General features: G+C 72.5%; 51 protein-coding genes and 1 pseudogene (1 of these 52 cut by a window edge). 36 read left to right on the forward strand and 16 right to left on the reverse strand.

Annotation, left to right across the window (positions count from 1 at the left end):
- Window positions 1-82: 82 nt before the first annotated feature.
- Window positions 83-1,174 carry an ATP-binding cassette domain-containing protein gene (locus ACFYOY_RS25885; protein WP_388589891.1) on the reverse strand — a complete coding sequence of 364 codons (1,092 nt, stop codon included), beginning with the start codon at window positions 1,172-1,174 and terminating at the stop codon, window positions 83-85.
- Window positions 1,175-1,364: 190 nt separating this feature from the next.
- On the opposite strand from ACFYOY_RS25885, the gene ACFYOY_RS25890 reads away from it, so the two are divergent.
- On the forward strand, window positions 1,365-2,078 hold the full coding sequence (locus ACFYOY_RS25890; RefSeq protein WP_388590160.1) for a peptidyl-tRNA hydrolase: 714 nt from the start codon (window positions 1,365-1,367) through the stop codon (window positions 2,076-2,078).
- 121 nt (window positions 2,079-2,199) lie between these two features.
- Window positions 2,200-2,724: a MepB family protein gene (locus tag ACFYOY_RS25895; protein ID WP_388590162.1), complete on the forward strand. Its 525-nt coding sequence runs from the start codon at window positions 2,200-2,202 to the stop codon at window positions 2,722-2,724.
- Window positions 2,725-2,844: 120 nt separating this feature from the next.
- On the opposite strand, the gene ACFYOY_RS25900 is transcribed toward ACFYOY_RS25895, so the two are convergent.
- The gene (locus ACFYOY_RS25900) at window positions 2,845-3,756 is read right to left on the reverse strand and encodes a class I SAM-dependent methyltransferase (protein ID WP_351878973.1); all 912 of its coding nucleotides are present in this window, start codon (window positions 3,754-3,756) and stop codon (window positions 2,845-2,847) included.
- A gap of 258 nt (window positions 3,757-4,014) precedes the next feature.
- On the opposite strand from ACFYOY_RS25900, the gene ACFYOY_RS25905 reads away from it, so the two are divergent.
- Window positions 4,015-5,067: an NAD-dependent epimerase/dehydratase family protein gene (locus ACFYOY_RS25905; protein WP_388589895.1), complete on the forward strand. Its 1,053-nt coding sequence runs from the start codon at window positions 4,015-4,017 to the stop codon at window positions 5,065-5,067.
- Window positions 5,068-5,118: 51 nt separating this feature from the next.
- On the opposite strand, the gene ACFYOY_RS25910 is transcribed toward ACFYOY_RS25905, so the two are convergent.
- Window positions 5,119-5,511, reverse strand: a complete 393-nt coding sequence (locus ACFYOY_RS25910; RefSeq protein WP_351878979.1) for a transposase — start codon at window positions 5,509-5,511, stop codon at window positions 5,119-5,121.
- A gap of 139 nt (window positions 5,512-5,650) precedes the next feature.
- On the opposite strand from ACFYOY_RS25910, the gene ACFYOY_RS25915 reads away from it, so the two are divergent.
- From ACFYOY_RS25915 to tcuA, 9 genes are all read left to right on the forward strand, one after another.
- Complete coding sequence (locus ACFYOY_RS25915; protein WP_351878982.1) at window positions 5,651-6,118, forward strand: helix-turn-helix domain-containing protein; 468 nt, start codon at window positions 5,651-5,653, stop codon at window positions 6,116-6,118.
- A 138-nt stretch (window positions 6,119-6,256) separates the two neighbouring features.
- Complete coding sequence (locus tag ACFYOY_RS25920) at window positions 6,257-7,105, forward strand: alpha/beta hydrolase (RefSeq protein ID WP_351878985.1); 849 nt, start codon at window positions 6,257-6,259, stop codon at window positions 7,103-7,105.
- 25 nt (window positions 7,106-7,130) lie between these two features.
- Window positions 7,131-7,529, forward strand: coding sequence for a nuclear transport factor 2 family protein (locus ACFYOY_RS25925; protein ID WP_388590164.1), 399 nt, complete (start codon window positions 7,131-7,133; stop codon window positions 7,527-7,529).
- Window positions 7,530-7,805: 276 nt separating this feature from the next.
- A complete protein-coding gene (locus ACFYOY_RS25930) occupies window positions 7,806-8,798 on the forward strand; it encodes an Ldh family oxidoreductase (RefSeq protein ID WP_388589900.1) in 993 nt (330 codons plus the stop codon).
- Entirely contained in the window at window positions 8,791-9,291 is a 501-nt protein-coding gene (locus tag ACFYOY_RS25935; RefSeq protein WP_351878991.1) for a PaaI family thioesterase, read from the forward strand. Before ACFYOY_RS25930 ends, ACFYOY_RS25935 begins: the two co-directional genes overlap by 8 nt.
- Window positions 9,292-9,298: 7 nt before the next feature.
- Window positions 9,299-10,327: an LLM class flavin-dependent oxidoreductase gene (locus ACFYOY_RS25940; protein ID WP_388589903.1), complete on the forward strand. Its 1,029-nt coding sequence runs from the start codon at window positions 9,299-9,301 to the stop codon at window positions 10,325-10,327.
- Window positions 10,324-11,994, forward strand: a complete 1,671-nt coding sequence (locus tag ACFYOY_RS25945; protein ID WP_388589906.1) for an AMP-binding protein — start codon at window positions 10,324-10,326, stop codon at window positions 11,992-11,994. The genes ACFYOY_RS25940 and ACFYOY_RS25945 overlap by 4 nt, the downstream gene beginning before the upstream one ends.
- A gap of 9 nt (window positions 11,995-12,003) precedes the next feature.
- Window positions 12,004-12,939: a pyruvate carboxyltransferase gene (locus ACFYOY_RS25950; protein ID WP_351879000.1), complete on the forward strand. Its 936-nt coding sequence runs from the start codon at window positions 12,004-12,006 to the stop codon at window positions 12,937-12,939.
- A gap of 103 nt (window positions 12,940-13,042) precedes the next feature.
- A complete protein-coding gene (tcuA, locus tag ACFYOY_RS25955; protein WP_351879003.1) occupies window positions 13,043-14,539 on the forward strand; it encodes an FAD-dependent tricarballylate dehydrogenase TcuA in 1,497 nt (498 codons plus the stop codon).
- Window positions 14,540-14,819: 280 nt separating this feature from the next.
- Here tcuA and ACFYOY_RS25960 read toward each other — a convergent pair whose 3' ends face one another.
- Window positions 14,820-15,374, reverse strand: a complete 555-nt coding sequence (locus ACFYOY_RS25960; protein ID WP_078644418.1) for a MarR family winged helix-turn-helix transcriptional regulator — start codon at window positions 15,372-15,374, stop codon at window positions 14,820-14,822.
- 43 nt (window positions 15,375-15,417) lie between these two features.
- Between ACFYOY_RS25960 and ACFYOY_RS25965 the strand changes: the two genes are divergently transcribed.
- Complete coding sequence (locus ACFYOY_RS25965; RefSeq protein ID WP_351879006.1) at window positions 15,418-15,927, forward strand: flavin reductase family protein; 510 nt, start codon at window positions 15,418-15,420, stop codon at window positions 15,925-15,927.
- 110 nt (window positions 15,928-16,037) lie between these two features.
- Window positions 16,038-16,808: a TIGR03084 family metal-binding protein gene (locus ACFYOY_RS25970; RefSeq protein ID WP_351879568.1), complete on the forward strand. Its 771-nt coding sequence runs from the start codon at window positions 16,038-16,040 to the stop codon at window positions 16,806-16,808.
- 42 nt (window positions 16,809-16,850) lie between these two features.
- On the opposite strand, the gene ACFYOY_RS25975 is transcribed toward ACFYOY_RS25970, so the two are convergent.
- Window positions 16,851-17,963, reverse strand: a complete 1,113-nt coding sequence (locus ACFYOY_RS25975) for a HAMP domain-containing sensor histidine kinase (RefSeq protein ID WP_351879009.1) — start codon at window positions 17,961-17,963, stop codon at window positions 16,851-16,853.
- Complete coding sequence (locus ACFYOY_RS25980) at window positions 17,956-18,789, reverse strand: response regulator transcription factor (RefSeq protein WP_351879012.1); 834 nt, start codon at window positions 18,787-18,789, stop codon at window positions 17,956-17,958. Before ACFYOY_RS25980 ends, ACFYOY_RS25975 begins: the two co-directional genes overlap by 8 nt.
- A 116-nt stretch (window positions 18,790-18,905) precedes the next feature.
- Here ACFYOY_RS25980 and ACFYOY_RS25985 point away from each other — a divergent pair, with 116 nt between their 5' ends.
- The 6 genes and pseudogenes from ACFYOY_RS25985 to ACFYOY_RS26010 form a co-directional block, all read left to right on the forward strand.
- The gene (locus tag ACFYOY_RS25985; RefSeq protein ID WP_351879015.1) at window positions 18,906-19,628 is read left to right on the forward strand and encodes a glycosyltransferase family 2 protein; all 723 of its coding nucleotides are present in this window, start codon (window positions 18,906-18,908) and stop codon (window positions 19,626-19,628) included.
- Window positions 19,629-19,732: 104 nt separating this feature from the next.
- Window positions 19,733-20,404 (forward strand): DUF2064 domain-containing protein, encoded by a 672-nt coding sequence (locus ACFYOY_RS25990; RefSeq protein WP_351879571.1) that lies wholly within the window; start codon window positions 19,733-19,735, stop codon window positions 20,402-20,404.
- Window positions 20,401-21,204 carry a methyltransferase domain-containing protein gene (locus ACFYOY_RS25995; protein WP_388589911.1) on the forward strand — a complete coding sequence of 268 codons (804 nt, stop codon included), beginning with the start codon at window positions 20,401-20,403 and terminating at the stop codon, window positions 21,202-21,204. Before ACFYOY_RS25990 ends, ACFYOY_RS25995 begins: the two co-directional genes overlap by 4 nt.
- A 3-nt stretch (window positions 21,205-21,207) precedes the next feature.
- Window positions 21,208-21,516, forward strand: a complete 309-nt coding sequence (locus ACFYOY_RS26000; RefSeq protein ID WP_351879021.1) for a hypothetical protein — start codon at window positions 21,208-21,210, stop codon at window positions 21,514-21,516.
- Window positions 21,517-21,531: 15 nt separating this feature from the next.
- Entirely contained in the window at window positions 21,532-22,155 is a 624-nt protein-coding gene (locus ACFYOY_RS26005; RefSeq protein WP_388589914.1) for a hypothetical protein, read from the forward strand.
- Window positions 22,116-22,232 (forward strand): annotated as a pseudogene (locus tag ACFYOY_RS26010) (hypothetical protein); the annotation flags it as partial. The gene ACFYOY_RS26005 and the pseudogene ACFYOY_RS26010, both read left to right, overlap by 40 nt.
- A 698-nt stretch (window positions 22,233-22,930) precedes the next feature.
- Here the strand turns inward: ACFYOY_RS26010 and ACFYOY_RS26015 are convergent.
- On the reverse strand, window positions 22,931-23,521 hold the full coding sequence (locus ACFYOY_RS26015; protein ID WP_388589917.1) for a hypothetical protein: 591 nt from the start codon (window positions 23,519-23,521) through the stop codon (window positions 22,931-22,933).
- Between the two features lie 44 nt (window positions 23,522-23,565).
- Complete coding sequence (locus ACFYOY_RS26020) at window positions 23,566-24,858, reverse strand: molybdopterin-dependent oxidoreductase (protein ID WP_388589920.1); 1,293 nt, start codon at window positions 24,856-24,858, stop codon at window positions 23,566-23,568.
- A gap of 153 nt (window positions 24,859-25,011) precedes the next feature.
- On the opposite strand from ACFYOY_RS26020, the gene ACFYOY_RS26025 reads away from it, so the two are divergent.
- Entirely contained in the window at window positions 25,012-26,409 is a 1,398-nt protein-coding gene (locus tag ACFYOY_RS26025; RefSeq protein WP_388589922.1) for a hypothetical protein, read from the forward strand.
- Between the two features lie 109 nt (window positions 26,410-26,518).
- Entirely contained in the window at window positions 26,519-27,808 is a 1,290-nt protein-coding gene (locus tag ACFYOY_RS26030) for a hypothetical protein (protein WP_388590167.1), read from the forward strand.
- Between the two features lie 38 nt (window positions 27,809-27,846).
- Here ACFYOY_RS26030 and ACFYOY_RS26035 read toward each other — a convergent pair whose 3' ends face one another.
- Complete coding sequence (locus tag ACFYOY_RS26035; RefSeq protein WP_351879577.1) at window positions 27,847-29,841, reverse strand: transglycosylase domain-containing protein; 1,995 nt, start codon at window positions 29,839-29,841, stop codon at window positions 27,847-27,849.
- Between the two features lie 425 nt (window positions 29,842-30,266).
- Between ACFYOY_RS26035 and ACFYOY_RS26040 the strand changes: the two genes are divergently transcribed.
- From ACFYOY_RS26040 to ACFYOY_RS26055, 4 genes are all read left to right on the forward strand, one after another.
- The gene (locus ACFYOY_RS26040) at window positions 30,267-31,574 is read left to right on the forward strand and encodes a DUF692 domain-containing protein (RefSeq protein WP_351879036.1); all 1,308 of its coding nucleotides are present in this window, start codon (window positions 30,267-30,269) and stop codon (window positions 31,572-31,574) included.
- A complete protein-coding gene (locus ACFYOY_RS26045; RefSeq protein WP_351879038.1) occupies window positions 31,571-32,554 on the forward strand; it encodes a TIGR04222 domain-containing membrane protein in 984 nt (327 codons plus the stop codon). The genes ACFYOY_RS26040 and ACFYOY_RS26045 overlap by 4 nt, the downstream gene beginning before the upstream one ends.
- A gap of 689 nt (window positions 32,555-33,243) precedes the next feature.
- Entirely contained in the window at window positions 33,244-34,050 is an 807-nt protein-coding gene (locus ACFYOY_RS26050) for a TIGR04222 domain-containing membrane protein (RefSeq protein ID WP_388589925.1), read from the forward strand.
- 85 nt (window positions 34,051-34,135) lie between these two features.
- The gene (locus ACFYOY_RS26055) at window positions 34,136-35,980 is read left to right on the forward strand and encodes an alpha/beta hydrolase (protein WP_388589928.1); all 1,845 of its coding nucleotides are present in this window, start codon (window positions 34,136-34,138) and stop codon (window positions 35,978-35,980) included.
- 78 nt (window positions 35,981-36,058) lie between these two features.
- Here the strand turns inward: ACFYOY_RS26055 and hemQ are convergent, their stop codons facing one another.
- From hemQ to ACFYOY_RS26070, 3 genes are read right to left on the reverse strand one after another with little or no spacing between them, the layout of a single operon-like run.
- A complete protein-coding gene (gene hemQ / locus ACFYOY_RS26060) occupies window positions 36,059-36,775 on the reverse strand; it encodes a hydrogen peroxide-dependent heme synthase (RefSeq protein ID WP_216347829.1) in 717 nt (238 codons plus the stop codon).
- Between the two features lie 4 nt (window positions 36,776-36,779).
- The gene (gene hemG / locus ACFYOY_RS26065; RefSeq protein WP_351879046.1) at window positions 36,780-38,252 is read right to left on the reverse strand and encodes a protoporphyrinogen oxidase; all 1,473 of its coding nucleotides are present in this window, start codon (window positions 38,250-38,252) and stop codon (window positions 36,780-36,782) included.
- A gap of 12 nt (window positions 38,253-38,264) precedes the next feature.
- Window positions 38,265-40,007: an IclR family transcriptional regulator C-terminal domain-containing protein gene (locus tag ACFYOY_RS26070; protein ID WP_388589931.1), complete on the reverse strand. Its 1,743-nt coding sequence runs from the start codon at window positions 40,005-40,007 to the stop codon at window positions 38,265-38,267.
- An 80-nt stretch (window positions 40,008-40,087) separates the two neighbouring features.
- Between ACFYOY_RS26070 and ACFYOY_RS26075 the strand changes: the two genes are divergently transcribed.
- From ACFYOY_RS26075 to ACFYOY_RS26090, 4 genes are all read left to right on the forward strand, one after another.
- A complete protein-coding gene (locus ACFYOY_RS26075; RefSeq protein WP_351879052.1) occupies window positions 40,088-41,269 on the forward strand; it encodes a 4-hydroxybenzoate 3-monooxygenase in 1,182 nt (393 codons plus the stop codon).
- A 23-nt stretch (window positions 41,270-41,292) separates the two neighbouring features.
- A complete protein-coding gene (locus ACFYOY_RS26080; protein ID WP_351879055.1) occupies window positions 41,293-42,105 on the forward strand; it encodes an IclR family transcriptional regulator in 813 nt (270 codons plus the stop codon).
- Between the two features lie 108 nt (window positions 42,106-42,213).
- Window positions 42,214-43,665 carry an MFS transporter gene (locus ACFYOY_RS26085; protein WP_351879057.1) on the forward strand — a complete coding sequence of 484 codons (1,452 nt, stop codon included), beginning with the start codon at window positions 42,214-42,216 and terminating at the stop codon, window positions 43,663-43,665.
- A 43-nt stretch (window positions 43,666-43,708) separates the two neighbouring features.
- Complete coding sequence (locus tag ACFYOY_RS26090; protein WP_388589935.1) at window positions 43,709-45,106, forward strand: FAD-dependent oxidoreductase; 1,398 nt, start codon at window positions 43,709-43,711, stop codon at window positions 45,104-45,106.
- A 200-nt stretch (window positions 45,107-45,306) separates the two neighbouring features.
- Here ACFYOY_RS26090 and ACFYOY_RS26095 read toward each other — a convergent pair whose 3' ends face one another.
- Together ACFYOY_RS26095 and hemE are read right to left on the reverse strand one after the other, a co-directional pair.
- Window positions 45,307-46,833, reverse strand: coding sequence for a hypothetical protein (locus ACFYOY_RS26095; protein WP_351879063.1), 1,527 nt, complete (start codon window positions 46,831-46,833; stop codon window positions 45,307-45,309).
- A gap of 43 nt (window positions 46,834-46,876) precedes the next feature.
- Window positions 46,877-47,983 carry a uroporphyrinogen decarboxylase gene (gene hemE / locus ACFYOY_RS26100; protein ID WP_388589938.1) on the reverse strand — a complete coding sequence of 369 codons (1,107 nt, stop codon included), beginning with the start codon at window positions 47,981-47,983 and terminating at the stop codon, window positions 46,877-46,879.
- Between the two features lie 91 nt (window positions 47,984-48,074).
- On the opposite strand from hemE, the gene ACFYOY_RS26105 reads away from it, so the two are divergent.
- The 5 genes from ACFYOY_RS26105 (at window position 48,075) to ACFYOY_RS26125 (ending at window position 54,806) form a co-directional block, all read left to right on the forward strand.
- Window positions 48,075-48,803: a DUF3000 domain-containing protein gene (locus ACFYOY_RS26105; protein WP_351879069.1), complete on the forward strand. Its 729-nt coding sequence runs from the start codon at window positions 48,075-48,077 to the stop codon at window positions 48,801-48,803.
- A 440-nt stretch (window positions 48,804-49,243) separates the two neighbouring features.
- Window positions 49,244-49,903 carry a response regulator transcription factor gene (locus ACFYOY_RS26110; RefSeq protein ID WP_014055528.1) on the forward strand — a complete coding sequence of 220 codons (660 nt, stop codon included), beginning with the start codon at window positions 49,244-49,246 and terminating at the stop codon, window positions 49,901-49,903.
- 113 nt (window positions 49,904-50,016) lie between these two features.
- Window positions 50,017-51,294 (forward strand): ribonuclease D, encoded by a 1,278-nt coding sequence (locus ACFYOY_RS26115; protein ID WP_351879072.1) that lies wholly within the window; start codon window positions 50,017-50,019, stop codon window positions 51,292-51,294.
- Between the two features lie 168 nt (window positions 51,295-51,462).
- Complete coding sequence (locus ACFYOY_RS26120) at window positions 51,463-52,680, forward strand: acetyl-CoA C-acyltransferase (protein ID WP_093465335.1); 1,218 nt, start codon at window positions 51,463-51,465, stop codon at window positions 52,678-52,680.
- Window positions 52,677-54,806 (forward strand): 3-hydroxyacyl-CoA dehydrogenase NAD-binding domain-containing protein, encoded by a 2,130-nt coding sequence (locus ACFYOY_RS26125; RefSeq protein ID WP_388589943.1) that lies wholly within the window; start codon window positions 52,677-52,679, stop codon window positions 54,804-54,806. Before ACFYOY_RS26120 ends, ACFYOY_RS26125 begins: the two co-directional genes overlap by 4 nt.
- A 97-nt stretch (window positions 54,807-54,903) precedes the next feature.
- Here the strand turns inward: ACFYOY_RS26125 and ACFYOY_RS26130 are convergent, their stop codons facing one another.
- Window positions 54,904-55,950, reverse strand: a complete 1,047-nt coding sequence (locus ACFYOY_RS26130; RefSeq protein WP_351879078.1) for a hypothetical protein — start codon at window positions 55,948-55,950, stop codon at window positions 54,904-54,906.
- Window positions 55,951-56,019: 69 nt separating this feature from the next.
- Between ACFYOY_RS26130 and ACFYOY_RS26135 the strand changes: the two genes are divergently transcribed.
- Window positions 56,020-56,427 carry an NTP pyrophosphohydrolase gene (locus ACFYOY_RS26135; RefSeq protein WP_351879080.1) on the forward strand — a complete coding sequence of 136 codons (408 nt, stop codon included), beginning with the start codon at window positions 56,020-56,022 and terminating at the stop codon, window positions 56,425-56,427.
- A 14-nt stretch (window positions 56,428-56,441) separates the two neighbouring features.
- On the opposite strand, the gene ACFYOY_RS26140 is transcribed toward ACFYOY_RS26135, so the two are convergent.
- On the reverse strand, window positions 56,442-56,824 hold the 3' end of the coding sequence (locus ACFYOY_RS26140; RefSeq protein ID WP_351879580.1) for an amino acid permease. Its footprint extends 1,111 nt past the window's final position; 383 of the gene's 1,494 nt are visible here — the last part of the coding sequence; its start codon lies off the right edge, out of view; its stop codon occupies window positions 56,442-56,444.

The following is a 56,824-nucleotide window of genomic DNA, read 5'->3' on the forward strand; positions in this document are numbered from 1 at the left end:
GAGCCAGCGTGCTGTGGGCTCTCCTGCGCGACAACCGGGTATTCACCCCCGCCCCACCAGTCGCGCAGGCGGCTTGACTCAGTCATTGAAACTCCCTCGGCGCCACGATGGGTTCCTGAGGCGCGTCGGCGGGCTCCTGAGGCGCGTCGGTGGACTCGTGGATATCGCCGACGGTCGTCACCGCGCGGATGTGCCACGGCGGGTCAGCGGTCAGGAGGGTACGGAGCAGGGCGTCGGAGTGGGCGGCGCAGACCGTCAGCCGTACGACCGGGCCCGCCGGACCGGCGGGCGCGCTCCCGCCCCCGTGCGCAGCGGGGCCGTCCTCGCGCACCGCCCCGCCCGGGAGCCCGGCGGGCAGCTCGGCCCCGGGCGCTCCCTCAGCCTCCACCCGGACCCATGCGTCGGCCGGGGCCGTGGACTGCCCCGGCCGTGCCCCCGCGGGGGACGGCCGCTCCCCGGCCGAAGCCGACGGGCCGGGCACGGCGGGGGCGGGGGCGCGCCCGCCCGGTGGTGCGGGCTCCCGGTCGGGCGGAACCGCCGTCCCCGGTGCCTCGCGGGTGTCCGTGTCCACCGGCACCAGCCGGGTCTCGGCGACGCGCAGGACCCGGTCCGGGGCCCCGGCGAGGCGGCGTGGGTCGTGGTCGACGAAGACGACCGCGCCGCCGTCGGCCACGCGCTCGGCGACCGCCGTGTCCAGCACCCCGCGCGCGGCCTGGTCGAGGCCGGTCCACGCCTCGTCCAGGACCAGCAGCCCGGGGGCGGCCAGCAGCGCCTGTGCCACGGCGATCTTCTGGCTGGTGCCCTTGGAGAGCTCGGCGAGCGGGGTGCCGGCGTATCCGTCCGCCCCGAACCGTTCCAGCCACTCCCCCGCCCCGCGCACCGCCGCGGCGCGGGACAGCCCGTGGATCCGGCCCAGGTGGGTGAGGTAGCCGAGGGCGGAGAACGGCAGCTCGGCCGGGAACCGCTCGGGGACGTAGGCGGTGGCCGGGCGGCCGGTGATCCGGCCCGTGCTGGGGGCGTCGATCCCGGCGAGCAGCCGCAGCAGCGTGGACTTGCCGCTGCCGTTGCGCCCCTCGACCCGGGTCAGCGAGCCCGGCGGCACCTCGAGATCGACACCGCGCAGCACCCAGGGCCCGCCCAGGCCGTAGCGGCGGCCGACTCCTCGCAGTCTCATGCTGGTTGAGCATAGGCGTGGCGGCCGGCCCCGGCGGCCGCCGCCGCGTTCCTGGCACACTGGGCGCGTGACCAGCACCGACGCCAGCGCCGAAGTCAACAGCGAGACCGGCACCGAGACCAGCACCCGGGCAACCACTCACCACGGCACCGGATCCGGCGCCGACAGCAGCCCCTTTAGGCACTCCGACATCGACCGGGACGCCGCGCCGCAGTTCGTCCTGCCCCTGGTGGTCCGGATCGAGAAGGCCGCGCCCCCGGCGCGCACGGACGCCCTGGAGACGGCGGCGCGCGCGGTGCTGGTGCTGCTGTCGGACGAGCGGGCGACGGCCGCGGACGGCGAGTGGTCCCAGGCCGTACGGGACTGGCAGGACGCCCGGATCCGCAAGGTCGTACGGCGGGCGCGCGGCGCGGAGTGGCGCCGCGCGGCCGAGCTGCCGGGCATCACGGTCACGGGCCGGGCGCCCGCCGCGACCGCTGCCGAGGACGGGCCACCGCCGGCCGCCGAGGTGCGGGTGTTCCCGCCGGTGCCGCTGGACGGCTGGCCCAAGGAGCTGGCCAAGCTGCAGGTCTCCGGCACCGACCTGGACGACCCCGAGCCGCCGCCCGCCCCCGACCTCACCGGTCCGGTGCTGTGGCTGAGTCCCCATGTGGAGATGTCGGCGGGCAAGGCGATGGCCCAGGCCGGGCACGGTGCGCAGCTGGCCTGGTGGGAGCTGGACGACTCGGCGCGGGCGGCCTGGCGCGAGGCCGGGTTCCCGCTGGCGGTGCGTACGGCGTCGGCCGAGCGGTGGGACGATCTCACCACGAGCGGGCTGCCGGTGGTGCGCGACGCGGGGTTCACCGAGATCGCACCGGGGTCCTGCACGGTGGTGGCGGACCACCCGGCGCTACGGCGGCCGTAAGGCCGTCGTCTTCCCCTCCCCGAACCGCGTTGGCGGATCCCGTCACGCCCGACGTGGTGCATGTGTTTGAGCCACCACGGGCATCAGCGGTGTGCGGTGGGCGTGATGACAGGATGAGGGAATAGTGACGAATCAGCCGTGGGCAGAGCTCCACCGTGATCTCCTGGCGGCGCGGACGTCGGTGTACGACCCGGGCGGTTTTACCTGCTCACAGCCGGTGCCCGAGCCGGAGAGTGCCGAGTACGCGGCTCACGGGTTCACGCTCGACGGGCTCTCGGTCAGGTTCCGTGTGGCCAAGACCACCCCGACGAAGACTGGCCAGTTCGTCACCGTCTGGCAGCGGTCCGCGGAGGGGCCGATCCGGCCCTTCGACGCCGAGGACGGGGTGGACCTCGTCGTCATCAGCAGCCGCGACAGCGGCCACTTCGGGCAGTTCGTGTTCCCGGGCGAGGTGCTGTGCGAGCGCGGGATCATGTCCCGGAACGGCTCCGCCGGGAAGCGAGGGTTCCGCGTCTACCCACCGTGGGTGACCACGGTCAATCGCCAGGCGCGCAGCACTCAGGGGTGGCAGGTGAACTACTTCCTGCACCTCGGTGAGGACGGGCTTGTCGACCTGGCGCGCGCCCGCGCCCTCTACCACGCGTAAATCCAGGCGTAGGTCCACCCATGGGTCCGCGCTTCTACCTCGGCCGCGCAGCCGGAACCACCCGGCGCCGCGGCGGCCGTAAGGGCGTCCGCCGCGCCGGGGTTCCGTCCGCGCCCAGGGCTATCGCTTGCGGCGGCGGATCGCGCGGGTGACGACCGGCGGGAGCACGTCGGCGGCCAGCCGCCGGACCACGGTGGGGCGGCGCGCCGCAGCGGCGGACGCCGCCGCGGCGGGCGCCGAGCGCGGCTCGGGGGCGGCGTCGCGCGGCTCATCGGCGTAGCGGGACGTGGGCGGGGCCGGGTTCGCGGGCTTCCCCGAGAACCGCAGCACCCTGCGACCCGCGATCTCCTGCACGCTGGTGTGCATCCCCTTGCGCCATGCCTCGTCCGCGAGCAGCTCGTCCTGGATCGGCTCCGGGTCGCCCCAGGTGCCGTAGAGCTTCTGCGTGGTCAGGCAGATGGGCCGCAGGCCCCGGGTGAACACCGCCTCCCAGGTCGCGGCGGCCACCCCGGGGGTGTGCTCGGAGCGGAAGTCGTCGAGGACGACGAGACCGCCGGGCACCAGCGTGCTGTGCGCGGTGCCGATGTCGCCCGCCACATGCTCGTACAGGTGCGAGGCGTCCACGTGGATGAAGCGGCAGGTGTCCGCGCCGACGTGGTCGGGCACGACGGAGGTCGGGCCCTGGATGACATACGGGAGCTCGTCCCAGAAGGCCAGGTAGTTCTGCTCGAATGCGGTGCGGGTCAACGTGGAGTACGACTTGCGTGCCTCCGCCGCGTTCTTCTCGTCCGGCGCGTCCGCGTCGAAGAGGTCACAGACCGTGAACCGCTCGTTCGCCCGCAGATAGGCGGCGGTGAAGATGGCGCTCTTGCCCATGTAGGCGCCCATCTCCATCAGGTCCCCGTGCTGCCCGAGGCGCTCCTGGCGGGTCAGAAAGCGGTCGAACAGTACTTGGTCAAGGCTGGGGAACCATCCCTTGACGTCATTGAGGCTGCGGGGACGCTGGGCCGCGGGGGCGGTGGTGACCGTCATGTGGCTCTCTGTTCGTCGATGGCGGCGGTCCGGAGAGACGTGTCCGGTAATCGTGTCCGGGAGCCCCTGGGGAAAGGATCCCCGGGGACGGGGTCCCGGGGGACGCGAGTGGGCGCCACGGTCGCAGTGAAAGGCAACGCGGGACCGTCTCCCTTGTGACCATTTCGTGACCACGCCTCCTCCGGAAGGTCTTACGGAGCGGTGACGGAACGGCGCGGGGACGGGCCCCGGCGCCCGCTCGGGCCTAGCGTCGTCCCCATGCGCGTACTGGTCACCGGAGGGGCGGGCTTCATCGGCTCGCATATCGTCACCGCCCTCATCGATCACGGCCATGAACCGGTCGTCCTCGATGCCCTGCTCCCGGCCGCTCATCCGACGCCGCCCACGGTGGACGGGGAGTGGATCCACGCCGATGTGCGGGACCGGGAGGCGGTGGTCGCTGCACTGCGCGGCGTGGACGCCGTATGCCACCAGGCGGCGATGGTCGGTCTCGGCAAGGACTTCGCGGACGCCCCGGCCTATGCGGGCTGCAACGACCTGGGCACCGCGGTGCTGCTGGCGGCGATGGCGGAGAGCGGGGTGCGCGAACTGGTGCTGGCCGGGTCGATGGTCGTCTACGGGGAGGGACGCTACGACTGCCCCCGTCACGGCCGGGTCCGTCCCGGTCCGCGCGCCGAGGCGGATCTCGCGGCGGGCCGCTTCGACCCCCGCTGCCCCGAGTGCGGCACATCGCTGCGGCCCGGCAAGGTGGAGGAGGACGCACCGGTCGATCCACGCAATGTGTACGCGACGACGAAGCTGGCCCAGGAGCATCTGGCGGCGGCCTGGGCCCGGTCGGCGGGCGGCCGCGCGGTGTCGCTGCGCTACCACAATGTGTACGGGCCGGGGATGCCGCGCGACACCCCCTACGCGGGGGTCGCCTCCTTCTTCCGCTCCGCCCTGGCGCGCGGCGAGGCGCCCACGGTCTTCGAGGACGGGGGCCAGCGCCGGGACTTCGTCCATGTCCGGGACGTGGCCGCGGCCAATGTCGCCGCCCTGGAGGCGGCGCCGGAGGTGGTGGCCCCGTCCACGCTGACCGCGTACAACACCGGCAGCGACGACCCCCATACGGTGGGCGAGATGGCCGCGGCCCTGGCCACGGCGTTCGGCGGCCCGGCGCCCGTGGTGACGGGTGGGTACCGGCTGGGCGACGTACGGCATATCACCGCGTCGTCGCGGCGGATCCGCGAGGCGCTGGGCTGGCGCGCGGCGATCTCCTTCACGGAAGGCATGACCGCGTTCGCCCGTGCCCCACAGCGCGCGGGGGTGTGAGGGGAGCGGGCCCGAGGGGGCCGCGTCGCCTAGATGATCGATTCCAAGGGATCACTGCGGCGACGCGGGCGAGGGTGTCCACAGTCGGGTTGTGACACATGCTTGGACACCCTCGCGACCAGGCACGAACCATCGGCACAGACAGGGAGCTTGGGACCTGGCCCTCCGGGATCGTCGGGGGTGCGTCGGGTCCGGTTCTTCCGGCACGGCTGGATCTCTGACCGAAGCCTCTGATGCAGGAGACTTCTTCACACTGATCACGGCACCCTGGACGTCGCCGAACTCGCCGAGGACATCGCCGGTGAGCCTACGGGCCGTAGCTTCCGGCAGGTCACGCCAGGAGATCCCAGTCCGGATCCTGTAGACCATCCCGTTGACGGCCTGCCGGTCCTCACCGCGAGGCTGCCCGGTGCCCGCGGCATCAGCGGAGCGAATAACTCCCATCCCCCGTCGGTGAGTTCATGCCGACGCATCACGGACACCGTGATCCCCCACCTGATGATCCCTAAAGGCAGGCTCTAGTAACATTACAGAACTACTTTCGATTCACCACTACCACCGGGATGACCAGGGAGGAGAAGCCGTGTCCGATCACAAGAGTCACGTCAGCTTCCAGCACGGACAGGAGTTCCTGGCCGCGATCTCCGAGCGCTGGAACTACCAGATCCTGCGGGAGGTGTTTTTCGGCATCGGCCGGTTCGGCGAGCTCAAGCGAACCCTGGGCATCTCGGCGAACATCCTCACGGCGCGACTCAACAGCCTGACCGAACTGGGCCTGCTCACCAAGCGCGCCTACCGCTCGGACAAGCCCTGGTACGAATACGAACTCACCGACAGCGCCCGCGAGCTCGTGGTCCCCGCCATCGCGACCATTACGCGCTGGGCCGAGACCCAGACGACGGACGACGAGACCGCACATCACCTGCTGATGCACACGACATGCGGGAACCCGACCAATCCGTACCTCGCGTGCAGCAGCTGCCATCAGCCGGTCGAGGCGTCGACCCTGCGGCCGGTATCCACCGAGGCAAGCGGCGCCGATCAGGAGTAGGAGACGGCTCCGGCTCCGGGGCCCGCCGACCGCCTCGGCCGTGGACGGCCAAGACGCGCTAGTAGCGTTCTGAAACTAGTAGCGATACGCTACTAGTAGATCGCTTGAACGTCTCCCCGTTCACGGAAAGGACTGATCATGACCACGCAATGGCTCGAAGGGACCACCGAGAAGCTGATCCCCACCTCACTGGGCCTGGTCAATGTGCGCGTCGGCGGCCGTTCCGACGGCCCTGCCATGGTGTTCTGGCCGAGCCTGATGATGGACGGCACCATGTGGCAGCACCAGTACGAGCACTTCGCCCCGACCCATCGCGTCGTGCTCATCGACAGCCCCGGACACGGCAAGTCCGACGCGCTGCGCAAGATCATCGATCTCGAGGACTGCTCGGACGCGCTCGTCGAGATCCTCGACGCGCTCGACATCGACAAGTGCGTCCTGGTGGGCAACAGTTGGGGCGGCATGCTCGCCGGGGTCTTCCCGGCCTACCACCCGCAGCGGACCGCGGCAGCGATCGGCATCAACTGCACAGCCTCCCTGCCCACCATGTTCGAGAGCATCTGGGCCACCGCACTGTCCACGTTCCTCTCACTGCACGCGAAGATGCCGCCGCTGGCCGCCAAGGCCGCGCGTGGCGCGTTCGCCGGCCCCACCGCCGAGGCCACCAACCCGGAGTTCGTCGAGTTCACCAAGTTCGTCCTGCGGGACGACCCGAAGTCGGTCGCGTGGGCGCTGCGCTCCATCCTCATCGGCCGCAAGGACGAGCATCGCCGGCTGAACACCATCAAGGACGTGCCCGTCCTGATCATCGCCGGTGAGGAGGACAGCCAGTTCCCCGTTCACGTGGTGCGGAAGATGGCCGACGCCATCGAGGGCAGCACCTTCCGGGTGCTGCAGCACACCGCCCACCTCGCCGCCCGCGAGAACCCCCAAGGCGTCAACGCCGAGATCGACGCCTTCCTCGCCGACCTGCCCGCCGCGGCCTGATCAGGAGGCCATCACCATGACAGACATGACAGGCACCGCCCACGCGACGGCCGCGCCCGACTGGGTCCTGAGGTTCATGGACGCCATCGACACCCTGGAGTTCGACGAGGGCTTCGCACCGCTGACCGAGGACACCGACATGTTCTTCGGCACCGCGCATATCCATGGCGTGGAGGCCATCAAGGCGTTCTTCGTCAAGATCGACGAGCCGCTGAACATCACCCATGAGGTCCTGGAGTGCTGGACCACGGGTGACGGCGTCCTCCTGCTGCGCGGCGAGGCGGCCATGGCCAAGAAGAGCGCACCGGACCAGGTGGTACGCGCCCCGTTCATGCACATCTTCTATCTCGACCGCGAGGAGCCGGTCCGGGTCCGGACACTCCGCGTCACCGCGGGCCCGCTGCAGACCGACTCCGTGATGTGACCTCCCCCGGGGCCTGCCGCGAGTGCCCCAGGCCCCGGAACGGAGGTCGGAGGGTACGGACAGGACGAGCACCACCGGGTCACTCGTCCGTCCGCTGCCCGGTCGGCGTCGCACCTCCCCTCGCAGGTCTCCTCGGCCTTCTCCTCGAACTCGATCGGGCCGAGCCGCCCGAACCAGCACCATCAGCATGCTTGCATTCACCTACGCACGCTTATACCGTCTCAGCATGCTTACGAAGTGGTGGATTCCAGGTTTCCTCACCGCGGAGGTCGGCTCATGACGACACTGCCCCTGCCCGACGCCCGCGCGCTCGTCACGGCCGCGATGACCGCGTGCGGGCATTCCGCCGGGGCCGCCGACACGATCGCCGACCATTTGCTCGACTGCGAACTGCGTGGGCTGTCCTTCGGCGGGCTCGCGCGGGCGCTGTCCGTCGCGGAGCGCATACGCACCACCGGGACGCCGCCGCAGCCGATCCGAGTCGTCGCCGAGACGCCGGTGTCCGCCACCGTGGACGGCGGCGACCAGGTGGGCTACCTCGTCGGCATGCACGCGCTGGACCTGGCCGTGGACAAGGCCCGCACTCAGGGCATCGCGGTCGTCGGCGCACGCAACACCTGGTACACCGGGATGTTCTCGTACTACCTGGAGAAGGCCGCGGAAGCCGGGCTCGCCGGGATGATCGCGGGCAGCGGGCCGGCGGTGGTGGCACCGCACGGTGGCACCGAATCCCGGTTCGGCACCAACCCGATCGCCTTCGGTTTCCCGGCCACGCCGACTCCCGTCATCTGGGACATCGGCACCTCAGCCGTGATGTACGGGGAGGTGACGCTGAAGGCGCGGCTCGGGGAGAAGCTGGCCCCCCGCCAGGCCTACGACGCCGCCGGGGTGCCGACGCTCGACGCGGCCGCCGCGCTCGAGGGCGCGTTCGGCGTGTGGGGCGGGCACAAGGGCTCCGGGCTCGCTCTGGTCGTCCAGCTGCTCGGCATGATGACCGGGGCGGCCGCCGACCCGCCGGGTGTTTCGGACTGCGGCTTCTTCCTCGTGCTGTTCGATCCCGGCGTGCTCACCGATCCGGACGACTACCGGCAGCGGGTCACGGCCTTCGCCGAATCGGTCCGCGCCACCCGTCCCGTCGAGGCCACCCGCCCGGTCCGGGTGCCGTTCGACCGCTCGGTGACCCGTCGGAACGAGACGCTCCGGCGGGGCACCATCGACGTGCCCGAAGCGGTGGTCGAGGCCCTGCGCAAGGAGGCCGCAGGTGTCTGAGGACCCCGACGCCTCCGCCATCGAGCCCTCCCCGTCGGGCCGGCTGCTGTGCGGCGGCTGCGCTCCGCACGACGCCTGCCGCCTGGGCGTCGAGATCGCCGACGCGCGGGACGACGTGGTGCGGTTCGAGGTCGTCTGCCCACGGTCCTGGCACGGCGGCCCCGGTGTCGCCCACGGCGGCTGGACGGCCGCGGTGTTCGACGACGTGCTCAGCGTCGTCGCACTGCGCGTCGAACCGCGGCTGGTCACCAAGTCGCTGGCGGTCTCCTACCTTCGCCCGGTCCCGGTCGAACGGCCCGTTCAGGTGCTGGCCCGGATCGACCGGCACGCCGGCAGGCAGTGGGAGGTCTCCGCCGAGATGACGCTCGCCGGCACGGCGCTGGCCACCGGCCGGGCCGAGCTGCGGACACGCCACCCGCACCATTTCGCCCGGCACGAGGCCTGGCTCGCCCGTCAACCACTGTCCCCCAACGGATCCCACGCAGAAAGCTGAGAACGCCATGGTCGAATTCTTCACTGGGCTGCAGCCCCTCCAGGCCGGCGAAACCGACCCCGACCGCATGATCTCCAGGGTCCGGGAGCTGGACCGCTCGCAGGCCATCGACCGGGTCCTCGTCGGGTACTCCTCCACCTGGCCGCACAACCACGCCACCGCACCGTTCGCGCTGGCGGCATCGGAGAGGTTCTCGCCGATCGTCGCGCACCGTCCCGGCGTGATGGCACCGGTGGCCGCCGCGCGCTACTTCGCCACCCTCGACGTGCTGGCCCGCGGGAGGCTCGCCATCAATGTGGTCGTGGGCGGCTCCGACAAGGATCTGCGACGCGAGTCGGACGACCTGCCCAAGGCCGATCGCTACCGGCGGGCGGTCGAGTACCTCGACATCGTCCGCCGCGCCTGGACCGAAACCGCTCCCTTCGACCACCGCGGCGAGTACTACACGGCCGAGGCGGTGAAGCTGCAGACCAAGCCGGTGCAGGGGCAGGTGCCGATCTTCATGGGCGGGGAGAGCGCCGACGCCGTGGACTTCGGCGCCCGCCACGCCGACCTGTACATGCTGTGGGGGGAACCGTTCGCGGGTACGAAGGAACGCATCGACCGGGTCACCGCGGCCGCCGAAGGCTACGGCCGTGCCATGCGGTTCTCGCTGAGTCTGCGCCTGTTCATCGGTGACACCGACGACGACGCCTGGGCCCAGGCCCGTGCCGTGGAGCGGCAGATCGCCGAGGCCGCCGGATCCACGACCTTCCTGCGCTCATCGTCGACCGACGCCTCCGTCGGACGGCAACGGGCTCTCGCGCTCACCGACCACGAGTTGCACGACGACTGCTTCTGGACCGGGCTGACCAAGCTCCTGGGCGGCTTCGCCAATTCCCAGGCGCTCGTCGGCACCGAGGAGCGCGTCCTGGACACCCTGGGCAGGTACCGCGAGCTCGGAGTCGAGACGTTCCTCGTGACGACCGGCGCGGAAGCGGCCTGGGACCCGTCGCTGGAGGGCTTCCTGGCCCGGGCGAAGAAGGAGCTGGCATGACGTCGACCATCGCCCGGGGCAATGGCGCCCCGGGCCCGGAGGACTTCTCCGATCTCGCCGACGGCACAGTCGGCGGCCTCATCACCGCCCGCGCCGCGGAACATCCCGACAAGCCCGCGCTCGTCTTCGACGACACCGAACTGACCTACGGCACGCTCGACGCGACTGTCACCGACGTGGCGCGCGGTCTCATGGCGGCAGGTGTCGCCCCGGGCAACTCGGTGGGGATCTTCCTCCCCAACCGGCCCGAATATCTGCTCACCTGGCTGGGAGCGGCCCGCGCCGGCGCCGTCGAGGTCCCGATCAACATCGCCTACAAGGGCTCCTTCCTCGACCACGCGCTCCGCAGCACCGGCGTGCGGGTGCTGGTCACCGATGCGGCCCTGCTGGAGCTCGTCGCCGACCTGCGCGAGGTACCTCCAACCCTCGAGACGGTCGTACTGCTCGACGGCGCCCCGCTCCCCCAGCTACCGCTGGGAGGTGCCCCCTGCCGGACCCCGCCCGGGGTGACGGTACAGAACTGGAAGGATCTGCTCGCGGCCGGCGACCCGGCGGTGGAGCTCCCCCGCGTCGCGCCGCAGGACCCGGCCGCGATCATGCTCACCTCCGGAACCACCGGGCGGAGCAAGGGGGTTGTGTACCCGCATCTGATGCCGCTGGTCGCCGCGCGCGAATGCGCGGCGCAGATGGCCACGACCGCCGATGAGCGGCTCTACACCTGTCTGCCGCTGTTCCACGGCGCCGCCCAGATCAACATAACCCTGCATGCCTTCTACGCGGGGGCGACCGTGGTCCTCGGGCGCCGGTTCAGCGCCAGCAGGTTCTGGGACGAGCTGCGCACCCACCGGGTCACCCAGTTCAACGCCCTTGGCTCCGTCCTGCCGATGCTCCTGGCGCAGCCTCCGTCCGACCGCGATCGTGAGCACCGGGCGAGGAAGGTATTCGCCGCGCCCGCCCCGCCCCCAGTGCTCCGTCCGTTCGAGGAGCGGTTCGGCGTACACGTCGTCGAGGGGTACGGGCTCACCGAGATCAAGAACGTCCTCTACAACCCGCTCGGCGCCCGGAAGGTCGGCTCGCTGGGCCTGCCCACCGCATCGTCCGTCCTGGAGATCCACGACGAGTCCGGCTGTCGCGCCGCGCCCGGTCAGACCGGGGAGATCGTGTACCGGCCCCGCCTGCCGAGCATCATGTTCTCCGGCTACCACGGCGATCCCGAAGCGACGCTCGCCACCATAAAGGATCTCTGGTGGCACACCGGCGACCTGGGCTACACCGACGAAGACGGCTACTTCTACTTCATCGACCGCAAGAAGGACGCATTGCGCCGCCGCGGCGAGAACATCTCCTCCCACGAGGTCGAATCGGTCCTGCTCGCCCATCCCGGCGTCGTGGCCGCTGCCGCCGTCGGCACGCCGTCGGAGCTGGGCGAGGACGAGGTCCTCGCCATCGTGCAGCTCGAACCCGGCCACGAACTGGATTTCACCGCACTGTTCGCCCACTGCGACCGGTCGATGCCGCACTTCATGGTCCCCCGCTACTACCGCATCGTGGACCGGCTTCCCGTCACCCCGAACGGCAAGGTCCGCAAACACCAGCTGCGGGACCAGGGCCGCACCGAAGCCTGGGACGCGCTCGCCGCCGGGCTCACCCCCACCCGCCACGCCTGAGGAACCGCCATGTCCCTCCCCGACGGAGTGCGCATCCGCGAGATCGCGCCCCGGTTGACCTTCCAGGACCATGCGGTCCCGACCGACGTCAAGATCGAACTCGTGCAACGCCTGATCGACGCCGGCGTCCGCGCGTTCGAGCTGTCCTCCTTCGTCCGGCCCGACCTCGTACCGGGCCTCGCCGACGCCGCGGAGGTGTTCGCCCGCGTGCCGCGGGTGCCCGGGCTCAGCCTCGGCTGCTGTGTCGGCAATACGCACGGGCTCGCCCGCGCGGTCGACGCGGGCGCCGACACGGCGTACTTCCTGCTCTCCGCCGACGAAGAGTTCGCCCGTGCCAACATCGGACGGTCCACGGCGGACTCGTTGCGCGAACTGGAGCGCATGGCCGCGTACGCCGCGGACCGGAACATCATGCTCGGGTCCTACATCATCTTCGCCTGGGGCGGGCCAACCGGCCCCGCGCGCACCGGCGAAGATCTCCAGCAGCCGGCCCGGCGGCTCCTCGACATCGGGGTGGACCACTGGATCCTCGCGGATTCCTCCGGCTACGCGGCACCGCCCCAGATCCGCGAACTCCTCACCGCAGCGCTCACGCACGTACCGCCCGGCAACCTGACCGTGCAGATCCACGACGACCGCGGCATGGGCCTGGCCGCCCTGCTCCCCATCCTCGAACTCGGGATCCGCGCCATCGACACCTCCCTCGCCGGCAGCGGCGGCCACCCGGCGATATCCGGCACCCAGGGCGGGGGGCTGTGCACCGAGGACGCCGTGCAACTGCTCGAACGCTGCGGTGTGGACACCGGTATCGACCTCCCCCGCCTCATCGCGACAGCGAACTGGCTCACCAGCGAGATCGGCGTGCCCGGCAAGGGGTTCGTCCGGCACACCGGTCCCGTACCGAGCACTGGCCGGCCCGGCACACCGCTCGCCTTCACCTGGTGACGGCGGCCGTGAACTCGTGCCCTGCGCACCACAGCCACCCCGGCCGGCGCATACCGGTTCAACTCCATGGGCCGGGAAGGCCCCGTCGGGTCAAGGAGGACCAGTGACGAAAACCCATACGCCCACGATCGTCGTCGCCGGCGCCGGTCTGACCGGGCTCTCCGCGGCGATTTCCGCCCGCGAGGCCGGCGCCCGCGTCGTACTGCTGGAAAAGGGCAGCCGCGAGGACGTCGGCGGGAACGCCGCCTTTTCCGGCGGGTTGTTCCTGTTCTGCTATGACGGGCCGGACGATCTGACGTCGATCACGCAGGACTTCGAACCGGGCATGAAAGCCGACCGGATCGAGGCGCCGCCGTACACCCGCCGGGCCTACGCGGCCGAGCTGTCGGCGATGAGCGGCGGCCGAGCCGAGCCACATCTGATCGACGCGCTCGCCGAACGGTCGTTGGACACCGTCCGCTGGCTGGCCGCGAAAGGTGTCCGCTTCACGTTCAACCGCACTCTGGGCGCCGAGATCCGCGGCGGCGTCCTGCACATCCCACCCGGCCAGGTCCTCACGTGCGTCGGCGAGGGAATGTCACGCGGGTTCGAGGTGATCCGGCCCCTGCTCGCGCACGCCGAGCGGATCGGCGTCGAGATCCGCTGGTTCACACCGCTGGCGGAGGTGCTGCACAGCGACGGCCGGGTCACGGGCGTTGCGGTCGGCGACGGCGGCCAGACCGTACCCGCCGACGCCGTAGTGGTCGCCACCGGCGGCTTCCAGGCCAACCGCGAACTTCGCCGCGAGCATCTGGGACCGGAGTGGGAAACGGTGCGCCTGCGCGGCACCCGCCTGGCCACGGGCGAAGGGATCCAGGCCGCACTTCGCGCCGGGGCGGACAAGGCCGGTACCTGGTCGAGCTGTCATTCGGCCGCGGTCGACCCGGCCATGCCCTCACCGGAGAGCAGTGCGGCCTCGCCGCCGTTCCCGCTGCACGGCTTCTGGCTCGGCGTACTCGTCAACCGCGACGGCGAGCGGTTCGTCGACGAGGGCCCCGGCCCATGGGTCAAGAACTACTCGAAGATGGGCAAGGCGATCATGCCGCAACCCGGGTGCGAGGCATTCGAGATCTTCGACCAGCGCACCGCGGCCCGGGTGGCCGATGAGTTCGCCGGCGCGGCAGTGCCCGTCGTCGCGGACACGGTGCCTGAGCTCGCCGAGCGGATCGGGGTGCCCGCCGACCGGCTGGCACACACGCTTCAGACGTTCAACAACGCCTGCCCGCCCGGTGACGGCATCAGTGAGGATCGCGGCACGGCCGGCATCACCCCGCCCAAGTCCCGCTGGGCCGCACCGCTCGACCGGCCACCGTACGTCGCCTACCACGCCGTGGCGGGGCTCACCTTCACCTTCGGCGGCATCCGGATCGACCCGGACGGACGGGCGCTCGGGGCAGACGGGGCGCCGGTGCCCGGTCTGTACGCGGCCGGCGAGGCCATCGGCGGTCTGTTCTACGGCGACTATCCTGGTGGCGCCGCCCTCATGCGCGCCGCGGTGTTCGGCCGCGCGGCCGGACACACCGCCGTGGCCGAAGCCGAGTCGGCTCCGCACCCGGCCTGAACAGCACGAAGTCGGTCGGACAACAGGGACGGACGGACCGCGGTCGGGTTCGTCGATCCGGCCCACGATCGCCCGGCTGCTCGCCTGCCCATGAATCGAGGCGGCAGCCGGGCGACACCGCGTGGTGGCATCGCGCGGGGGCATCGCGAGGGGGCGCCACGGCCTGCGTGCGGATGAGGGCGACCACGCGCCACCAGGACGGGCCGCAAGGGGGTGTCGGCGCGGTAATGCACCTACCCGGGCTATCCGGGTCCGCGCCTGGTGGCGGTCATCCGCGCGGTCATTCCTCGGGGCGGCCCATGTCCCGGAGTTCGTTCTCCACCACCACCGCGGCCTGCCGCAGGCGGTCATCAGCGGCGACGACGTCATCCCGCCCGAGCGTGGCGTTCAACGTGTCACTGATCTTGAGGACCTCGTCGCTCATCTCGGCCAAGGCGGCCAGACCCGCCTCGGTGACCCGGAGCGAGAGCGCCCGTTCGCTCTCCGGATGCGCGTCGCGGGCCACGAAACCGCGATTCTCCAATTGCGTGACGATCCGCGTCATGGTCTGCGGCCGCACGTAGCAGCGGCGTGACAGCTGAGCGAGGCTGAGATGGGGCTGATTGGCCAGGATGCGCAGGGCGGTGTAGCTGGACAGCGTCATCTTCCACGGACGCAGTCGCGTGTTCCCGATCCTGGTGACCGCCCGCTCGAACCGGAAGACGGCATCGATCATCGACGACGCTTCGTCCATGCCGGCGGTGGCCCCGGTCGGCGAACGACCGTCGTCGAACGGGTTGATGTAGGGGAGATCGCTTGTCACCCGCGCAGCATACGGCCTGCGGGACCAGATCATCAGCAAGCTTGCAATCATGTAAGCATGCTTCTACTCTATAAGCATGCTTACATCAACGGATCCTCGGCACCCGGCCCCCGACAGTGCGCGTTTTCGGACCGTCCTGGGGCACTTCCCCAGCGGCATCACCGCCATCACTTCGCGCGATGCGCAGGGCGGACCGGTGGGCATGACCGTCGCGTCGTTCACCTCGGTCTCACTCGACCCTCCGCTCGTGGCGTTCCTGCCCGGCAAGACGTCATCGACGTTCCCGGTCATCGCCGAGCGCGGCACCTTCTGCGTGAACGTCCTCGCCACCGGCCAGGAGCGGATCTGCGGTGCGCTGTCGGTGTCGGGAGGCGATAAATTCGCCGAGGTGGCCTGGCGGTCCGGTCCGAACGGAGACCCGGTCATCGACGGCGTGGTCGCCTGGATCGGCTGCACGGTCGAAGCCGTGCACGATGCCGGTGATCACTACATCGTCATCGGGCGTGTCAACGACCTCGACGCCGACAGCACGGCGTCACCCCTGCTGTTCTTCCGGAGCGGCTACAACCAACTCGTCTCCGCCTGATCAGTCATGGCACCCCGTAGAACCCCACGGGACGGCCTCAAGACCGCGGATACCTCGGAAGCGTTGACAGGAGGAGGGCCATCAACAAGAACGACGGAGTTCCCCGCGAACTGCTCGACGATCTCACGGCGGAGTTCGAAGCGCTGCGGGCACTCATCACCTCGGGGACGGACCTGCGGCGGCCGACTCCGGCGGCCGGCTGGGACGTCAGAGCCGGCGTGTCGCACCTGATCGGATGCGACCTTATGGCGGAGGAGGCGATGGCCACTCCCGGTGAATTCCGGCGTGTCCGTCCCGCCACGGACGAGGGCCTGAGCGCGCTCCTCGACAGCCACATCACGACCCGCCGGGACTCCTCGGCGGAAGGGCTACGACAGGAATGGGACGACGCCTTCGCGGCACTGCTGAAGGCGTTTCAGTCCACGCGCCGGGACCAGAAGGTCCCCTGGTTCGGACCGCCGATGAACCCGGCGACGCTGGCCACAGCTCGCCTGATGGAATACTGGGCACACGGCCAGGACGTCGCCGAAGCGCTGAAGATCGTCCGCCGGCCCACGGACCGGATCCGGCACATTTGCCACCTCGGATCCGCCACCTTCGCATTCAGCTTCACCAACCGCGGCCTGCCCGTGCCGTCGTCACCACCGCGCGTCGAACTACGCCTGCCCAGCGGCCGCCCGTGGGCCCGCGGCCCGGAGGACGCCCATGCCTCCGTCACGGGCGACGCGCTCGACTTCGCCCTGGTGGTCACCCAACGCAGGCATCCCCTCGACACGTCTCTGACCTGCCGAGGTGAGGTTGCCGAGCAGTGGCTCGCCATCGCCCAATGCTTCGCGGGCCCGCCCGGCCCGGGGCGGCCACCAGGCGAAGTACCGCAGTAGCGTGAGTGGTTGCCGCGCAAGCGTCATTTCTGGCGCATCACCCTAGGTGATGGCAGCGGGGAGGCGGACCTCGAAGCGGCAGCCGCCGTCGACATTGCGGACCGCCGCCTGGCCGTCGTGGGCCTCGACGATGCCGCGGACGATGGCGAGGCCCAGACCGGCGCCCGCCGGGGGTGTGCGGGCATTGGTGCCGCGCCAGCCGGTGTCGAAGACGCGCGGAAGGTCCTCCTCCGGGATCCCGCCGCAGCCGTCGGTGACCGACAGCACGACCGTGTCCGCCTCCCGTTCGGCGGTCACCGCGACCGTGCCGTCCGCCGGGGTGCGGCGGACGGCGTTGACGAGGAGGTTTCCGAGCACGCGGGTCATCTCCTTGCCGTCGACCTCCACCGGGACGGGGTCCACACGGTCGCCGATCAGCTGAACGCCCAGCTCACGGGCGAGCGGATCGACCCCGGCGAGGGCGTCGCCGATCAGGTCGTAGACGGAGATCCGGGTGGGGCTGAGGGCGAGCGCTCCGGCGTGGATGCGGGAGAGTTCGAAGAGGTCGCCGACCATCGTGTTCAGCCGCTCCACCTCGGTGCGGATCCGGCGGAGGTAGCGGTCCGGGTCCGGTGCCACCCCGTCCTCCAGCGCCTCGGACATCGCGCGCAGCCCCGCCAGCGGGGTGCGCAGATCGTGGGATATCCAGGCGACCAGCTCCCGGCGGGAGGACTCCAGGGCACGCTCACGCTCGCGGGAGGCGGCCAGCTTGGCGCTGGTGGCGGCCAGTTCACGGCCGAGCGCGGCGAGTTCGGCGGTGGCCTGGCCGTCGGGGGCGGCGAAGCTCCCGCCGTCCCCGAAGGAGCGGGCGGCGAGGGCCAGCGCGTTGCTGCGCGCCACCACCCAGCGGCCCAGCAGCAAGGCGGTGGCCATGGACACCACGGCGGCCATGGCGCAGACGGTGGTGACCACTGTCAGGTCGTGCGGGGACAGGAACATCGCCCAGGCGACGGCCAGCGTCCCGGCGAGCATCGCCGTGACCGCGACGGCGGCGACGACGGTGAGGGACACCGCGACCGAACGGCCGCGCACCAGCCGCAGAGCCAGCGCGCCCAGCAGACCGGCCGCCGCCGCGCCGAGGAAGGCGAACGCCGCCATGAGGAGCACATCACGCATCGGAGCCCGCCCCCCGCCCGTCGCCGTCCCGTCCCTCGGACCGCCGCGCCTCGTCCCATCGCACCTCGTCCCCTCGCCCGTTGTCAGGTGGCCCATCGGCGGCCTCGGGCGGAGCGTCGAAGCGGTAGCCGATGCCCCATACGGTCTGGATGAGCCGGGGCGCGGCGGGATCGTCCTCGACCTTTCCGCGCAGCCGCCGCACATGGACGGTGACGGTGGACAGATCCCCGAAGTCCCATCCCCACACCTCGCGCATCAGCTCCTCGCGGGTGAAGGCCACCCCCGGGTGGCGCAGCAGAAAGGACAGCAGGTCGAACTCGCGTACCGTCAGGGCGAGTTCCCGGCCGTCCCGGGTGGCGCGCCGGGCCAGGGGATCGAGGGTGATCCCGGCGCGGTGTGCCGCGCCGCCCGGGGCGGGGGCGGACGAGCCGGGGACCTGCGGACCGGGCCGGCCGCGGCGGAGCACCGACTCGACGCGCAGCACCAGCTCCCGTGGGCTGAACGGCTTGGTGACGTAGTCGTCCGCGCCGATCTCCAGGCCGAGGATCCGGTCCTCCTCGTCGCCGCGCGCGGTGAGCATGATGACCGGCACCGGGCCCTTGTCGCGGAGCGCGCGGCACACCTCCAGCCCGTCCATACCGGGCAGCATCAGGTCGAGGACGACCAGGTCCGGCCAGCGGGCGGCGGCGCGGGCGAGCGCCCCGGGGCCGTCGGCGGCCTGGTCCACGGCGAATCCGGCCCGGCCGAGGTACCCGGCGACGACCTCGGCCACGGTCGGATCGTCGTCCACGACGAGCACGCGGGTGGGAGACGGGGTCTGCTGCATGCCCCACAGCGTGACACCAGGTCCGGCGCCGGGGCGCGGCAGGGAGGCCGCGGACCGGGCGACGTCCGTGTTTCGTAAGAACCTGAAGCCCGAAATGTCGCTTTCTCCTTCGTAGTGTGGGGCGGGTGACAAACTCGACCACCCCCTGTGCGGACGTCGTCCTGCCGTGTCTGGACGAAGCCGCCGCCCTGCCCTGGGTGCTGGCCCGCATCCCGACCGGCTGGCGCGCCATCGTCGTCGACAACGGCTCCACGGACGGCTCGGCCACGATCGCCCGCGCGCACGGCGCCACCGTCGTGCACGAACCGCGCCGTGGCTTCGGCGCCGCTTGCCACGCCGGGCTGCTCGCCGCCGAGGCCGACATCGTCTGCTTCTGCGACTGCGACGCCTCGCTCGACCCCGGCCTGCTGACCGCCTTCGTGCGGACCGTCGCGGAAGGCGGCGCCGATCTCGTGCTGGGCCGGCGACGTCCCCAGGAGCGGGGGGCCTGGCCGATGCACGCCCGGCTCGGCAATATCGCGCTGACCCGCATGCTGCGGCGGCGCACCGGCCTCACGCTGGGCGACCTCGGCCCACTGCGGGCCGCGCGGCGCGAACCGCTGCTCGCCCTCGGCCTCACCGACCGCCGGAGCGGCTACCCGCTGCAGATGGTCGTGCGGGCCGCGGACGCGGGATGGCGGATCGAGGAGCGCGAGGTGCCGTACCGGCCGCGCACCGGGAAGTCGAAGGTCACCGGCACCTGGCGGGGCACCTGGCACGCGGTGCGCGATATGCGCGCGGTGCTGCGCCAACCGCCGGTGGCCCGCGACCTGGCCGCCTCCACGAGGGCCGCACGGTGAGCGCCGGGCCACGCGAGGGTGCGAACGCAGCGGAGGCCCCCTCGGCTCCCGACCGCCCCGGCTCCGGACCTGATACCGCCGGCGGGCCGGTCGCCGGTGCGGACATCCGTGCGGACACCGGATCCCGACCTGCCCACGAGAGCGGGACCACGCTGCTCATCATCGCCAAGGAACCGGTGCCCGGACGGGTGAAGACCAGGCTCACTCCCCCGCACACCCCCGCCGAGGCCGCCTCGCTCGCCGAGGCGTGCCTCGCCGACACGCTGCACGCCGCGCTCGCCACACCCGCCCGTCGCAGGGTGCTGGTGCTCGACGGGCACCCCGGGCCGTGGCTGCCACCGGGATTCGAGGTGGTACCGCAGTGCGACGGCGGTCTGGACGAACGGCTCGCCGCGGCCTTCGCCGCCTGCCGGGGCGCCGCCCTGCTGATCGGCATGGACACCCCCCAGGTGACCCCCGCTCTGCTCGCCCCCGCGCTGGGCCCGAACGGCTGGCACGACTGCGACGCCTGGTTCGGCCCGGCCGCCGACGGTGGCTTCTGGGCCTTGGGCCTCGCACAACCGGACCCCGGGCTGCTGCGGGGCGTGCCGATGTCCACCGCCACCACCGGTGCCGCACAGCGGCGCCGGCTGACGGACGCGGGGCTGCGGGTGCGCGACCTGCCGATGCTGCGCGACGTGGACACGGCGGAGGACGCCGCACGCGTGGCGGCCGACGTTCCGGGCGGGCGGTTCGCCCGGACCCTCGCCCGGCTGTCCCGGACCACCGCCCGATGAGCTCGGCGGAGACGGTGCGCGACGGATCCGTACGCGACGGACCGGTACGAGACGGACCGGTACGAGACGGGTCCGTACACGACGGACCGGTACGCGACGGCCCCGTGCGCGAGCGGACTCCCGCTCGCCGTGCGGCGGCCGCCTGGCACGCCGACCCCTATGTCCGGGCGCTGCACGCGGGCCGAGGTCCGCTGTTCCTGCGCCGAGCCGACGGCTGGATGCTGCCCTTGGATGTCGAACGCTGGTGTGCGGACGCCGACGCGGCCGACCGGACCGTGCTGCGGCGCTGCCAGGGCCCGGCCCTCGACATCGGCTGCGGACCCGGTCGGCTGGTGGCCGCGCTGGCCCTGCGCGGCCGCCCCTGCCTGGGCATCGACGTCAGCCAGGCGGCGGTCGCCCGAACCGTCCGTGCGGGCGGGCCCGCGCTGTGCCGCTCGGTCTTCGAACCGCTGCCCGGCGAGGGACGTTGGGGCACGGCGCTGCTGATCGACGGCAACATCGGCATCGGAGGCGATCCGCAGGCACTCCTCGCGCGCGTCGCTCAACTCATAGCTCCCGACGGGCTGCTGCTGGTGGAGGCCGCGGCGGCCGATGTGGACGAGCGGGTGCGGGTGCACGTGGACGACGGCCGGGGCGACGTGGGAACGGCCTTCCCCTGGGCCCGGGTCGGCGTCCCGGCACTGCTGGACCACGCGCGCGCGGTGGGCTGGAACCCGGTCGAGCAGTGGACCGCGCGGGATCGGAGCTTTGTGTCGCTGCGCCGCACACCGCCCCTGCCCCGGTCCGCCACGGAGCGCTGAGCCGTGCCCGCATCGCTGCGCGGCCTGCTGCGGCCCGGCCGGCTCGCCCGAGGGACCGGCCGGGTGCCTGATCAGCACTCCGGCCCGGGCCCTCGCCCACCGGCCCGCGACCGCCTCGCACCACCGCCTGACAGCACGGACGAGCCCCGCCCGACAGAGCGCCACACCCGGGCCGCGCGAACGCGTCGCACCGCCCACCCGTGGATCACCCCGCTCGCGCTGGCCACACTGCTCGGCTCGCTGGGCACCGTCCTCGCCCTGGCCTTCCGCGAGGACGACCTCCATACCGTGCCCGGCGTGCTCTCCGGCTGATACGCCCTCACCTGGGTGCTGTTCGCCGCGGCGGCGTGGACGGTCCGCCGCCTCGGCGCCCGCCAGGCCGCCGTCTTCGTCCTCGCGGGCAGCGTCGCGGTCGCCGCCACGGGCCTGCTCGCCCCACCGCGCACCAGCACCGACGCCTACCGCTACGCCTGGGACGGACGTGTGCAGGCCGCGGGCATATCTCCCTATGACCACGCGCCCGAGGACCCCGCGCTCGCTTCGCTGCGCGACCGCCGGCTCTTCCCGACGGGCTCCGGCTGCCATGGCCCCGACCGCGCCCCCGTCCGCCCCGCACCCGAACCTGCCGCGCCCGGCGCCCACCCACCCACCGATCAGGCGCCCGACCACGCGCGCGGCACCCCCGGCCCCGCCGAGGCGCAGTGCACGCGCCTCAATCGCCCCGCGGTCCATTCGATCTATCCTCCCGTCGCAGAGGGCTATTTCCTGCTTGTACACCGCTCGGCGCCGTCAGGTTCCACTCTCCTCCCCCTGCAGACCGGCGGCGCGCTGCTGTCCGTCGCCACCACCGCCGTGGTGCTCGCCGCGGCACGCCGCCGGCCCGATCCCCGCCTCCCGACCGCCCGCGCGGCGTGTGGGCCTGGTGCCCGGCCGTGCCGGTGGAGGCGGTGAACAACGCCCATGTCGATGCGCTGGGCGTGCTGTTGACCGTCGCGGGCCTGGTCACCGTCCCTCGCCGCCGCGCCCTGAGCGGTGCGCTGCTCGGTGCGGCGATCGCCGCCAAGCTGCTGCCCGCCGTAACTCTGCCGGGTGCGCTCTCCGGCGTCCTCGCCATGAACCCCAAGACCTCCGAGACTCCCAAGACCTCGAAGAGCCTCAAGCCGCCCAAGTCCCCCACCGCCCCCCACCCCCTCACCGCCACCCGGATCCGCCGCGCGGCGGCAGCGGCGGTGCGCAGCCGCGGCGATCGTGCTGCTCGCCGCGGCCGTGGTCGTGCTCGGCTACCTCCCCTACGTCCTCCTCTCGCGCTCCTCCGTGCTCGGCTATCTCACCGGCTATGTGGCCGAGGAGGGGTACGAGACGGGCTCCGCCACCGCGGACGACAAGAACCGCTACGCACTGCTGCGTCTGCTCCACCCCGCCCCGGAGAGCTGGGCCCTGCCGGTGGTCGGCGCCGTCCTGCTCGTGGTCGTGGCCTGGGGGCTGCTGCGCGGCGATCCGGGGCGGCCCTGGCGCGGCGCGCTGGTGGTGACCGGGACCGCGTTCCTGCTGATGACGCCCGGCCATCCCTGGTACCCGCTGTTGGTGGTGGCGCTGGTGGCCCTCGACGGGGGCTGGGAGTGGCTCGGCCCGCCGCTCGCGGGAGTCGCCCAGTATGTGACGGCCCGTGCGGTCGACGACGGCGCGTGGGTCGGGACGCTGGGGTACGCGGTCGCCGGTGCGGCGGTCATGGCCGGGCGGGCCGTGCGGGCCCTGCGGGCGGCTTCCGCTCCCCCACCGCCGGCGCTCCACGCCGAGGCCCCGGGCGGCGCCGCCACATCCGGATCGCCACCCGGACCGCCAGCCACACGGCCGAGGCGCCGAAGAGTCCCGCGGTGATCAGCAGCCAGCGCGGCCAGAAGACGTCGGCGCTCAGCCCGGTCGCGTTCTCGTAGCGGCGCTCCCGCCGGCCGAGGATCAGCGGGAACCACACCAGCAGGAGCAGCCCGGAGAGGAAGACGGGCACCCGCACATGGTTGATCCACCGGGCGGCGGCCGGGAGCACGGCGCCCACGGCACGGTCGGCGAGCGCGTACAGCGGAAGCAGCACCAGGTCATGGAGGATGGCGGCGCCGACGATCCACAGCACGATCCCGAACCAGTCGCCGCTCAGCAGCCTGATCCCGGCGTAGCCGGTCAGCGCGAACGAGCACAGCAGCAGCACCAGCCGCAGCGGTGACTCCCGCTCCAGCCGCCGCGGCCCGAAGCGGCGCAGTGCCTCCCGCGGCCCGAAGCGGCGCAGTGCGGCCTTCATACGGTCGCCTCGAAGCCCGCTCATGCGGTCTCCCCCATGCCCCCTCATGCGGCCTCCCCCATGCCCCTTCACGCGGTCTCCTCGAAGTTTCCGAAGGTCAGCCGGCCGACCCACTTGGTGTTGTGCACACCCGGAGCCCCGGGCACGATCACGCGCGCCGGATAGCCGTGGTCGGGCGACAGATCCGCGCCGTTGACCCTCAGGGCCAGCAGCGAGCGGGGGTCGCGCACCTGGACGTCGCTCAGCACGACGCGGCGGAAGGAGCCGTGCCGCTGCACCGACTCCACCAGGACCCTCGGCGGCCGGTCGGCATGCCCCACCAGCGCGGCGAGGTCGGCCAACCGCACCCCGTCCCACCGCTGGTCGGACGTGGACCACCCCTCCACGCAGGCGATGGGCAGGGCCGCGCCGTGTCGCGGCAGCCGCAGCATCTGCTCCCGGGTGAGGACGGTCTCGCGGCCCGTCGCGCCCCGCACCACCAGCCGCCAGTCGGGCCCGATGTCGCGGGCGCGGATGCCCACGGCCCTGGCGGTCTTGTTGATCTGGAAGCCGCCCGGCCCCGACCCCGGGTTGCGGCCGTGCGGCGCGAGCACGGCGGTCTCGCGCAGCGGGCCGCCGATGCTCTGACCGGCCGTCACCACCAGCAGCGCGAACGAGCCGGTGCCGACCATGGCGAGCGCGCCCCGCCGCGACATGGTGGGCGCGGCCGGCTGCGGGCTGACCAGGCCGGTCTCATCCGGCGGCTCCGGCTTGGTGTCCGGGGCGCGGGTGCGCAGCTCGGCCCGCAGATCGCGGCTGCGCAGCGCTCGCACCATGGCCGGGAACCGCAGCGCCACATGGACCACGAGGGCGGCCATGAAGATCCACGCCCCGTAGAAGTGCAGCGGGTAGAAGGACCCCGGGAAGATGTAGTCCAGCTGGACGTTGAGCACCCCGGTCGCGAACTCGAACAGCCCGCCGCCGACCAGCGCCAGCAGCGAGAGCCGCTCCAGCCCGTGCCCTACCGACCGCACCGGCGGCCAGGTGAACAGCTTGGGGATGACCGACCACAGCTTGGCCAGCAGCACGGGGACGAGCACGATCCCGAGGGTGACGTGCACGCCCTGGTTGACGCGGTAGAGCCAGGAGGGGTTGGTCGGCCAGGTGAAGAGATAGAAACCGAGCAGCCCCTTGTCCGGGGTCTGGTCGTTGACCGGGGACAGGTCGGGGTTGTAGGCGGCGTACGACAGCAGTCCGGTCACGAAGAGAACGGGCAGGCCGAAGAGCAGGATCAAGCCGAAGACAGACGTCAGCCAGGGGCCGCGCAGCGGGCTCCGCCACAGCGCGCGGCGGTCACGGTGGGTACGGGGAGGGTGACTCATGGCATGACCGTAGGGCGGCCGCGCCGCGTTCCGGGGCCTTGAGCCCATGACGAAACGGTGACGTCAGCCGCCCCGGCCGCGAGGATCTGACGGTCCGGTGACGGCGCGCGGCGCGGCGGCCCGGACGCGGGCTTCACGACGTAGCGTGACGTCGTGAAACTCCCTCTCCACAGCGGCATCGACACCCGGGCCATCGAGAACGAGAAGCGGCCCGGCCGGCGCCGGGACGTGCTCGCCGCCGCTGCCGCCGCCGTGCTCTTCGCCGTCGCCGCCGTCGTCGGCACCCTGATCCAGCGGGCCGATCACTCGCTGTACGTCGACTGGGCGCCGCTGTACGCCGACTGGCTGCCCCATGTGGGCCCCGGCACGCCCGCCGCCCTGGCCGTCGCCGCCGCGGTCGTCGTCCACGGCGCCCGGCTCGCGGTACGGCTGCCGTGGCGCGGGCTGCTGGGGGCCGTCTGGGCGGCGTCCATGGCCTGGATCTGGTCACTGGCGCTGGTCGACGGATGGCGGCGGGGGGTGGCGGAGCGGCTGACCGCGCGCCACGAATATCTGCGCGGTATCGACCGGTTCCACGACATCGGCGCGGCCCTGCGCGGCTTCACCGGCCACATCCTGCTCACCCAGCCCGACCACTGGCCCGCCCATATCGCGGGCCATCCGCCGGGCGCCGTGCTCACCTTCGTCGGCCTGGACCGGCTGGGCCTGGGCGGCGGCGCTTGGGCGGGGGCCTTCTGCATCACGGTGGGCGGCTCGGCGGCGGTCGCGATCCTGGTCACGCTGCGCGCCCTGGGGCAGGAGCGGGCCGCGCGCGCTGCCGCCCCGTTCCTGGTCCTAACGCCCGGGGCGGTCTGGGTGGGCGCCTCGGCCGACGGCTATTTCGCGGCCGTCGCGGCCTGGGGGCTCGCGCTGCTGGCGCTCGCGGCGACGCGTACGGTCCGGGCGCCCGGTGCGGTCGCGTTCGGGTCCGGGCTGCTGCTGGGGCTGACGGCCTATCTCTCCTACGGGCTGACGCTGCTGGCGCTGCCCGCCGCCGCCGTGCTCCTGCTCGCCCGTACCGCGCGGCCACTGCCGTTCGCGCTGATGGGGGCGGCGGTGGTGGCCGGTGCGTTCACACTGACCGGCTTCCAGTGGTGGGAGGGGTACTCCCTGCTGATCGAGCGCTACTACCAGGGCGTGGCCTCGGACCGCCCGTACGCGTACTGGGTCTGGGCCAACCTGGCCGTCGCGACGGTGGTCGCCGGTCCGGCCTGTGTCGCGGGCGCGCGGCGGATGCTGTCGGCGGTGCCGGACGTCGTACGGCGGCTGCGCCCCGGCGGTCCGGGCGCCCCGGACGGGCTCGTGGTGCTGACCTTCGCCGTGCTGCTCGCGCTCGTCGTGGCCGATCTGTCCGGAATGAGCAAGGCCGAGACGGAGCGGATCTGGCTTCCCTTCCTGGTCTGGCTGCTGCCCACCGCCGCGCTGCTGCCCGCCGTTGATCGTCGCCGCTGGCTTGTGGCCCAGGCGTGTCTCGGACTGCTCGTCAACCACCTGCTTTTGACCGGTTGGTGAGGAGACCGATGTGAAGGGCACGTGATACTTCTGTGATACTGAGGGGGACGTACATCTGTACTGTTGCCAGGGGGCGGGACCCGTGAAGGCGCTGAAGATCGTGAAAGCGTTGAAGGCTTTAAACGCGAAGAACACCTATGGCGTGGCCGCGCCCATAGGCGCGCTCACGGCCGTGGCCGTCGTGGTGGCGCTGCTGATAGCCCTGACCTCGCCGGGGGACGCGGGAGGCGCACAGGACGGGGATCTCCCCGCGGCCGCGGCGTCTCCCAAGTCGGACCGGGTCCCCAGGGAGCCCAAGAAGAAGGACAAGTACGCCCATTGGGACGGCAAGGTCAAGGTGCTCGGGGACGGCTCCACGTCCTACACCGGACCGCAGCCGCATCAGCTCAAGCCCGAGAAGCTCAAACCCGGTGAGAAGCCGCCGCAGTTCGTGGTCTTCTCCTGGGACGGCGCGCTGGAGAACGACGACCATCTCTTCTCCCGCTTCCGCCAGGTGGCCAAGGAGAGCGACGCCACGATGACGTTCTTCCTGAGCGGCATGTATCTGCTGCCCAAGTCGAAGAGCGACCTCTATCGCCCGCCCCAGCACAAGCCGGGCTCGGCCGCCATATCCTTCCCCACCGACGAGCACATCAGGGAGACCCTGGAGCAGCTGAGCGGGGCCTGGCAGGACGGCAACGAGATCGGCTCGCACTTCAACGGCCACTTCTGCGGCGCCAAGGGCGGGCAGGACTGGTCCACCCAGGAGTGGAAGAGCGAAACGGAACAGGCCGTCTCCTTTGTGAAGCACTGGAAGACCAACACCGGATTCACCGACATCAAACCGCTGCCGTTCGACTACGACGTGGAGCTGGCGGGCGGGCGCGCGCCGTGCCTGGAGGGCCAGAAGACGCTGATTCCGGCCATCAAATCCCTCGGCTGGCGCTATGACGCGAGCTCCCCGGGCGACTTCCAGCTCTGGCCGTCCAAGATCGATGGCATCTGGAACTTCCCGCTGCAGCTGGTGCCGTACCCGGAGAGCGAGAAGCAGGTCCTGTCGATGGACTTCAACTTCCTCTTCAACCAGTCCGGTGACAGCACCGAGGGCGACCCGGCGAAGTACGCGGAGTGGGAGCGGCTGACCCGCGAGGGGTATCTGAACGGCTTCGAGCGGGCCTACAACGGCAGCCGGGCGCCGCTGTTCATCGGCAACCACTTCGAGACCTGGAACGGCGGCATCTATATGCAGGCCATCGAGGACGTGATGCGGAGCGTCTGCCGCCGCGACGGGGTGCGGTGCGTGTCGTTCAAGCAGCTCGCCGACTGGCTGGACGCCCAGGACCCGAAGGTCCTGGCGAAGCTGCGGATGCTGGACCCGGCGGAATCGCCGGACTGGTCCACGTACACCAAGACCAAGTAGCGGCGGAAGCGGTCCTGTTGCCGGATCTCCGCCGAGGCTTATTCCGCGGGGGCTCGTTCCGCCGCCCGGTCCGTCATATAGGTCTTCCAGATGTCCAGGGGGTAGGTGTCGCCGGAGGTGTCGGTGGTATCCCCGCCCATCCCCTTGAGCGGCATCAGCTCCTGCGACTTGGGGTCCACCCGGGACAGCGAGACCGCCGTCGACAGCTTCTTGGTGTAGCCGACGAACCAGGCGGAGTTGCCGTCCTGCGCCGTGCCCGCCTTACCGGCCACCTCACCACCGGCCGCGGCGGCCCCGCTCGCCGCGCCGTCCGGGCTGTGGACGGCATCGCGCAGCGCCTCGTCCACCTCCGCCGCGACCGCCGGGCTGAAGGCCCGCTTGGCGCTGTCCTTGCGCAGTTCGAGCCGCTCCCCGCCGTGGGTGAGCCCGCTCACCGAGTACGGCGCGTAGTGGGTGCCCTCGGCGGCGAACGTCCCGTAGGCGCTGGCCATACGGATCGAGCTGGGCGTCGCGGTGCCCAGCGAGAACGCTGGCACCCGCGCGCCGAAGCTGCTGGGCAGCAGCCCCGCGTCGATGGACGCCTGCCGGACCCGGTCCAGGCCGACGTCCATGCCCAGCTGGATCATCGGGGTGTTGATGGACCGCACGATCGCCTGGCGCAGGGAGACCTGCCCATAGGAGGCGTCACCGTCGTTGCTGGCCCGCACGATCTTGCCGCTGCGGTCCCAGTACGGCCCCTCGGGCGTATGCACCGCGATCTTGTTGTCGCCGTCGTAGAGCGTCGAGGGGGTCACGGGTGTCCGCTCCCCGTTGCGCTTCAGCAGTACGCCGTCGCGCAGCGCGGCCGCGTAGACGAAGGGGGTGAAGGAGGTGCCGGCCGGGACGTTGGAGGCGTTCGCGTCGTTGAATCCCTGCTCCAGATAGCCGGGGCCGCCGTACAGCGCGCGGATCGCGCCGCCGGGGGCCACCGAGGCGGCGCCGATCCGCACATGGCGGTCCTCGGGGCGCCGCTCGGGATCGAGGGTGTCCCGGGTCTTCTTCACCGCCTTGGCCAGCGCCTGGACCTTCGGCCTCTCGAAGGTGGTGTGAATCTGGTAGCCGCCCAGGTCGAAATCGGCGTCGGATATCTCGGTATGGGAGCTCACATACGCCTTGGCCGTCTCCACCAGATAGCCGACCTGACCGGTGAGCCCCGCCGACTTGGGCGGCGCCTTGGGCTCGGGGAACGACGTATAGCGGGCCCGCTCGGACCGGGAGAGCTTTCCGATGTCGACCATCCGGTCCAGCACCCACTTCCAGCGGTCGACGGCCCGCTTGTGGTTCTTGGCGCTGAGCGTCGGGTCGAATGTCCCGGCACCCTTGAGCAGCGAGGCGAGCAACGCGCCCTCGCTCGCGTTGAGTTCCGAGACGTCCTTGCCGTAGTACGCGTACGCCGCCCGCTGAATGCCGTAACTGCCGCGCCCGAACCAGCTGGTGTTCAGATAGCGCTGAAGGATCTCCCGCTTACTCATCCGGTCGTCCAGCTTGATGGCCATGAACATCTCGGTGAGCTTGCGGGAAAAGGTCTGGCGCTGATTCAGATAGGCATTCTTCACATACTGCTGGGTGATGGTGGATCCGCCCTGGGTCTCACCGCCCGTCACCATCCGCGTCACGGCGCGCATCAGGCCGCTCGGGGACACTCCGCTGTCGGAGTAGAAACTGGCGTTCTCGGCGGCGAGCACCGCCCACTGGACATCCTGCGGCACCTTGCCCAGCGGCACCTCCTGCCGGTTGACCGGACCGGTGCGGGCCATCTCGGTGCCGTCGGCCCAGTAGTAGACGTTGTCCTGCTGGGTGGCGAAGTCGTTGAGGTTCTTGGGTATGTCGGTCTGCAGATACAGATAGCTCAGCAGACCGGTCAGACTGCCGAGGCAGAACAGGAAGAGCAGGGTGACCTGACGCCACGACGGCAGCCATCGCCCCACACCACTCCGCCCCGCCCGGGGGTAGTCCAGCCGGACCCGCGCGACCGCCCAGCGGCGCAGCCGCATCCCCCGGCTCCCCGAGGACGGCTTTCGGCGGTGCTTGCGGTGCTTCCCCATGGCGTTGTCACTGCTGCCCAGCACGTGTTTCCCCCACGCTCGCTCCGCGCGCGGGCGCGGCACAAAGGTGTGATCTTCCATCCCCCCCGGACCAGACGATCCTATTTTCCCCTCTGAACGTCTGTCGCCACAGGGCCCCAATTTTTTGTAACAGTGACCATATTCAGCGACACCACCCACCCGGTGACCTTTCGCACCGCCCGGACCACCCCTGCCGACGGCCCCGCGGACTCCCCTCCGGCGCGATGCTGCGAAGCTCAAATGAAGCTCTGAACCACGGGGGCGGGGGATTCGTCCTCCTTCTACGGGGTCATCACCCCAGCACGCGAGAACAACACCGCGGGGGACGCGGTACGGAACGAGGAGGGGGAGCCATGGTGCGCCTCGGTACCGGAATCGGCTGGCGGCCGGAGATCGCCGACGACATCGCGCGACTGCCCGGCATCGACTGGGTCGAGGTGGTGGCGGAGAACATCTGCCCCGACCATGTGCCGGACGCGCTCCGGCGGCTGCGCGAGCGCGGGACCACGGTGGTCCCGCACGGGGTGTCGCTCGGCCTCGGGGGAGCCGAGCGGCCCGACCCCGGCCGCCTGCGGGCGCTGGCCGAGCGGGCCGAGGCGCTGGGCTCGCCGCTGGTCACCGAGCACATCGCGTTCGTCAGGGCCGGGGGGCCGCTGACCGCGTCACCGGCCATCGAGGCCGGGCATCTGCTGCCGGTGCCGCGGACCCGTGACGCGCTGGACGTGCTGTGCGAGAACGTGCGCATCGCGCAGGACGCGCTGCCGGTGCCGCTCGCGGTGGAGAACATCGCGGCGCTGATCTCCTGGCCCGGCGAGGAGATGTCCGAGGGCCAGTTCCTGGCCGAGCTCGTGGAGCGCACGGGGGTGCGGCTGCTCATCGACGTGGCCAATCTGCACACCAACCACGTCAACCGGGGCGAGGACCCGGCCAAGGCGCTGGACGAGCTGCCCACGTCGGCGATCGCCTACGTCCATGTGGCGGGCGGGGTGGAGAAGGACGGGGTGTGGCACGACAGCCACGCCCATCCGGTGACCCAGCCGGTGCTCGACGTCCTCGCCGAGCTGTGCGCCCGTACGGCACCGCCTGGCGTACTGCTGGAGCGCGACGAGGACTTCCCGGCGGCCGGGGAGCTGGCGGGCGAGCTGGAGGCGATCCGCGCGGTGACGGCGGCGGGGGCGGCGGGCGCGGCCGGCACTCCGGTGAGGGCCTCCGCCGCGCCCGAGGCTCCCGTGCCGGACGCCGTCCGTGAGCGGCTGGCGCTCGCCCAGACCTCGCTGCTGTCCGCGCTGGTCGGGGGCACCCCGCCGCCCGAGGGCTTCGACCTGCGACGGCTGCGGGTGCAGAGCGCGGCACTGACGGCCAAGCGGGCGTCCGTGGTCGCCAAGGTGGCCCCGGAGCTGCCGGAGATCCTGGGCACCGGCTACCGCCCGGCGTTCGCGCGGTACGCCGACGGCCGCCCGATGACCGGCGGCTACCGCCGCGACGCGCTGGCGTTCGCCGAGCATCTGCTGGCGGACGGCCGACCCGACGACCCGGCCGCCCGGCGCCGCCTGACGCTGTGGTGGCAGGAGCGGTCCGGGCCCGCGCCCCTGGCGTCCCATCCGGCGGCGCGCCTGGCCCGCCGGGTCCGGCTCGCGCTGAGCGGGCGGCGAGCGGCATGAGCACGACGGTGATCCTGGTCTACGCGGCCGTCGCCCTGTCGTCGGTGGTGCTCATCACCGGCACGGCCCGGGCCCGGCGCGGGGAGGCCGTGGGGCCGGTGGACGCCCGGGCATACGACCTGCTGGAGGCCGCCTTCCTGGCGGGCGGGCCGGGCCGGACGGCGGACACCGTGATCAGCACGATGTACGCGGACGGGCGGCTGGCGATCGGCGACCCCGGAGTGGTCTCGGTGCGGCAGCCGATCGCGCGCGGCCCGGTCGAGGAGGACCTGCTGCGGCTGTGCGCCCGCTCCCCGCACGGCGCCCTGAACTGGCTGCGCCGGGAGCTGATGCGCAGTGCGGCGGTGCAGGCGATCGGCGACCGGCTGGCGGGGCGCGGACTGATGGTGCGGCCGGAGGCCCTCCGGTTCTGGCGGCGCGCGGCACGGGCGCAGAACACGCTCTGCGCGGTGGGCATGTTCCTGGGCATCATGATGAGCGTCGACTCCATCGCGGACGGCGGACTTCCGCTGATCATCGCGATCGCCCCCGCGCTCTTCACCGGCTTCCTCATCGGCGGAATCTGCGCCGGTGCGGCCAAGCGCCGGCTGACCGCCGCCGGGAAGCGGGCGCTGGTGGCGTACCGGAGGGAGTCGGGGGTCGGCGAGCGGCGGCACTCCCTGTCCGTCGGCCACCCGGCGACGGTCCCCGTCGCGGTCGTCGTCGCGCTGACCGGGGCGGCCGCCCTGACGGACGATCCACTGCTGCGCAAGCAACTGCTGGACGCGCAGAAGGTGCCGGGCGGTCCGGGGTCGTCGACCGACTCGGGGTCTTCGGGTACCTCGGACTCCGGCGGCGGATCGTGGTGCGGAGGGGGCAGCTCCGGTTGCGGAGGCTCCTCGTGCGGCGGCTCGTCCTGCGGCGGGGGCGGGGGCTCCTCCTGCGGCGGCTCCTCGGGGTCGAGCTGCGGCGGGGGCGGAGGATGCGGCGGCGGCAGCTGAGCCGCCGCACAACGGGGCCGGGTTGCTGCCAGGGTCCCGGGAGGCCCGGCAGAGTCCGCCGCGCATCTTCAACCACCAGCGGGCGCCACGTGTTGGCGGCAGCCGCAGCCCGGTGCCCACAGTGCCGATGACGACCCCGCACGCCACGACCAGCGGGCGCCGGGTGCGGGCTGTCGGTCGTAGCTCTGCCGGGCCGAGCCGCAGCCCGGTGCAAACGCCCAGCTCCCAGCTCCCAGCTCCGATGACCATCCCGCGCACCACCCGCCAGAGGGCCCCGGGTGCGAGCAGCCAGGCCGAACCGCCGCCCGATGAAGCCGCCCAGTCCCCGCTGACGATGACGATCCCGTCCGCCACCAGCGGGCGCCGGGTACGGGCGACCGGCCCGAGCCGCCGCCCCGTGAAACCGCCCAGCACCCAACTGCCGATCCCGATCGGCCAAGCGTCCTCACCGATCCGCAGCGACCCCGGCAACGCCTCCCGCGTCGTGGCCGTGCGGGTCGCGGGCGATCGGTCGCTGCCCTCGGGCAGGCCGCGCGATCGGTCGCGGCCCTCGATCAGGACGAGCCGCACGTCCGGGCGGGCCGTGCGTCCGGGCGAGTCGTGCGTCCGGGCGAGTCGTGCGTCCGGGCGAGTCGTTCATATCGTGAAAACGATGGCGCGACAGCGGTCGGGTCCAGTAGAACTCGGCCATGTTGTGGGTCCTTTTCCTGCTCGTCGCGTGGGGCGCGGCGGTTGTCAGCTGCACACGCCTGTGCCTGGCGGCGGTCGCCGCCGCCCAGCCGCTGGACCCCGATCCGGCGACGGACGCGAAGGGCCTGAATCTGTACGAGGCGGCGTTCCTGTCCGGCGGTCCGCGGCGGGTGGGGGATCTGGTTCTCGTCACGATGTACCGCGAGCGCCGGCTGCTGCTCGTCCACACCGGATGGGTCACCGTCGTGGTCCCGGACGGGCGGGACGAGCTGGAGCGGTCCGTGATCAGCGCGATAGGGCCGGAGGGCCAGTCCCCGGTGCGGCCGGTGCGGACCGCGCTCGCCACCGCCGCCCCCGTGCGGGCACTGGGCGACCGGCTGGTGGCGGCGGGGCTCGCGGTGCCCGCCTCGGCCCGTACGAATGTGGCGGTCGCGGTGCGGCACGTGCGCGCGGCCTGCGCGCTGGTGCTGGCGACGGCGGCCGCCGCGCTGCTGCTGGTGCCGCCCCCGGCGGGGCGCGGTCCGGTGGCCTCGTGGTTCATGCTGCCGCTGCTGCTGACGGTGAGCTGTCTGCTGATCGCCCGGGTCGAGGCGCATCCGTACTCGCGGTGGGCCTCCCCCGCCGGTCAGCGGCTGCTGGGCCGGATCGACGTGCCTCCGCGACGCACCCTCGCCCAGCGCTCGGGCGGCGGCCCGGACGGTGACGACGACGACGGCGAGGTGCTCACCGCGCTCGCGGTGCACGGCACCGCCGCCCTCCCCGACCGGGCGCTGCGCGCGGCGCTGAAGGGGCATTGGGGTCATTGACCCCGACACCGCGGCCCGGTGCTTTACATGGTCATCCGCCGCGCCAAATATCCCTTTCATCGCGCGATACACGAAGGGATGGCGAGTGAGAGCAGCAGCGCTGTACGGCATCCTCGGCCCGCTGTCCCTGTCGCTGGCCATGAGCGCACTGCTCGCGACGCCCGCCACCGGCCGCCCGCTCGCCGCGTCCACCACCATCGCCGCCACGACGGCCACCGCGTCCCCCCCGTCCGCCACGGCCCCGGCCGGTGCGGCGGGCGCGCCCCTCACGGCCCCGGCCTCCCCCGCGACCCGTTCGGCCTCCGCCGTCCCCGTCGCCCCCGCCTGGAATTCCTGGTCCGGCTCGCCCGCATCGGCCGCCACGGCCACCGCCCCGCCCGGTGACGCGGCCGCGGCGCGCGGGGTGGCGCTCGCCGCCCGGCGCGCGGCGGAGCGGGGTATCGCCTTCCGCCGGTGTCCCCGGGCCGAGGCCCTGGCCGCCCCCATCACCTGCGGAAAGGTCTCCGTCCCGCTCGACTACGCCCGTCCGCGCGGCAAGCACATCACCCTTGCCGTCAGCCGGATCCGGGCCACCGGCCCCAAGGCCCGGCGTCAGGGCGCGCTGGTCTACAACCCCGGCGGACCGGGTGCCTCCGGTATGGCGTTCCCCGAGTACGCGGCCGAGGGCGCCTTCCGCCGGGTGGCCGCCGCCTACGACTTCGTCGGCTACGCCCCACGGGGCGTGGGCCGTTCAGCGCCGCTGTCCTGCCAGCGGCCGTCGGCCTACGCCAAGGCGCCGACCAGCTCCCCGCCACACCCCACCGCCGCCTTCAAACGGCGGCTGGTGGCGCGGGCGCGCGCCTATGTACGGGGCTGTGTGCGCCGTGCGGGCCGCGCGCTCGCCCACTACACCACCCTGAACAACGCCCGTGATCTGGAGGTGCTGCGCGCGGCGCTGGGCCAGCGGCGGCTCACCTTCGTGGGCGCCTCGTACGGCACGTACTACGGGGCCGTCTACGCCACGCTCTTCCCGGGGCGGGTGCGCCGGATGGTCTTCGACAGCGTGGTCAACCCGGCCCCCTGGCGGATCTGGTACCGCGACAACCTCGACCAGTCGGTCGCCTTCGAGCGGCGCTGGCGGGACTGGCGCCGCTGGGTCGCCCGGCACCACGCCGTCTACCACCTGGGCACCACCGCGGACCGGGTGCTCGCCTCGTACGAGAAGGCGCGGCGGCGGCTGGGGCACAAGCCGGCGGGCGGGGTCGTCGGCACCGCCCAGCTCCAGAGTGCGTTCCTGCGGACCGGCTACAACGACGCCTACTGGGATCCGGCCGCCCGGGCGCTGGCCGCCTATCTGCACGGTGACTCCGAGCCGCTGATCGCGCTCGCCGTGCCCGATCCGGCGCGGGCGGCCGACGACGAGAACGGCAACGCCGTCTACACCGCCGTGGAGTGCAACGACGCGCCCTGGCCGCGCGCCTGGGTCACCTGGAACCGCGACAACACCGCCCTCGCCCGCCGCGCGCCCTTCGAGACCTGGGACAACGTGGCGATGAACCTGCCGTGCGCCTTCTGGCCGCTGAAGCCCGGCCGTCCCCTCGACGTGGGGCACTTGGAGGCCGTGGGCCCCCGGACGGGGCGGGTCGCGCTGCCGCCGGTGCTGCTGCTCTCAGCGGAGCGGGACGCGGCCACCCCGTACGCGGGGGCGAAGGAGCTGTGGCACCGGCTGCCCGGCTCCTCGCTGGTGACCGAGCGGAAGGCGGGCACCCACGGGGTGTGGGGCGGGCTGAACGACTGCGTCAACCGCCATGTGGACACGTATCTGCTGACCGGGAGGACGCCGGGCCGGGCCGCCTCCTGCGCCCCGCGCCCGGAGCCCGCACCGCTGCCGGCCCCGGCTCCGCTGCCCGAGTCGGGCAAGCAGCCGGCCGCGATCCCGGGCACGCCGTAAGGGACCGCAAGAGGCCGTAAAAGCACGCCGGGCCCCGTACGGGACGACCGTAAGGCCGTCCCGACCGCCGTAAGGGCGTCAGGCCAGACCGGCGACGAGCTCGGAGACCGCCTTGCGCCGCCCGGTGTAGAACGGCACCTCCTCGCGCACATGGCGACGCGCCTCGGAGGCGCGCAGATGGCGCATCAGGTCGACGATCCGGTGCAGCTCGTCCGCCTCGAAGGCCAGGATCCACTCGTAGTCGCCGAGCGAGAAGGACGCGACCGTGTTGGCGCGCACATCGGGGTAGCCGCGCGCCATCTTGCCGTGGTCCGCGAGCATCCGGCGGCGGTCCTCGTCGGGCAGCAGGTACCAGTCGTAGGAGCGGACGAACGGGTACACGCTGACGTAGTCGCGCGGGTTCTCGTCCGCGAGGAACGCCGGGATGTGAGCCTTGTTGAACTCGGCCGGGCGGTGCAGCGCCATGTTGGACCACACCGGCTCCAGGGCGCGCCCCAGCCGGGTGCGGCGGAAGAGGTTGTACGCCTCCTGGAGGGCGTCGGAGGTCTCCGAGTGCCACCAGATCATGACGTCCGCGTCGGCGCGCAGCCCGGACACGTCGTAGGTGCCGCGCACGGTGACGTCCTTGGCGGCGAGCTGGGAGAAGAGCTCCTCGACCTCGTCGGCGTAGCCGGTGCGGTCCTCCGGCAGCACATCGCGCAGCCGGAACACCGACCACAGGGTGTAGCGGATGACCTCGTTGAGGTCCTTGGCCTTCTTACCGGCGTTGGGAGTCTTCTCAGGTGCAGCAGTCATGGCCCTATTCTCGCTCTCCGGCTCCGGAGCCCGGCTCCAGGGGGGCCGCCAGGCCGCCCAGCAGCTCATCGGCCGCCTTACGGGCGCTGCCGACGCACGCCGGGATGCCCACTCCGTCGTAGAGCGCGCCGCACACCCCCAGCCCCGGCACCCTGGCGATCTCGGCGCGGATGCGGGCCACCCGGTCAAGATGGCCCACCGGGTACTGCGGCAGCCCGCCGTCCCAGCGGTCCACCCGGCTCGCGACGGGCCGGGCCGTCAGGCCGACGGCCTCGCCGAGATCGCCGAGCGACATCCTTACCAGGTCGGCGTCGTCCCGCTTCAGATCCACCTCGTCGTCAAACCGCCCGATCGAGGTACGCAGCACGAAGAGATCGGGTCCGGCGTCCCTCAGCCAGCCCCACTTGCGGCTGGAGAACGTCGCCGCCTTGATCGTCCGGCCGTCGACCGGCGGCACCAGGAAGCCGCTCCGTTCGGCGAGCGCGTCCACACCGGTGACCGCGTCGCGCCGGAAGGCCATGGTGACCAGCGCCATCGAGGCGTAGTCGACGGTGGCCAGCTCGGTGGAGGCGGCCGGGGCCTCGGTGGCCAGCAGCCGGGCGGCGGCGGGCGCGGGGACCGCCAGCACCACGGCGTCGGCCGTCACCACCGGCGGGCCGTCCTTGCCGTCCACGGCGAGGGTCCAGCCGTCGGCGGTGCGCCGCAGCTCCCGCACGGGCGCCCCGGTGCGGATCTCGCCGCCCGCGGCCCGTACGGCGTCTACGACCGCGAGCGGCAGCCGGCCGATCCCGCCGTCGATGCCCATGAACACCGGGCCGTCCTGCCGTCGCGCGGCACGCTCGGCCAGCTCCCGGACGCCCTCGGTCAGCGGGCCGCCGGAGCGGGCCACCTCAAAGAGGGTGGGGACCGAGGCGCGCATCGAGGTGCGGTACACATCGCCCGCGTACACCCCGCCCAGCAGCGGTTCGACCAGCCGGTCCACGACCTCGCGGCCGAGCCGCGCCGCGAGGTACTCGCCGAGCGCCACGTCCTCGCCGACCGGTGTGGGCGGCAGCTCCCGGTCGCGGGCGATCCGGGCCAGCCCGTCCTCCGAGATCACCCCGGACGCGGCCAGCGGCGCCAGATCGCCGGGGACGCCCATCACATGCCCCTTGGGCATCGGGCGCAGCCCGCCGCGCGTCCAGAGGGATGCGGTCGCGGTCGCGGGCGGCTGCAGCCGGTCGGCGAGGCCCACGGCGCGCGCCAGCTCGACGCCTTCCGGGCGGCGGGCGAGCATCGACTCGGCGCCGAGGTCGACGGGTACGCCCTCGATCTCCCCCGCGCGCAGCTTGCCGCCGAGCCGTTCCGACGCCTCCAGGAGCGTCACCCGCGCCCCGCCGTCCAGCAGCCGGTGAGCCGCCGCGAGGCCCGCGATTCCGCCGCCGATGACCACGACATGGCCGGTGCGTCCCGTCCCCGGGGAGTTCGCCGCTCTCATGCCCCCACTCTCTCACCCGCCCCCCAGGGCGTGATGTGCCGAGGCCGTCGCCAGGTCGGCCTCGATCCGGGCCGCGGTGGCGCGCAGCGCCGGGAGGAGTTCGCGGCGGGCGCTCTCGGCGGTGCCGCGGCCGGCGTGGGTCGCCACGTTGAGCGCGGCCACCACATGTCCGCGCGCGTCCCGTACCGGCACGGCGAGCGACCGCAGCCCCTCCTCCAGCTCCTGGTCGACCAGGGCGTGCCCCTCTGCCGCCGCGCGCTCCACGACGCGCGCCAGCTCGGGCACGTCGGTGACGGTGTGCCGGGTCAGCGGCCGGGGCCGCACCCCGGCGAGCTGGGCGGCACGGGCGTCGGCGTCCAGGCCCGCGAGCAGCACCCGGCCCATGGAGGTCGCGTAGGCGGGGAAGCGGGTGCCGATGGTGATGTTGACGCTCATGATGCGGACGGTGGGGACGCGAGCGATATAGCGGATGTCGCCGCCGTCGAGGACGGCCAGGGAGGCCGACTCATGGACGGTGCGGACCAGTTCGCGCATATGCGGCTGGGCGATGTCGGTGAAGCCGAGCTCGGCGAGGGGGGCGTAGCCGAGCTCCAGCACGCGCGGCAGCGGCCGGAAGACCCGGCCGTCGGCCTCCACATACCCCAGCTCGACGAGGGTCAACAGCGAGCGCCGGGCGGTGGCCCGCGCCAGCCCGGTGGCCTCCGCGACGGCGCTGAGCGTCATTCCTCCGCCCCGGCCGCCGCCCGCCGTGGCGGCCTCGCCCTGACTCGCGCCCTCCGCCCCGCCCAGCGCCCGCAGGACGGCCAATCCACGCGCGAGCGACTGCAGGAACCCCGCCCCCAGCTCCCGCTTGGCCATCCGCGCGGGGTCCTCGCCCAGGGCCGTCGGCGCCCCGCCCGGGGTGCCCCACACACGCTCGGCGGCCGGGCGTGGCCGCCGGGCCGCCAATGCCGCCTCCATCGCCGGGACTTCCGCACCCAGAGAGCCGAGCACCGCGGCCCGCAACGAGTCCACGTCATGGCGGCTGGTGTGGCTGACCACGTTGACCGCGCAGGCGATACGGCCCGAGGCGTCCCGTACCGGAACGGACACCGCCACCAGGCCCGGCTCGATCAGCTGGTCGTCGGCGGCCCAGCCCTCGCGCGCGGCCTCCTTGACGCGGGCCTCGAAGTCGCCGTCGGAGGCGGGCCGGTGGCGCGGCGGGACGGCGGGGAAGGAGGTGTCCAGGGGGTCCTCGGTGCGGCGGGCGCGCCAGGCGGCCCAGCCGGACCCGGACCACTCGGCGGCGAAGAGCGCGCCGGGGGAACAGCGCTCGGCGGGCAGCAGATCGCCGATACGGAAGGCGAGGGACATGGTGCGGCGGCGGGTCATCTGGACGACGAAGCGCACCCCGTCGCCGTCGGGGACGGCGACCGAGACCGACTCGTCCAGCCCGTCCGCGAGCCGCTGGGCGAACGGGCCGAGCGCGGCGGGCAGTCCGCTCGCGGCCAGATACGCGTTGCCCAGCTCCATCAGCCGGACCGACAGGCCGATGTCGCGCCCGTCGAGCGTCACGTATCCGAGCTGTTCGAGGGTGCCCACCACACGGTCGACCACGGACCGGGCGAGCCCCGTGCCGCGGACGAGATCGCCGGGGCGGACCGTCGTCCGCCCCTCGTGCGCGGCCAGCCGGGTCAGCTCGCGCAGCACGGCGAGACCGCGCTCGAGAGGCCCGACGGGGCCATTGACAGGTGGTGGCACCGGGCTGAGACTCATCACCAGCCGATTATGAACGAAGTTTCACTCAGCGAACAAGTAGCGAGCCGCTTGGACCACCACAGCGAGGGGACGATGTGATGCGCACGACCGTCGGCATCATCGGCGGCGGGCCCGCCGGACTGCTGCTCGCCCGTCTGCTGCGCCGCGCCGGGATCGACTGCGTGGTGCTGGAGAGCCGGGACCGGGCGTATGCCGAGCGGCGCCAGCGGGCCGGGATCCTGGAGCAGGGCACCGTGGATGTGCTGCGGGAGTGCGGCGCCGGCGGGCGCCTGGACCGCGAGGGGCTGCCCCACCAGGGCATCGAGCTGCGCTTCGAGGGCCGCGGCCACCGCGTGGACTTCCCCTCCGCCACCGGCGGCAAGTCGGTGATGGTCTACGCCCAGACCGAGATCGTCAAGGATCTGATCGCGCTTCAGCTGGAGGAGCCGGGCGGTCCCTCGCTGCTGTTCGAGGCCGAGGCACTGGCCATCGAGAGGCCGGACTCCGCCGCGCCCGTCATCCGCTTCCGCCACCGAGGCCGCGAGCAGACCCTCACCTGCGACTATGTGGCGGGCTGCGACGGCTTCCACGGCATCGCCCGGCGCGCGCTCCCCGCCGACCGGGTCCGCACCTTCGAGCACACCTACCCCTACTCCTGGCTCGGTGTGCTGGCCGATGTGGCGCCGTCCTGCGACGAGTTGATCTACGCCCGCCACCGGCGCGGCTTCGCCCTGCACAGCATGCGCTCCCCGCAGGTCTCCCGGCTCTACCTCCAGGTGCCGAACGACACCGATCCGGGCGACTGGTCCCATGAGCGGATCTGGGACGAGCTGTCGGCCCGCTTCGCCCTCGACGGGGACTGGACGCTGGAGCGCGGCCCGATCACCGCCACCTCGCTCACCCCGATGCGCAGCTTCGTCCAGGAGCCGATGCGCCACGGGCGGCTCTTCCTGGCGGGCGACGCCGCGCATATCGTGCCGCCCACCGGCGCCAAGGGGCTCAATCTGGCCGTCACCGACGTGATCACGCTGGCCCGTGCGCTGATCCACCACCAGGAGACCGGCTCGGCCGAGCTGCTGGACGGCTATTCGCAGACCTGTCTGCGCCGGGTGTGGCAGGCCGAGCGGTTCTCGTACTTCATGACGGACACGCTCCACCGCCGCCCGGACGAGAGCCCGTTCGAGGACCGGGTGCGGCTCGCGCGGCTGGAGCGGATCGCCTCCTCCCCCACCGCCTCCGCCGAGCTCGCCGAGAACTACGTCGGCCTCCCGCTGTCATGACCGCCCCGGGCCCGCTCACCCCCATGAGCCCACCGGGCTCCCGCGCCACCGGCAGCCCGGACGCGGGCCGCTCGGTCGCGGGCCGGATGCTGGCGGTCCTGGACGCGTTCGACGCCTCGCACCGCTCGCTGTCCCTCACCGCCCTCGCCCGGCGCGCCGGGCTGCCGCTGGCCACCGCGCACCGGCTGGTCGCCTCGCTCACCCGCTGGGGCGCCCTGGAGCGCGACGCCACCGGGGCGTACCACATCGGGCTGCGGCTGTGGGAGGTGGCGACGCTCTCACCGCGCGGGGTCGGGGTGCGCGAGGCGGCGCTGCCGTTCATGGAGGACCTGTACGAGGCCACCCATGAGAACGTCCAGCTCGCCGTGCGGGACGGCCTGGAGGTGGTCTATGTCGAGCTGATCTCGGGACACTCGGCGGTCCAGGTCCGCACCCGGGTCGGCAGCCGCTGGCCGCTGCACGCGACCGGCGTCGGTCTTGTGCTGCTCGCCTACGGGCCGCCACGGCTGTACGAGCGGGTGTGCGCCCGCCCGCTGCGCCGCTACACCGAGCTGACCATCCAGGACCCGCACCGGCTGCGGGCCGCCCTCGCCGAGGTGCGGCGCACCGGGATCGCGGTCAGCGACCGGCAGATCACCATGGACGGGCTGTCCATCGCCGCCCCGGTGCGCGGACCGCGCGGGGAGGTGGTGGCCTCGCTGTCGGTGGTGGTGCCGGCCGCGGAGGGGCGGGCCCCGGGGCTGATCCCGGCCGTGCGGGTTGCCGCCCACGGCATCTCCCGTACCCTCGCCGCCGCCCTGGGGCAAGAGCCCGCCGCGGAGGCTTCCGGTCGGTGAAAGACCCCGGAGCGCGCCTTGCCGCGGCCGATATCCGGCCACATTCTGTGTGGCACATACCGAGCTGCCGAGCCTGAACCGCCCAGGCCCGAAGGGGGACATGGAGACATGCCCGAAGTGACCGCAGAGCCCACCGCGCAGGGGCGGGAGGCGCCCCGGGGCGGCTGGCAGCCGTACCACACCCTGTGGGCCATGCTGCTGGGCGGCTGGCTCTTCTCGTACGCCGACCGCACGATCACCGGCCCGGTCGTCACCTGGCTGATCGAGCACGACCACGCCATGCTGGGCTCCGCCAGCCATCCGCACGCGCTCGGCGGCCTGATCGGCAGCCTCTTCTTCGCGGGCTACATGCTGACCCAGTTCCCCGGCGGTTATCTCGGCGACCGCTTCGGGCATCGCACCATGCTCGCGGTCTCGCTGCTGTGGGCGGGCGTCGCGACCCTCGCCAGCGGCCTGATGACCGGGCTGATCGCCTTCGTCGTGCTGCGGGTGCTGACCGGCCTCGGCGAGGGCGTCTTCTACTCCAACGACCGCTCGCTGATCGCCCAGCGCACCCCGCCCGCCAAGGCCGGTCTGGGCATGGGCGTCGCGATCACCGGGCTGGCCATCGGGCTGACGGTCGCGACCATCAGCGCGCCGTATCTGATCGACTGGGGCGGGGAGGTGCTCGGCGAGGAGGACGCCTGGCGGATGCCGTTCCTGGTGCTGGGCGGTGCGACGCTGGCGTTCGGCTGGGTCACGGCGGTCTATATGCGCCGCATCGGCGGTCCGCTCAAGGCCACCGGCTCCACCCTGCGGCTGCTGGGGATCTCCGCGGTGCTGTGCGCCGCGGTCATGGCGGTCTATCTGATCGCCGACGGGGCGGGGTTGCCGAGCTGGGGCGTGGCCGTCCTGGAGTGCGTGCTGGCGTTCCTGCTCATCGGGGCGATCTTCGCCCGGCGGAGCAGCAAACTGGGCTCGGTCTCCCGGAACCGCAATGTGCTGCTGCTCAGCTTCGCCTTCATCGCGGTCATGTGGAATCTGTGGTTCTTCAGCTTCTGGTCGGTGTCGATCGTGGCGGACGCCGCCCACAGCTCGTTCCAGAACGCCGCGCTGGTGGCCACCTTCAACGCGGGCGCGGGCATCCTCGGCTTCCCGGCCGGGGGTAGGCTCTCGGACCGGGCGAAGGCCCGGGGATGGGGGCGGCGACCGCTGCTGATCGCGTTCACCGTGGTCCAGGGCGTGCTGGTGCTGGTGTTCGCCGCCTATCTGCAGACCAATGAGAAGCCCTCCCTCTGGGTGATGTCCATCCTGCTCTTCGTGACCAGCCTGTTCTTCAACGCGCTCCAGCCGATGGCGCACGCGCTGCTCAACGATGTGGTCGACGCGGCCGAACGCGGCGCGGCCTTCGGCCTGTTCAACCTGGTCGGGGAGATCGGCGCGGTGGTCAGCCCGGCCCTCAGCGGCACCCTCTTCGACCACTACGGCAGCTGGACGCACGCGGTCTATATCGACGGCGCGCTCATGCTCGCCAGCGCGGGGCTGTATGTACTGATCCGGGAGAACACCTCGCGCGCATAGGTTGGTCCCCTAAAGCCGGACATCCAGTGGCGGAGGGGCATACATGGCGGCGGCACGACGCATGGTGGTCATCGGGGGCGACGCGGCGGGCATGTCCGCCGCGTCGCGGGCGCGCAGGCTCAAGAGCCGGAGCGAGCTGGAGATCCTCGCCTTCGAGCGCGGCCAGTTCACCTCGTACTCGGCCTGTGGCATCCCCTACTGGGTCGGCGGGGTGGTGGACGGCCCCGACGCGCTGGTCGCCCGTACGCCCGAGACCCACCAGGGCCGCGGGATCGACGTACGGACGCACACCGAGGTCGTCGAGATCGACCTGGCCGGGCAGCGGGTCCTGGCGCGGGACGTCGGCCCGCACGGTAAGGGCGACGAGCGCTGGCACGGCTTCGACGACCTGGTCATCGCGACCGGCGCCCGGCCGCGCCGCCCCGACATGCCCGGGATCGACGCCCCCGGCGTCCACGGGGTGCAGACCCTGGACCACGGGCGGGCGCTGCTGGAGACCCTGGAGTCCACCCGGGTCGAGCGCGCGGTCGTGATCGGCGCCGGATACATCGGGGTGGAGATGGCCGAGGCGCTCATCCAGCGCGGCTGCCAGGTCACCGTCCTGGAGCGCGGTGAGCAGCCCATGTCCACGCTCGACCCGGACATGGGGCGGCTGGTGCGCGACGCGATGTCGGGGCTCGGCATCGACACCGTGACCGGCGCGGAGGTCACCGAGGTGATCACCGGCGAGGACGGCCGGGTGCGGGCCGTGGCCACCAAGGTCAGCGAATACCCCGCCGACCTCGTGGTCCTGGGCCTCGGAGTGGCCCCCGAGACCACGCTCGCCCAGGAGGCGGGGCTGCCGGTGGGCCCCTACGGCGGGCTGCTGACCGACCTGGCCATGCGGGTGCGCGGTCACGACAACATCTGGGCGGGCGGCGACTGTGTCGAGGTGCTCGACCTGGTGTCCGGCCGCACCCGGCACATTCCGCTGGGCACCCACGCCAATAAGCACGGGCAGGTCATCGGCGCCAATGTGGGCGGCGACTACGCGACCTTCCCCGGTGTCGTCGGCACGGCGGTCAGCAAGGTCTGCGATCTGGAGATCGCCCGCACCGGGCTGCTGGAGGCCGAAGCGGCCGCCGTGGGGCTGAAGTTCGAGGCGGTCACGATCGAGTCGACGAGCCGGGCCGGGTACTACCCGGAAAGCCGGCCGATGACGGTGAAGATGCTCGCCGAGCAGCGCACGGGACGGCTGCTCGGCACCCAGATCGTCGGCCGCGAGGGCGCGGGCAAGCGGGTCGACATCGCGGCGGTCGCACTGACCGCCCGGATGACGGTGGAGCAGATGACGGCACTGGACCTGGGCTACGCCCCGCCGTTCTCCCCGGTGTGGGACCCGGTACTGGTGGCGGCGCGCAAGGCGGCGGGCACCGTGAAAACCAGCCCGTCCGGCGCTTGAGGAGCGAGGCTCGGGACACCGGACCTGAAACCAGCCCCTCGCGCGAAAACCAGCCCCTCCGGCGCTTGAGGAGCGGGGTCCGGGGCGGAGCCCCGGTTGTGGGAAGGGGCGGGTAGGGGAAAGCCCGCCGCAGGCGCGCCACCCCACCCGCACCAGACCCGGCAGCGAGTCACCGGCGCACCGCGCCCCCGCTTCGCCGATCAGCCCGCGCCGTCGATGACCCGAAGCGCGAGCCGCACCCGCTGGGCCACATGGCGGGGGCAGCTCCACGCCTCGGGGTCGAGGGGCCGCTCGGGCGTGTCGTACTCCCGGGGCGCGTACAGATGGTTGAGATGGGCGCCGTAAGGGTCCTCGTGGAAGCCGAAGTGACGGCGGCCGACCAGTTCGGTCAGCACGTCCCAGGGGTGCGCGTCCCCATGCGGGCAGGGCTCGGCCGCCGGGGCGGTCCGCACCGCGCCGAGGATCGCCCGCAGATCCCGGTGGACGGCCTCGGGCGGGGGCTCCTCACCCGAGGTCACCGACCAGCAGGCGACCAGCAGCAGCACCAGCCGCTCGCGCGGATCGGCCGGGCCCGCCGCGAACCGCCGCGCCGCCCACAGCCCGGCGTCCTCCGCGGCCTGTCCGTCCCGGCAGCGGAAGCGCACGGCGTGGGTGAGCCGTTCGACGTCAAGCCGTCCATCTGGACGTACGAGCACCTCGTCCAGATGGGCGGTGCCCCGGAGGCCGAACAGCCGCTCCCGGCCGGTCCGCAGATGGTCCAGTGCCTCGCGGGCGATCGCGGCGAGGAAGGCCGGGCACAGCCACGCCTCCAGCGGTGCCGTCTCCAGCTCCTCCCGGTGCCAGTGGCGGTAGACACCCCGGCCGCCGGGGCTGAGCAGATGGATGCCCACGGTGGCCTGCTCCGCGGTGTCCCGGCCGACCTCGGGGTGGTCGCCCTCGCCGTGCGCGCAGGACGCGTCGCCGAGGCCGGGCAGCACCGCCTCCAGGGCGTCCACCATGGTGTCCAGGACCCACCGGTCGCGGATCCGGCCGCTGGCGGCGTACCAGCAGGCGGCGTGCAGGACGACGACGAGCCCGGCGCGGTGATAGCCCAGGGGGTTGGCGACCAGGTTCCTGGCGTAGGCGGACAGCTCCTGACCGGGGTCGACGGCCGCGCTCGGGTAGTCCCAGACGATCGAGCGCAGATCCTCGGCGCGGCGCGCGTCGCGGGCCGGGAGCCGGGGCGGGATGCCGCCCACGCTGCCGGGGGCGATGATGTCCACGGCGACTCGCGCGTACCCGGCTATGTCGCGCGGGCACAGCCACTGCTCCTTGCTCGCGTCGTCCTCCCAGTCGGTGTCCTCGTCCTCGGTCAACCCGTTGGTGAGCAGCGGCAGATCGTCCACGAAGTGGTCGATCCGGTCGTCCAGATCGCTCTCGTAAGGATGCGTCCGGTGGGCGCAGGGCAGGTCACGCAGCCGCCGGTCGGTGGCGTGGAGTGCGTCCAGGGCCGCCGCTGCGACGTCCTTACGGGAGAACCGGCCGATGTACGCGGCCATCATGACCAGCCCGAGCGTCCAGGCGTACGCCTCCTCGCCCGCGGGATCGGCCGCCAGCCGCCTGGCACAATCCAGGACCGCCCGGTCCGCGTCGCCGCCATAGGTCTCGTGGAGGATGCCGTCCCAGTCGTCGACGAAATGGACACACTCTGGCGAATCTGACAGCGCGGCGGCGGGCATGTCGGTCATGCCCCTCACGACGCCACGGGAGGCACGCGGGTTCCCGCTTGGTTCAGACCTTCACAGAAGGTGCGCGCGATGCGCTCCTTGTGTGCACATACTCCACGAGACGGGTCAGTGCGTCCGGGTCGGTGCTGGGCAGCACGCCGTGGCCGAGGTTGAAGATATGCCCCTCCAGCCCCTGGGCCGCCTCCAGCACTTCCTCCGCCTTGGCCTCGACGGCCGTACGCGGGGCGAAGAGCACGGCGGGGTCGAGATTGCCCTGGAGCGCCTTGCCGGGGCCGACCCGCCGGGCGGCCTCGTTCAACGGCACCCGCCAGTCGACGCCCACGACGTCCGCGCCCGCCTCGCCGAGCAGCCCGAGCAACTCGCCCGTGCCCACGCCGAAGTGGATGCGCGGCACTCCGTATCCGGCGACCGCGTCGAAGACCTTCCTGGAGGCGGGCAGCACGCTGCGGCGGTAGTCGGCGGGGGCGAGGGCGCCCGCCCAGGAGTCGAAGAGCTGGACGGCCGAGGCGCCCGCCTCGATCTGGACCTTGAGGAAGGCGACGGTGATGTCGGCGAGCCGGTCGAGCAGCGCGGCCCACAGCGCCGGGTCGCCGTACATGAGCGCCTTGGTGTGCTCGTGGTTACGCGAGGGGCCGCCCTCGACCAGATAGCTGGCGAGCGTGAAGGGGGCGCCCGCGAAGCCGATGAGCGGGGTCGCGCCGAGCTCGCCGACGAGCGCCCCGACGGCCTCGGTGACGTACTTCACATCGTCCGGATCGAGCGGACGCAGCCGCTCCAGATCGGCGCGGGTACGGATCGGCCGCTCGACGACGGGCCCGACCCCGGGCTTGATGTCGAGGTCGATACCGATGGCCTTGAGCGGCACGACGATGTCGCTGAAGTAGATGGCCGCGTCCACCCGGTGCCGGCGCACCGGCTGCAGGGTGATCTCGGTGATCAGGTCGGGCCGCATGCAGGACTCGAGCATCGCGGTGCCCTCACGCAGCTTGCGGTACTCCGGAAGCGAGCGCCCCGCCTGCCGCATGAACCACACCGGCGTATGAGGCACCGGCTCCCGACGGCAGGCCCGCAGAAAGGCCGAATCGGCTGTGGCAAGAGCCGCGGCGCGGCCGGTCTGCTGCTGGCCCGAGGGCCGCTCATTGGCGCTCATGCCCCAAATCTTCGCACGGGCCGAACGAGTGACCCGCCAACCCGGGTGTTCCTCCCCGGTTAGGACCCTCACTGCGCCTAGTCTTCCGGGCATGGCAGCGGTTCAAGGACACCTCTCGAACGGTGCTGACGGCCCTGACGGCGCGGAAGCAGGCGGCGAGGACACCCCTCCCGCCTTCCGGCATGCCGTCGCCGCGCTGTGCGGTGTGCGGATACGGCCCGAGGTGGAGCTCGATCCGACCCCACCCCCGCGTCGGCTCGCACCCTACTCGTACGCGCTGGAGGCGGTGGTCACCGACGCGTCGGACGACGAGGAGCTGGCCGAGGGGCGGCTGATCCTGCTGCACGACCCGGCCGGACACGACGCCTGGCGCGGCACCTTCCGCCTGGTCACCCTGGTCCACGCGGACCTGGAGCCGGAGATCGCGGCGGATCCCCTGCTGCCGGAGGTGTGCTGGTCCTGGCTCACCGGCGCGCTGGAGGCCCGCGGTCTGCCCTACGGGGAGCCCAGCGGCACGGTCACCCGGGCGAGCTCGCACTACTTCGGCGCGATGGGCGAACGGGAGCCGTCGACCCGGATCGAGATCCGCGCCTCGTGGACCCCGGCCGCCCACCCGGCCCCCGAACCGGCCCGCCCCGGCCCACGGCGCCCGGAGCCCGCGGAAGAGGGCGCAGGCGAACCACTGGGCGTGCCGGACACCGCGGGACATCTGGCCGCCTGGTGCGACCTCCTGTGCCAGATCGCGGGCCTGCCCCCGGTGGGGGCGGCGGAGGCGGGGGTCGTGTCACTGCCCCAACGGCGGGGCCCCCAGGCTCGCTGACCTTCCGGATGCTTGGTCTTGCCGACGGGTGCGGCAACCGCCCAAGCCCAAGGCCGCCGCAGCGCACAAGGGGGCTCGGGTCTTCCGGCCCGGGCCACCGCCGCGCGGCAACCGAGTAAGCCGGCGGCAACCGAGTAAGCCGAAGGCACCCCAGCGCATACGGGTGCTTGGGCTTACCGGCGAGTGAGCCGAAGGGGCGCGTCGCTGCCGAAAGGGAGACGCGCGCAGGGAGCGAGGAACGAGCGACCGAGCACGTCGACCGTCGACAGCGACTGAAGCGCCCCGGAGGCGAACCGAGCCTCAAAAAAGTGCAGCCGTGATCGATCAGTCGTCCTAATTGCCCGAATTGTTACTCACCAAATCGTGATCATTCCCTAAAGCCAGGCCGTATCGGTGCCGAAGGACGTGGTGACCCGTCCCACAACTCCCCAGGAGGCCTGGTGTCTGTTCTCCTCGAGCAACCGTCCAGCCTGGTCGCCTACCGCCCGAACAAGCCGACGGCCATGGTCGTCGTCGCCGACCCCCGCGTACGTTCCACCGTCACTCGCCATCTCTGGGCCCTCGGGGTGCGCGACGTCATCGAGGCGTCGTCCATCGCCGAGGCCCGTCCCCGCATCGGCAATCCGCGCGACATCTGCGTCGCCGATGTCCACCTTCCCGACGGCTCCGGCCTCACCCTGCTCTCCGAGACCCGCGCCGCGGGCTGGCCCAATGGGCTGGCCCTGTCCGCCGCCGATGACATCGGCGCCGTAAGGAACGCGCTGGCCGGCGGCGTCAAGGGCTATGTCGTCACCGGCACCCGCACCAACCTCGGCATCCCGGGCCGTCCCGGCACCGCCCCGCTCGGCGCCGCCGCCCGGATGCACCGCCGCCCGCCGGGCGCCCCCGGCCACCCCGGCGGCTACCGAGAGCTGTCGGGCCGCGAGGTCGAGGTGCTGAGGCTGGTTGCGGAGGGCCAGTCCAACAAGGCCATCGGCGTCTCGATGGGCCTGTCCGCCCTGACCGTCAAGAGTCACCTCGCCCGGATCGCCCGCAAGCTGGGCACCGGGGACCGGGCCGGCATGGTCGCGGTCGCACTGCGCACCGGGATCATCCACTGAGCCGTATCTCCCGCCCGGCCGCCGCGCCTCTCCCCACCACCCCCGCGCCCGTCGACGGAACGTTCCGTCGACGGGCGCCCTGCGTACTCGCCGCACACAGCTACCCTTGACAGGTGACCGACGCCCAAGAGACCGCAGCAGAGACGACACTGCGAACCACCGGGGGCGCTCCTCCGGACGACCTCCCCCCGGCGCCGGTCCCCTTGCTGGAGCCGCGCGAGGGCATCCCGCCCGTCACCGCGGACGCGGACGCGCTCGCCGAGGTCATCGCGACCTTCGCCGCGGGGCACGGCCCGGTGGCCGTCGACGCCGAGCGCGCCTCCGGCTACCGCTACGGACAGCGGGCCTATCTGGTCCAGCTGCGCCGGGCCGGAGCGGGGACCGCACTGATCGACCCCGTCGGCTGCCCCGACCTCTCCGGTCTGGGCGCCGCGATCGCCGACGCCGAATGGGTCCTGCACGCGGCGACCCAGGATCTGCCCTGCCTGCGTGACATAGGCATGATCCCCACCCGGATCTTCGACACCGAACTCGCGGGCCGGCTGGCCGGATTCGCCCGGGTGGGACTCGGCGCCATGGTCGAGAACATCCTCGGATACGCCCTGGAGAAGGGGCACTCCGCCGTCGACTGGTCCACCCGCCCACTGCCCGACCCCTGGCTGCACTACGCCGCGCTCGATGTCGAGCTGTTGGTCGACCTCCGCGACGCGCTGGAGGAGGAGCTGGAGCGGCAGAGCAAGCTGGAGTGGGCGCATCAGGAGTTCGCGGCCATCGCCGCGGCCCCGCCCGCCCCGCCGCGCAAGGACCCCTGGCGGCGGACGTCGGGGATGCACAAGGTCCGGCGGCGCCGGCAGATGGCCGTGGTGCGCGAGCTGTGGACGGCCCGGGACCGGATCGCCCAGCGCCGCGATGTCTCGCCGGGCAAGGTGCTGGGCGACGCGGCCATCGTCGAGGCCGCGCTGGCCCTGCCCGCGAACGTGCGGGCGCTGGCCGCGCTGAGCGGTTTCGGCCACCGGATGAACCGGCGCCAGCTGGAGCAGTGGCAGGCCGCGGTGGACCGGGCGCGAGAGCTGCCCGAGGCCGACCTCCCCCAGCCGGGCCAGCCGGTGGCCGGTCCGCCCCCGCCGCGGGCGTGGGCCGACAAGGACCCGGCCGCGGCGGCGCGGCTCTCCGCGGCGCGTGCGGCCGTCACCCAGCTGGCCGAAGGGCTGAATCTGCCGCAGGAGAACCTGATCGCCCCGGACACCGTCCGGCGGCTGTGCTGGGAGCCGCCCGCCGAGCCGACGACGGACGCGGTCGCTTCCGTTCTCGCAGGTCACGGCGCCCGTCCCTGGCAGATCGACCAGGTGACCCCGGTGCTCACGGCCGCCTTGCTGGCGACCCCGGCCTGATGTGACGCGCGTGGACCGGCGGCGGTTGCCGCCGGCCCGCCGCTGTGACCTTCAACCCTCCGGTCGTGAGGACTGGGCAGCTTGGTTACTCATAAGTAGCATGAGGCTGTGAGGCGCGCCCCGGGCGTGCCCGCAGCAGTGCCATCCCGCACCTGGAGGAGAGCCAACGTGCCTCGTACCGCTAGGGACGTCGTCTTCGTCGACGGCGTCCGGACCCCATTCGGCAAGGCGGGCCCGAAGGGCATCTACCATGAGACCCGCGCCGACGACATGGTCGTCAAGTGCATCCGGGAGCTGCTGCGCCGCAACCCGGATCTGCCGCCGGAGCGCATCGACGAGGTGGCCATCGCCGCGACGACGCAGATCGGCGACCAGGGCCTGACCATCGGCCGCACCGCGGGCATCCTGGCCGGGCTGCCCCAGTCGGTCCCCGGCTACGCCATCGACCGGATGTGTGCCGGTGCGATGACGGCCGTGACGACCACTGCGGGATCCATCGCCTTCGGCGCCTATGACGCCGTCATCGCGGGCGGCGTCGAGCACATGGGCCGCCACCCCATGGGCGAGGCGGTCGACCCCAACCCCCGTTTCGTCTCGGAGAAGCTGGTCGACGAGTCGGCCCTGTTCATGGGCATGACGGCGGAGAACCTCCACGACCGGCTGCCGCACATCACCAAGGCGCGCGCCGACGAGTTCGCGGTGCGCAGCCAGGAGAAGGCCGCCAAGGCGTACGCCAACGGCAAGATCCAGCAGGACCTGGTGCCGGTCTCGGTGCGCCGTACCTCCCCCGAGGGCGGCGAGCTGGGCTGGGGCCTGGCGACCGCGGACGAGCCGATGCGCCCGGGCACCACGCTGGAGGGCCTGGCCTCGCTGAAGACCCCGTTCCGCCCGCACGGCCGGATCACGGCCGGTAACTCCGCGGGGCTCAACGACGGCGCCACCGCCTCGCTGGTCGCCTCCGAGGACTTCGCCCGGGAGCTGGGCCTGCCGGTGCGGATGCGCCTGGTCTCCTTCGCCTTCGCGGGCGTCGAGCCCGAGGTGATGGGCTACGGCCCGGTCCCGGCGACCAAGAAGGCGCTCGCCAAGGCCGGTCTGTCGATCGAGGACATCGGCCTGTTCGAGATCAACGAGGCGTTCGCCGTCCAGGTCCTGTCGTTCCTGGACCACTACGGCATCGCGGACGACGATGAGCGCGTCAACCAGTACGGCGGCGCCATCGCCTTCGGCCATCCGCTGGCCTCCTCCGGCGTCCGGCTGATGACGCAGCTGGCGCGGCAGTTCGAGGAGCAGCCGGAGGTCCGCTACGGCATCACCACGATGTGCATCGGCTTCGGCATGGGTGGCACCGTGATCTGGGAGAACCCGCACTTCGAGGGGAACAAGTGACCAACACCGCAGAGCTTCTCAAGGGGGCGGCAGAGCTGTTCCCGGGCGAGGTCGTGACGCAGGCGCACGTCCGCCACCTCGATCTCCCCCTGGGCGCGGGCCGCTTCGCGCTCATCACGCTGGACAACGGCCTGGACCACACCAAGCCCACCACCTTCGGCCCGGCCTCGCTCGCCAACCTCAACACGGCGATCGACCAGGTCGAGAAGGAGGCGGCGGACGGCACGATCACCGGTGTCGGCATCACCGGCAAGCCGTTCATCTTCGCCGTGGGCGCCGACCTCAAGGGCGTGGAGCTGCTGAAGCGCCATGAGGACGCGCTGGCCATCGGCAAGGGCGGCCATGACGTCTTCAAGCGGCTGTCGACGCTCGCCGTGCCCACCTTCGCGTACTACAACGGCGCGGCGATGGGCGGCGGGGTCGAGGTCGGGCTGCACTGCGCCTACCGCACCGTCTCCGCGGCGCTGCCGGCCTTCTCGCTGCCCGAGGTGTTCCTGGGCCTGGTCCCCGGCTGGGGAGGCTGCACCCTGCTGCCGAACCTGATCGGCGCCGACCGCGCGGTCTCGGTCATCATCGAGAACTCGCTCAACCAGAACAAGCAGCTCAAGGGCGAGCAGGTCTATGACCTCGGGATCGCGGACGCGATCTTCGAGGGCGCGGACTTCCTGGAGCAGTCGCTGATCTGGACCGCTTCCGTCCTCAAGGGCGAGATCGAGGTCGTACGGCCCGAGATCGACCGCGGCGACGCCTGGCACGAGGCCGTGGTGCGCGGCCGCGCCATCGCCGACGGCAAGGTGCACGGGGCGGCCCCGGCCGCCTACCGCGCGCTGGAGATCATCGACGCCGCGCGCAACGGCGACCTGGCCCGTGGCTACGAGGCCGAGGAGAAGGCGCTCGCCGACCTGATCATGGGCAGTGAGCTGCGCAGCGGCATCTACGCCTTCAACCTGGTGCAGAAGCGCGGCAAGCGCCCGGCCGGTGCCCCGGACAAGTCGCTGGCGCGCCCGGTCTCCAAGGTGGGCGTCGTGGGCGCGGGTCTGATGGCCTCGCAGCTGGCGCTGCTGTTCGTGCGGCGCCTGGAGGTGCCGGTCGTCCTGACCGACATCGACCAGGAGCGGGTCGACAAGGGCGTGGGCTATGTCCACGGCGAGATCGACAAGCTGCTGCTCAAGGGCCGGATCAACCGGGACAAGGCCAATCGTCTCAAGGCCGCGGTGACCGGTTCGCTGGACAAGGCCGCCGCCTTCGGTGACGCCGACTTCGTCATCGAGGCCGTCTTCGAGGAGATGGGCGTCAAGCAGAAGGTGTTCGCCGAGGTCGAGGCGGTCGTGCCGGAGCACGCCATCCTCGCCACCAACACCTCCTCGCTATCGGTGTCCGAGATGGCGTCCCAGCTCAAGCACCCCGAGCGGGTCGTGGGCTTCCACTTCTTCAACCCGGTCGCGATCCTGCCGCTGCTGGAGATCGTCCGCGGTGAGAAGACCGATGACGCGGCGCTGGCCACCGCCTTCGGCGTGGCCAAGAAGCTGAAGAAGACCGCCGTCCTGGTCAAGGACGCCCCGGCGTTCGTGGTCAACCGGATCCTGACCCGCTTCATGGGCGAGATCCAGAACGTCATCGACGAGGGCACCCCGGTCGACACCGCCGAGCGCGCCATCGAGCCGCTGGGCCTGCCGATGTCTCCGCTGGTGCTGCTGGAACTGGTCGGCCCGGCGATCGGCCTGCATGTCTCCGAGACGCTGCACGGCGCGTTCCCGGACCGCTTCACGGTCTCGGAGAACCTCCGGCGCGTGGTCGAGGCGGGCAAGCGGGGCTTCTACGTCCACGATTCCGGCAAGCCGGAGCTGGACCCGGAGGTCGCCGCGCTGCTCCAGCAGGGCGACACCGTCCTCACCGAGGAGCAGGTGCGCACCCGGGTGCTGGACGCCGTCGCGCAGGAGATCGGCCTGATGCTCGAGGAGGGCATCGTCGCCGAGGCGCAGGACATCGACCTGTGTCTGATCACCGGTGCGGGCTGGCCCTTCCACCTGGGCGGCATCACGCCGTACCTGGACCGCGAGGGCGTCTCGGAGCGGGTGAACGGGAAGGCGTTCCTGGCTCCGGGCGTGGCGAGCGTCCCGGCGTAACGCGACAGTGGTCCGGCCGAGCGCCGGGCGGGCCGAGGAATCGGTCCCGTCCGGCGCTCGCGCCGTATCCGGCCCTTGAGCGGGGCTGGCGGGCCGCTCAGCCGCTTCCCGCGCGGTTCCAGGCCGTCAGGGCCAGCCCGTCCTCGTCGGTCTTCTGACGGGCCACCAGGAGCCGTCCGTCCAGTCCCAGCGCGGCCAGCACCACCCGGCCCCGCCCGTCCAGCGCCAGCGCCGGGGTGTGGGCGCCCTGCTCGCCCGAGGGAGTCCACCACACCCCCGCCGCCTCGTCCTCGCTGGGGTGGGCGGCGACCGCCAGCCGCCCGGCGTCCTGGTGAGCCAGGACGGTGCAGTCGTGACCGTCCACCACGGCGCGCACCGCCGCGACCGGGCCGGTGCCCGTCGACCCGCCAAGCGGCGCGGGGGACGGGGCATCCGGCCGCCAGGCCATGAGCTCGCCGCTGTCGGCGTCGCGCCAGTAGTGGGTGAGGGTGCCGGGGCTGGTCTCCACCACGGCCGCCGAATCCGGCCGGGCGTCGGCGGGGACGTCCTCGCCCCGCTTCGGGGCGGCGCCGGGCTCGGGCTGGTACCAGCGCAGCGCGGCGCCCTTCCCGGCCGGTGCGAGCAGTTCGAGCCGGCCGTCGGCGGTCGCGGCCGCCGAAAGGCCGCCCAGCACATGGGTGCCCTTCCAGTCGGTCCAGCGCTCCCAGGTCCCCTTGGGGTCCTGCCGCCGCGCGCTCACCCCGCCCCCGGCGTTGCGGACGAAGACGCGCAGGGCACCGGAGGAGTCCACCGCCATGGCGGGCGCGCCGGTCCGCTCGGCCTTGCGTGGGTCCTTCGGATGCGGGGTGCCCAGCGAGTGCCACGCCGTCAGCGGGCGGCCGGTCTGGAACTGGGTGGCGTGGACGGTGTCGACGCGCGCCGGCTCGCCGGCGCCGCCCGGGCGGCGCCGAAGCCCCACCAGATGCGCGTAGCCCTCCGCACTCTGAGCGACGGTCAGGCTGACCAGGCCGGGGGCCTCGATCAGCCAGGGGCCCGTCCACTCCGGCCCTCCGGGCCGGTCTTCCGTCCAGCGCGCCACACCGCCCGCCACCAGTGCATAGGCCGTGAGCCTGTCGTCCTTGCCGCGGAGCAACCGCAACGCCATGGCCCGCCGCCAACCTTCCCCGAGTTGTTCCACCTGATCGAACGATGTCCATAGTAATTTGCCTGGACTATGGATGGACTTGTGGTGGTCGATGCCGCCAACGTGATCGGTTCGGTCCCCGACGGCTGGTGGCGTGACCGTCGGGGCGCCGCCGAGCGGCTCCGCGACCGGCTGGCCGTCCTCGCCAGGACCGGGCTCCCCGACCGCCCGGGTGTGCCCGGCTGGGCCACCCGCCCTCCGGTGGACATCGTGATGGTGGTCGAGGGCGCGGCGCGGGGTGTGGAGCCGGTGGAGGGCGTACGGGTGGAGAGCGCGCCGGGCAGCGGCGACGACCAGATCGTGCAGGTGGTGGCGGCCCGTGACGAGGGCCGTCCCTGCCTGGTGGTGACGGCGGACCAGGGGCTGCGGGCGCGGGTCACGGCGCTGGGCGCGCAGACGACGGGTCCCCGCTCGGTCCGCCCTGACGGCTCGTCCTAGGACGGTAGGACCGGTCAGGCGGCTCCGCGTGGGCCCTGTTCCGTACGCGTCCCCACCTCGGTCACCCGGCTGTGGCGGCGCCCGTACAGGAAGTAGACGATGAAGCCGATCGCCATCCACACCGCGAACCGCAGCCAGGTCTCGGCGGGCAGATTGAGCATCAGCCACAGCGACGCGGCCACGGACACGATCGGCAGCACCGGCACCCAGGGCGTACGGAAGGCGCGGGGCAGATCGGGCCGGGTGCCGCGGAGGATCAGCACGCCGAGCGCGACCACGACGAAGGCGAAGAGCGTGCCGATGTTCACCAGGGCCGCCAGCTGGGAGATGCTGGTGAACCCGGCGACGACGGCGATGAGCGTGCCGAGCAGGATCGTCGAGCGGTAGGGCGTGCCGA

Origin of the sequence: Streptomyces sp. NPDC007875, assembly GCF_042868035.1 — a bacterium.
Lineage (GTDB): Bacteria > Actinomycetota > Actinomycetes > Streptomycetales > Streptomycetaceae > Streptomyces > Streptomyces antimycoticus.

Coding starts and splice junctions, on each gene's coding strand:
- ACFYOY_RS25900 (WP_351878973.1), bottom strand. CDS start 3,756: ATGACGGTCACCACCGCCCCCGCGGCCCAGCGTCCCCGCAGCCTCAAT.
- ACFYOY_RS26075 (WP_351879052.1), top strand. CDS start 40,088: ATGCGCACGACCGTCGGCATCATCGGCGGCGGGCCCGCCGGACTGCTG.
- ACFYOY_RS25945 (WP_388589906.1), top strand. CDS start 10,324: ATGACGTCGACCATCGCCCGGGGCAATGGCGCCCCGGGCCCGGAGGAC.
- ACFYOY_RS26095 (WP_351879063.1), bottom strand. CDS start 46,833: ATGACCGACATGCCCGCCGCCGCGCTGTCAGATTCGCCAGAGTGTGTC.
- hemQ (WP_216347829.1), bottom strand. CDS start 36,775: ATGACTGCTGCACCTGAGAAGACTCCCAACGCCGGTAAGAAGGCCAAG.
- ACFYOY_RS25980 (WP_351879012.1), bottom strand. CDS start 18,789: ATGCAGCAGACCCCGTCTCCCACCCGCGTGCTCGTCGTGGACGACGAT.
- ACFYOY_RS25910 (WP_351878979.1), bottom strand. CDS start 5,511: ATGGGAGTTATTCGCTCCGCTGATGCCGCGGGCACCGGGCAGCCTCGC.
- ACFYOY_RS25960 (WP_078644418.1), bottom strand. CDS start 15,374: ATGATCTGGTCCCGCAGGCCGTATGCTGCGCGGGTGACAAGCGATCTC.
- ACFYOY_RS26035 (WP_351879577.1), bottom strand. CDS start 29,841: ATGCGGCTGCGCCGCTGGGCGGTCGCGCGGGTCCGGCTGGACTACCCC.
- ACFYOY_RS25995 (WP_388589911.1), top strand. CDS start 20,401: ATGAGCTCGGCGGAGACGGTGCGCGACGGATCCGTACGCGACGGACCG.
- ACFYOY_RS26050 (WP_388589925.1), top strand. CDS start 33,244: ATGTTGTGGGTCCTTTTCCTGCTCGTCGCGTGGGGCGCGGCGGTTGTC.
- ACFYOY_RS26105 (WP_351879069.1), top strand. CDS start 48,075: ATGGCAGCGGTTCAAGGACACCTCTCGAACGGTGCTGACGGCCCTGAC.
- ACFYOY_RS25975 (WP_351879009.1), bottom strand. CDS start 17,963: ATGCGTGATGTGCTCCTCATGGCGGCGTTCGCCTTCCTCGGCGCGGCG.
- ACFYOY_RS26020 (WP_388589920.1), bottom strand. CDS start 24,858: ATGAGTCACCCTCCCCGTACCCACCGTGACCGCCGCGCGCTGTGGCGG.
- ACFYOY_RS26080 (WP_351879055.1), top strand. CDS start 41,293: ATGAGCCCACCGGGCTCCCGCGCCACCGGCAGCCCGGACGCGGGCCGC.
- ACFYOY_RS25965 (WP_351879006.1), top strand. CDS start 15,418: ATGCTTACATCAACGGATCCTCGGCACCCGGCCCCCGACAGTGCGCGT.
- hemG (WP_351879046.1), bottom strand. CDS start 38,252: ATGAGAGCGGCGAACTCCCCGGGGACGGGACGCACCGGCCATGTCGTG.
- ACFYOY_RS26130 (WP_351879078.1), bottom strand. CDS start 55,950: ATGGCGTTGCGGTTGCTCCGCGGCAAGGACGACAGGCTCACGGCCTAT.
- hemE (WP_388589938.1), bottom strand. CDS start 47,983: ATGAGCGCCAATGAGCGGCCCTCGGGCCAGCAGCAGACCGGCCGCGCC.
- ACFYOY_RS25950 (WP_351879000.1), top strand. CDS start 12,004: ATGTCCCTCCCCGACGGAGTGCGCATCCGCGAGATCGCGCCCCGGTTG.
- ACFYOY_RS25920 (WP_351878985.1), top strand. CDS start 6,257: ATGACCACGCAATGGCTCGAAGGGACCACCGAGAAGCTGATCCCCACC.
- ACFYOY_RS25930 (WP_388589900.1), top strand. CDS start 7,806: ATGACGACACTGCCCCTGCCCGACGCCCGCGCGCTCGTCACGGCCGCG.
- ACFYOY_RS25885 (WP_388589891.1), bottom strand. CDS start 1,174: ATGAGACTGCGAGGAGTCGGCCGCCGCTACGGCCTGGGCGGGCCCTGG.
- ACFYOY_RS26045 (WP_351879038.1), top strand. CDS start 31,571: ATGAGCACGACGGTGATCCTGGTCTACGCGGCCGTCGCCCTGTCGTCG.
- ACFYOY_RS25905 (WP_388589895.1), top strand. CDS start 4,015: ATGCGCGTACTGGTCACCGGAGGGGCGGGCTTCATCGGCTCGCATATC.
- ACFYOY_RS26070 (WP_388589931.1), bottom strand. CDS start 40,007: ATGAGTCTCAGCCCGGTGCCACCACCTGTCAATGGCCCCGTCGGGCCT.
- ACFYOY_RS26090 (WP_388589935.1), top strand. CDS start 43,709: ATGGCGGCGGCACGACGCATGGTGGTCATCGGGGGCGACGCGGCGGGC.
- ACFYOY_RS26135 (WP_351879080.1), top strand. CDS start 56,020: ATGGATGGACTTGTGGTGGTCGATGCCGCCAACGTGATCGGTTCGGTC.
- ACFYOY_RS26015 (WP_388589917.1), bottom strand. CDS start 23,521: ATGAGCGGGCTTCGAGGCGACCGTATGAAGGCCGCACTGCGCCGCTTC.
- ACFYOY_RS25940 (WP_388589903.1), top strand. CDS start 9,299: ATGGTCGAATTCTTCACTGGGCTGCAGCCCCTCCAGGCCGGCGAAACC.
- ACFYOY_RS25925 (WP_388590164.1), top strand. CDS start 7,131: ATGACAGGCACCGCCCACGCGACGGCCGCGCCCGACTGGGTCCTGAGG.
- ACFYOY_RS26040 (WP_351879036.1), top strand. CDS start 30,267: ATGGTGCGCCTCGGTACCGGAATCGGCTGGCGGCCGGAGATCGCCGAC.
- ACFYOY_RS26085 (WP_351879057.1), top strand. CDS start 42,214: ATGCCCGAAGTGACCGCAGAGCCCACCGCGCAGGGGCGGGAGGCGCCC.